The organism is Anoxybacillus flavithermus (assembly GCF_002742685.1).
Lineage (GTDB): Bacteria > Bacillota > Bacilli > Bacillales > Anoxybacillaceae > Anoxybacillus > Anoxybacillus flavithermus_E.
The window spans coordinates 1-40,482 of record NZ_PEDM01000026.1 but is presented as its reverse complement, the minus strand read 5'-3'; the positions used below and the strand labels follow the sequence as shown (position 1 = coordinate 40,482).

Here is a 40,482-nt window from a genome sequence, read left to right as displayed (position 1 = left end):
ACCGTACGTACGGTGGTGTGAGAGGACGGAGGTTAATCACCTCCTCCTACTCGATTTTCTAATTTGTAATGCAATTGTTATATAGCTGTGATTTATGTAACAGTCTTGTGTGGTAAACTGAACATCGGAAGAAAAGAGGGGTTATATGTTATTTGATACACATGCACATTTAAATGCAACACAATTTCAAGAAGATGTAGAACAAGTCATTGAACGAGCACGTGCAGAAGGTGTGTCACATATTGTGGTTGTCGGCTTTGACCGCCCAACAATTGATCGGGCAATGGAGTTAGTTGAACAATATCCGTTTATTTATGCAGCTGTCGGATGGCATCCTGTTGATGCGATTCATATGACTGATGAAGACCTTAGCATGATTGAACGTTTAGCAGCACATCCGAAAGTCGTCGCACTCGGTGAAATGGGACTGGATTATTATTGGGACCAATCACCGAGAGAAGTACAAAAAGAAGTGTTTCGAAAACAAATTCGTTTAGCGAAAAAAGTGAAGCTACCGATTATTATACATAATCGTGATGCAACTGCTGATATCGTTGATATTTTACACGAAGAGAATGCAGGAGAAGTCGGAGGCGTAATGCATTGTTTTAGCGGAAGTATAGAAGTAGCCCGTCAATGTATGGATATGAATTTTTATATTTCGTTTGGTGGTCCTGTTACGTTTAAGAATGCAAAAAAACCGAAAGAAGTGGCAAAAGAAATTCCGCTTGATCGGCTACTTATTGAAACGGACTGTCCGTATTTAACGCCGCATCCGTTTCGTGGAAAGCGGAACGAACCAAGCTATGTAAAGTATGTTGCCGAAGCGATCGCCGAATTAAAAGGGTTATCTTTTGAAGAAGTTGCTCAAAAAACGTCCGACAACGCCAAGCGATTATTCGGCATTATTTGATAGAGAAACGTGTCGATTGATCGGAAGACTTGTCTAAAGAAAAGATGAAACATGATCGTTCTACATCTTTTTTCACAAGCATACAATAAGCTTGTCGACAAGTCTTTCTTCCCTTATGAAAGAATATTTTGAATAATAGATAATAAGCTTCATAGAAAGGGAGGGTCGTCACGGTTATCTATCGGAAAAGGAGGCGTTTTTATTTTGATTACGTATGTAAAAGTATTATTGCAATCGGCATCAAAGAAAAAGATTGCGCTAGCTACGGGAGGATTTTTGGCGTTATGTAGTATGACGGGATATGCAGGTTATGAATGGACAAAAGAAACGGTTACGTTATATGCGAACGGAGAAGAGCAGAAAGTGCGTACACACGCCAATACAGTTGCTGAGTTATTGAAAGAACAAAACATTAAGTTGAAACAAGAAGATTTTATCTCTCCCTCCCCACAAGCAAAAATTGTTGATCATTTGACGGTCAAATGGGAAGCGAGTAAGCCGATTGTACTCATTGTTGATGGGGTAGAAAAAAAGTTAAGAACAACGGCTAAAACTGTCAAAGATGTATTGCATATTCAACAAATCGAGCTTCGTGATTACGATCAAGTATCACCGAATGTTGATGAAAAAGTGCAAGAAAACATGAAAATTGTGATAAGTAAAGCATTTCCAATTACATTAAATGACGGCGGCAAACAACAGCAAGTTTGGTCTACTTCGACTACGGTCGCTGACTTTTTAGCTAAACAACATATTACATTACGGGAGATGGATCGCGTTCAACCAAAATTGAATGAAATGATTCAACCAAACACAAAAATAAACATTGTTCGAGTTGAAAAAGTCACCGATGTAGTGGAAGAACCAGTCAATTATATCGTTGTGAAAAAGAAAGATACACAATTAGAAAAAGGTAAACAAAAAGTACTTAGCGAAGGAGAAAAAGGACTTGTCGCTAAGCAATATGAAGTTATTTTAGAAAACGGAAAAGAAGTATCGCGTAAGCTTATTAAAACAGAGACAATTAAGCCAAGCAAAAATCGTATTGTTGCGATTGGAACGAAACCAGCTCCTAAAATGTTAGCTTCTCGTGGAAGTAATGAAGCGGGTGAAGAACTTTACGTGATCGCTACAGCGTATACAGCATATTGTAGTGGATGTTCTGGAACAACGGCAACGGGTGTCAACTTGCGTTCAAATCCAAACGCAAAAGTGATTGCTGTTGATCGGCGTGTCATTCCGCTTGGAACGAAAGTATACGTAGAAGGGTACGGATACGCTATTGCAGCGGATACAGGTGCGAATGTAAAGGGATATAAAATCGACTTATTTTTCCCTGATAAATCAGCTGCATATCGCTGGGGAACGAAACGTGTGAAAATAAAAATTATAAAATAACACAGAGGATTTCACGATCCTCTGTTTTTTTCGTTATAATGGGTGAAGAACACATGAGAGATGGAGGGTTTTATGAAGATTAAGGAAATTATCGTTGTTGAAGGGCGCGATGATACAGTAGCGATTCGTCGTGCGGTAGATGCCGATACGATTGAAACGAATGGAGCAGCCATTAATGATGAAACAATCGAACGCATTCGTTTAGCACAACAACAGCGAGGAGTAATTATTTTTACCGATCCTGATTATCCGGGTGAAAAAATTCGTAAAACAATTGCTGAACGTGTCCCGGGATGCAAGCATGCATTTTTAACGCGTGAAGAAGCGCGAGGAAAACATGGTAAAGGTCTCGGTGTTGAGCATGCTTCTGTTGAGGCGATTCGCACAGCACTATTGAGCGTGTACGAGGAAATGATTGATTCGGAAGAAGAAATCTCATTTCAACAGCTTGTCGATACAGGGTTAATTGGTGGCCCATTAGCACGCGCTCGCCGTGAGCGGTTAGGTCAATTATTAAAAATTGGATATACAAATGGAAAACAACTGCATAAACGGTTACAAATGTTTCAAATTTCAAAAGAACAATTTATAGAAGCGATGAAGCAAGTCATGCAGGAGGAAAAACATGTATAAAGATATTGCTACACCGACTCGTACAAAAGAAATTTTAGAGAAATATGGGTTTTCGTTCAAAAAAAGTCTTGGGCAAAATTTTTTGATTGAGCCGAATATTTTACACCGTATTGTTGATTTTGCTCAACTTTCTGAACGGACAGGTGTCATTGAAATTGGACCGGGAATCGGGGCGCTCACAGAGCAACTAGCACGGCGGGCAAAAAAAGTGGTCGCATTTGAAATCGATCAACGACTTCTTCCCATTTTGGCTGATACGCTTGCCCCATATTCAAACGTTTCGATTATTCATGAAGATATTTTAAAAGCAGATGTTCAACAAGTGATATCGGAACGGTTAGCGGATGTAGAAGATATTATGGTTGTTGCCAACTTGCCATATTACGTCACGACACCGATTATTATGAAGTTGTTAACGGATCGTTTACCTATTCGCGGAATGGTCGTTATGTTGCAAAAAGAAGTAGCAGAGCGCATGGCGGCAAAGCCTGGAACGAAAGACTACGGTTCCTTGACGATTGCTGTTCAATATTATACGCACGCGGAAACGGTCATGCATGTGCCACGAACTGTATTTATGCCAAAGCCAAATGTCGATTCTGCCGTTATTCGTTTATTGAAACGAGAGCAACCGGCTGTTCATGTGACGAATGAACAGTTTTTCTTTACGGTCGTTCGTGCGAGTTTTGGACAGCGGAGGAAAACAATTTTAAACAATTTAATGAGCCAATTGCCAAACGGCAAGGAGAAAAAAGCACAAATTGAAAAGGCACTTGAAAATGCCCATATCGATCCAAAACGCAGAGGAGAGACGCTCACCATTGCTGAGTTTGCTACATTAAGCGAACAACTATATCACATTTTTTATCAAGAGGCTTAATGCCTCTTTTTTTACACGTTCTATCCTTTCGTTGCATATGTTACAAACAAAACAAACGAAAGGGCGGATGTATATGATTCAAGTTGGGGACATTGTTGCGCGGAAATCGTATGAATGTGATGTTTTGTTTCGGGTTATTGATATCAAAGAAAAAGGGGGAGAAAAAGAAGCGATCTTATATGGGGAAGATGTTCGACTCGTAGCTGATGCTCCTTTTTCCGATTTAGTCGTGATTGATGAACGCGAAAAAAAGAGACGAAAAGAAGAAGAAAAGCAACATATTGAGGAATGCTACAAATTGTTGCGTCAAGATTATCGTTTGTTACGAGAAAAAAGCGAATATGAAGCGACAGGTGGATACGAAGTAAAAATGGATTTTTTTCAGCTTCCGGGAAGAGTGCTTCATATAGACGGCGATCCGCTTTATTTACGAAAGTGCATGCAGTTGTATGAGCGAATTGGGGTTCCGGTATATGGCGTTCATTGTCACGAAACAGACATGCCTGATCGTGTTATCCCACTACTTGAACAGGTTCGCCCTGATATTTTAGTTGTGACTGGCCATGATGCATATTCGAAGTCAAAAGGAGCAGTCGATGATTTAAAAGCGTATCGTCACTCGAAATATTTTGTACAAACGGTGAAGCAGGCTCGAAAAAAAATTCCAAATCTCGATCAACTTGTGATTTTTGCTGGAGCGTGTCAATCTCATTTTGAATCGCTTATTCGAGCAGGTGCTAATTTTGCAAGCTCTCCTGCGCGTGTCAATATTCATGCGCTTGATCCTGTATATATCGTTTCACGCATTAGCTTTACCCCTTTTATGGATCGTGTCAACGTATGGGATGTGTTAAGAAATACATTAACGGGAGAGAAGGGTCTTGGTGGTGTCGAAACGCGAGGCGTTTTACGAACGGGAATGCCATTTCGGACGATGGACGAGAAAAAATAACATAATTCTTGTCTTTTTGCCATTGTGGTGAGAAGACAAGAATATCATTTTGTTTTTTAACACTTTTTGTACATAATTTTTTTATTATTGTCCATAATAAAAACAAAAGTATTGACATAAAATATTTTTTGTTGATATAATTCTTATTTTTTGACTTATTCAATTTCGTTTGTTATACTACTTAATAGTGAGGTGGATACGATGGGAAAAACATTGTCGGAAATTAAAAAAGTGTTGGATTCGAATCTCGGTAAAAGATTGACGTTAAAGGCGAACGGTGGGCGTCGAAAAACAATTGAGCGTTGCGGCGTGTTAGCCCAAACATATCCGTCCGTATTTGTTGTTGAACTCGATCAAGAAGAAAACGCTTTTGAACGTGTATCATATAGTTATGCAGACGTGTTAACGGAGACGGTACAGCTTACATTTTTAGATGACGAACAAGTAGCGATGAGCAGCTCACATTCATGACGGTGAAGGAGGCGACCAATATCGGTGGTCTCTTTTTTTATGTGTATGGAAAAGGCACGTATTTGTTCACTATTTTTTGTGGTAAAATGTCGATAGGAGTTTGAAGTCGGAAAAGTAGGTGAACAGTTTGAGGTTGTTAGTGAAAGCACCAGCGAAAATTAATTTATCTCTCGATGTATTACATAAGCGTCCAGACGGTTACCATGAAGTCAATATGGTGATGACGACGATTGATTTAGCTGATCGTGTGGAGTTAACGGATTTGTACAGTAATACGATTCAAATTATTTCACACAATCGCTTTGTGCCAGATGATGAACGGAATTTAGCATATCAAGCAGCCAAACTGCTAAAAGAAAAGCTAGGTGTTCACCGTGGCGTAGCGATTTCTATCACGAAGCATATTCCTGTTGCGGCAGGTCTTGCAGGTGGAAGTAGCGATGCAGCAGCAACGTTGCGTGGATTAAATAAACTTTGGGGACTAGGTTTAAGTTTAGATGAACTCGCCGAAATTGGCGCGGAGATCGGATCGGATGTTCCGTTTTGCGTATATGGGGGGACGGCGGTTGCAAGAGGACGGGGAGAAAAAATTGAGCATATTCCGGCCCCGCCGCCATGTTGGGTCATTTTAGCTAAGCCCACAATCGGGGTATCAACAGCGGATGTATACAAAAATTTACAATTACAATCCGTTCATCATCCAGATGTAAATGGCATGGTTGAGGCTATTAAAGAGAAAAATTATGAAAAAATTTGTGCGCTCGCTGGGAACGTATTAGAAAGTGTCACATTAAACATGCATCCTGAAGTGGCGCAAATTAAAGAACAAATGAAACGTTTTGGCGCAGATGTATCATTAATGAGCGGAAGTGGACCGACTGTGTTTGGTCTTGTGCAACACGATTCACGTTTACAACGTGTATATAACGGCCTGCGCGGTTTTTGTGAACATGTATATGCTGTTCGATTAATTGGAGAAAGGCATGAACAATAAGGAGGTTATCACATGAAATTAAGGCGGAGTAGTCGGCTTGTAGATATGACGCATTATTTGCTTTACCATCCACATCAGCTCGTCCCGCTTACTTTTTTTGCGGAACGATACGGATCAGCGAAATCGTCAATTAGCGAAGATTTAGCTATTATTAAGCAAACGTTTGAACAACAAGGAATCGGTTTGTTGCGTACGCTTCCTGGAGCGGCTGGGGGAGTGCAATATGTCCCGAAAATGTCGGAAGCGGAAGCAAAACAGTTTATTCAGCAATTATGTACAAGCCTAGCAGACCCTGAGCGATTATTACCAGGGGGATATTTGTACATGACGGATTTGCTCGGTGATACGCGCATCGTCAACCAAATTGGGCGTCTATATGCTTCTGCGTTTGCACATGAGCATATTGATTTTGTTGTGACAGTTGCGACAAAAGGGATTCCCCTAGCCTATGCTGTTGCGAGCTTTTTAAATGTACCTGTCGTCATTATTCGCCGTGACAGTAAAGTGACAGAAGGGTCAATGGTCAGTATCAACTACGTATCTGGTTCATCTAAACGTATTCAAACGATGGTGCTATCGAAGCGGAGTTTAAAAGAAGGCGCCAACGTCTTAATTGTGGATGACTTTATGAAAGCGGGCGGAACGATTAATGGCATGATTAGTTTACTTGCAGAATTTCGCGCAAATGTTGTTGGTATTGGTGTTCTTGTCGAGTCGGAAGAAGCAGAAGAACGACTCGTTGATGAATATGTTTCTCTTGTGAAACTCACATCTGTTAATGTGAAAGAAAAACAAATTACAGTAGAAGAAGGAAACTACTTTCATTTTGTCAAATAAATAAAGTGATTTTACATACAGGAGGAAGAGACATGAAAGTTGTACACACGAATCGAGCTCCACAAGCGATTGGACCATACTCCCAAGGTATTATCGTTAACAATATGTTTTACAGCTCTGGGCAAATTGCTTTAACGCCGGAAGGGGAAATGGTACAAGGAGACATTCAAGCACAAACGCATCAAGTATTCAAAAACTTACAAGCCGTACTTGAAGCGGCAGGAGCGTCTTTAGAAACAGTTGTGAAAACAACAGTGTTTTTAAAAGACATGAATGATTTTGCAGCGATGAATGAAGTATATGGACAATATTTTCGCGATCATAAACCAGCGCGTTCCGCTGTTGAAGTTGCCCGCTTACCAAAAGATGCTTTAATTGAAATTGAAGTCGTTGCGCTTGTCAAACAATCGTAAAAAAAATTTTTTTATGTTAGCAGGAAAATAAAAAACGACGTGGAATAAATTCACTTAAGTTCTTATATAGGGAAAAGGTGGTGAACAGAATGGAAGTGACTGACGTGAGATTACGCCGCGTGAATACCGAAGGACGTATGAGAGCGATTGCCTCAATTACGTTGGATCATGAATTTGTCGTTCATGATATCCGTGTGATTGAAGGCAATAACGGCTTGTTTGTCGCTATGCCAAGCAAGCGTACTCCTGACGGGGAATTCCGTGACATCGCTCATCCAATTAACTCAACAACCCGCGGGAAAATCCAAGAGGCTGTTTTAGCCGAGTATCACCGTGCTGGTGAGTTGGAAAAAGAGCTTGAAGAAGCAGGTGCTTCGTAAATCATAACAGAGGACCCTTTCGTTAAAAAAGGGTCCTTTTCATATGAAAATAATGTTCATCCTATTAGTAAAGAACATATAGTGAAAATGATGAATTTTTTTGGTAGATGACAATGTTTCCTTGAAATACATACATAATTGATATATATTCAATATGGATAAAGAGAGGTATGGAGGCCTTACGATGAAACGATATGCGATCATTTTAGCGGCTGGACAGGGGACGCGTATGCGTTCAAAGCTTTATAAAGTGTTACACCCTGTCTGTGGGAAGCCGATGGTACAACATGTAGTGGATGCCATTTCTACGTTACATGTCGATCGATTAATTACCGTTGTTGGTTTTGGAGCAGAACGAGTCAAAGAACAACTCGGCAATCAAAGTGAGTACGTCATTCAAGAACAACAGCTTGGGACAGCACATGCTGTCATGCAAGCAGCACCTCATTTAGCTGATAAAGATGGTGTGACTCTCGTTGTTTGCGGAGATACACCACTGATCACCTCAGAAATGATGGAAGCGCTTTTACAACATCATTTACAGACGAAAGCGAAAGCAACCATTTTAACCGCCCTTGCAGAAGATCCAACTGGATATGGTCGCATTGTCCGCAATCAAGATGGACATGTCGAAAAAATTGTAGAACATAAAGATGCAACAGAAGAAGAGCGAATGATTCGTGAAATTAATACAGGAACGTATTGTTTTGATAATCGTGCGCTATTTGAAGCGCTTACGAAAGTGTCGAACGATAATGCGCAAGGGGAATATTATTTACCAGATGTCATCGAAATTTTGAAAAAACAAGGCGAAATCATTTCAGCGTACGAAACGCCAATATTTGAAGAAACGTTAGGTGTAAACGACCGCATTGCCCTTGCTCAAGCAGAAAAAATTATGCGTATGCGCATTCACCGACAACATATGGCAAATGGTGTGACAATCATTGATCCTGAGCATACGTATATAGCACCTGATGTGCACATTGGACAGGATACGATCATTTATCCTGGGACATGGATTGAAGGCTATACGGTAATTGGTGAAAATTGCATCATCGGACCGAATAGCGAAATTAAAAATAGTCGTATTGGTGACAATACATCGATTCGTCATTCTGTTGTACATGACAGCGAAGTAGGCAAAGATGTAACGATCGGTCCATTTGCCCACATTCGTCCGCTATCTAAAATTGGCGACGATGTGAGAATCGGAAACTTCGTTGAAATTAAAAAAGCGACGTTTGGAAATGGAAGTAAAGCATCGCACTTAAGCTATATCGGAGATGCTGAAGTAGGTGCTGATGTAAATATCGGTTGTGGTACGATTACGGTAAATTATGATGGGGTAAATAAATATGTGACAAAAATTGAAGATGGTGCGTTTATCGGTTGCAACTCGAACTTGATTGCCCCTGTCGTTGTAGGAAGCGGAGCGTATATAGCGGCTGGCTCAACTATTACCGATGATGTACCTAACCGCGCTTTAGCTATTGCGCGCGCTCGGCAAACAAATAAAGAAAATTATGTTGAACGTCTACAAGAAAAGAAAAAATCCTAATGGAGGTTTACTTACCCATGTCTCAGTATTTGAATTCTAATTTAAAGTTATTTTCGTTAAATTCGAATCCGATTTTAGCCCAAGAAATCGCAAAAGTCATTGGTGTTGAACTAGGAAAATGTTCCGTTTCTCGTTTTAGCGACGGAGAAATTCAAATTAACATTGAAGAAAGCATTCGGGGATGCGATGTTTATGTTATTCAATCAACAAGCGCGCCTGTAAATGAACATTTGATGGAATTGCTTATTATGATTGATGCCTTAAAGCGGGCATCTGCTAAAACAATTAACATTGTTATGCCGTACTACGGATATGCTCGTCAAGATCGCAAAGCGCGTTCTCGTGAGCCGATTACGGCGAAATTAGTTGCCAATTTATTAGAAACAGCTGGTGCTTCTCGCGTCATTACGCTTGATTTGCACGCACCGCAAATTCAAGGATTTTTTGATATTCCAATCGATCATTTAATGGGAGTTCCGATTTTAGCAGATTACTTTAAAGAAAAGCAACTTGATGATATCGTTATCGTTTCTCCAGACCATGGCGGTGTGACGCGCGCACGAAAAATGGCAGATCGTTTAAAAGCGCCGATTGCTATTATTGACAAACGTCGTCCAAAACCAAATGTAGCAGAAGTGATGAATATCATTGGGAATGTACAAGGAAAAACGACGATTTTAGTGGACGATATTATTGATACAGCTGGTACGATTACTTTAGCAGCAAATGCGTTAGCTGAGCATGGGGCAAAAGAAGTATATGCGTGTTGTACGCACCCAGTTTTATCAGGGCCAGCGATTGAGCGAATTCAAAACTCAAAAATTAAAGAGCTTGTTGTCACGAATACAATTGCGATTCCTGAAGAAAAGAAAACGGATAAAATTGTCGAGCTATCTGTTGCTCCTCTTATCGGTGAAGCAATTATTCGTGTGCATGAAGAACAATCGATTAGCGCGTTGTTCGATTAATGACGTTTAGACCTTCCTATTTTGGGGGAAGCTATGAGCGATTCTAAAGTAGGAAGGTGATTTCATTGTTACAACTTCAATTACGTTCAGATCATCGACGTTCTTATGTGAAACAAATGCGGAAACAAGGTCATATTCCGGCCGTTTTGTACGGAAAAACGACGAGTAGCCAATCGGTTTTTGTTGAAGCGGCTGAGTTTTTGAAGCAATGGCGGGCTGTTGGCGGGAGCGGTCTTTTAGATGCTAAATTAAATGACGATTATATTCGCATTATCGTTCGTGATATGCAAAAACATCCGATTCGTCATGATATTATTCATATTGACTTTTTAGCTATTGATGCAAAAACAGAAATAGCTGTTCACGTTCCTATCCATCTCATTGGTGAAGCAGCCGGTGTCAAAGATGGAGGTGTATTGCAACAGGCGATGCATCAATTATCCATTCGAGCGTTACCGTCAAACATCCCGCCATCCATTGATATCGATATAACTAATTTGCAAGTAAGCGATGTTGTTACAGTTTCACATATTCAAACAAACGGTGCTTATGAAATCAATCACGACCCGACAGAAGTGATTGCGTCGATTTTGCCACCGAAACAAGAGGAAGAAATTCATAGCGGTGAAGAACAAGAGCCGGGAAAACCAGAATCGGAAGAAGGACGGGAAACAACGCCGTGACGGACGTAGCCATCATTGGTTACGTCTTTTGCAGTATGGAGAGAAGGAGCAGAAGAAATGGCAAAACTGTTTGTTGGTTTAGGTAATCCAGGGAAAGAATACGAGCAAACAAGACATAATGTAGGGTTTATAGTGATTGACGAGCTCGCACGTCGCTGGGGGCTCACGCTTAACCAAACAAAGTTTCAAGGTATATTTGCAAGCGGCATCGTTTTAGGTGAAAAGGTTATATTATGCAAACCGCTTACATATATGAACTTATCGGGTGAATGTGTTCGACCGTTAGTGGATTATTATAATATTGATATCGATGAAATGATTGTCATTTATGACGATTTAGATTTGCCAACCGGAACGGTTCGCTTGCGTCCAAAGGGAAGCGCTGGCGGTCATAATGGCATGAAATCAATTATTCATCATTTGAAAACAGAGCAATTTAAGCGCATTCGTATCGGCATTGATCGGCCGAAAAATGGAATGAGAGTGAGTGACTACGTATTAGGGCGATGGACGGCGGAAGAAAAAATACAGATCGAACAGGCGATTCAAAAAGCTGCTGATGCGTGTGAACGATCGTTGCAAATTCCGTTTGCGCAAGTGATGAACGAATTTAACAAGTAATGAATAATTCCCGACTAAATGGTTCAAAATGTATTCGATTAAAACAACCATTTAGGAGGAGCAAGCATGGCGTTACACTATTATTGCCGACATTGTGGCGTAAAAATTGGAACAATTGATGCACTAGCGCTAGAGAGTGAGCAATTGGGCTTTCATCGACTAACAGAAGAAGAAAGATTAGATATGATTCAATATCTTCCGACAGGAGAAATTTGTGTAAAAGCAATTTGCGAAGATTGTCAAGAGGCGTTAGATCGGAATCCCGATCTTCATCAATATGAAAAATTTATTCAATGATGGGCTTTGGGGCACCCAAAGCATTTTTGTATTTATGTTTGGAGAGGAGGGAATTTTTTGCGAGGGTTACGACAATATTTTATCAATCATGCGGACATGCAATCGGTTGCAGAAGGGATTCGCAATGGATTAAAGGAGCAGCTTGTAACAGGTTTATCCGGCTCTGCTCGTTCTGTTTTCATTTCTTCTTTATATGAGAATACTGAGCGCCCTTTATGTATTGTGACGCACAATTTATTTCAAGCGCAAAAAATATATGACGATCTCATTCAATTAATTGATGAGGAAGAAGTTCTTCTTTATCCTGTCAATGAATTAATTGCAGCTGAATTAGCTGTAGCTAGTCCAGAATTACGGGCGCAACGCTTAGAGGTGTTGAACTATTGGTGTGAACGAAAAAAAGGAATTGTCATTGCTCCTATAGCTGCGCTTCGACGATTATTACCACCGAAAGATGTATGGCAACGTTATCAACTTCATTTTCGCGTCGGTGAGCAAATGGATGTAGAACATTGTTTGAAGCAATTTGTTGCAATGGGATATGAACGTGTATCTGCTGTTTCGACTCCCGGGGAATTTAGCGTTCGAGGAGGCATTATTGATATTTATCCGCTTACAGCCGATCTTCCTTATCGTATTGAGCTATTTGATGTGGAGATCGAGTCGATTCGAACGTTCTCCATTGACGATCAACGTTCAATAGCTGAGATAAACGAGGTGTTAATCGGACCGGCAACTGAATTGATCGTTGAACAACAAAATATAGACGAAGCGATTCAGCGGTTAGAGGCGAAATTTCATAATACGCTGCAACATATTCATGATGAAAAAACGAAAAATCGTTTATTTGAACATGTGTCATTTGAATTAGAGCAGTTGAAAAACGGGAAATCAATCGAAGAAATGTATAAATATTTCTCACTCTTCTATCCTTCAGCTGCAAGTTTGCTAGATTATATTCCAGAGCACGGTGTTGTTGTCATTGATGAAATGAGTCGCATTCAAGAAGTAGCAGAAAAATTAGAGCAAGAAGAGGCAGAATGGTATACGAATTTATTAGAAGAAGGAAAAATTGTGCAGAGTATCTCGATTTCTCATTCGTTCTCAGAAGTATTGCAAAAGCGGTTGAGATCAACGATTTACTTATCTTTATTTTTACGTCATATTCCATATACACATCCTCAAAATATTGTTAATGTATCTTGTAAACAAATGCAAGTGTTTTATAGTCAAATGCAGTTGTTAAAGGGAGAAATTGAGCGGTGGCAAAAAGGGAATTATGCTGTCGTTTTGTTAGCAGGAAATGAAGAGCGAGCGAAAAAACTGAAACAAACGTTAGAAGATTATGAGATTGATGCTGTCCAAATCGGGAAAGATGATGCATTATTGCACGGTAAATGTCAAATTGCTCCATCCGGGTTAGTTGCAGGTTTTGAATTGCCGATGCAAAAACTCGCTGTCATTACAGAAGAAGAGCTATTTAAAAAGCGAATGAAACGTCCTGTGCGACGCCAAAAATTGTCGAATGCGGAACGAATTAAAAGTTATACAGATTTAAAAGTTGGCGACTATGTCGTCCACGTCAATCATGGAATCGGAAAATATTTAGGAATCGAAACGCTAGAAATTAACGGCATTCATAAAGATTACATTCACATTCAATATCAAGGGAATGATACGTTATACGTTCCTGTTGATCAAATGGATCTCGTCCAAAAATATGTCGGTTCAGAAGGAAAAGAGCCGAAAATTTATAAATTAGGTGGAACAGAGTGGAAGAAAGTAAAAAAGAAAGTAGAGTCTTCTGTTCAGGATATTGCCGAGGACTTGATGAAATTATATGCAGAGCGAGAAGCGAGCAAAGGGTACGCTTTTTCACCGGATAACGAGATGCAAAGGGAATTTGAAGCGGCGTTCCCATATCAAGAGACGGAAGATCAGCTTCGTTCCATTCGTGAAATTAAACGCGATATGGAAAGCGAACGGCCGATGGATCGATTGCTATGTGGGGATGTTGGTTATGGAAAAACAGAAGTCGCATTGCGTGCTGCATTTAAAGCGATTATGGACGGAAAACAAGTCGCATTTCTCGTTCCAACGACCATTTTAGCCCAGCAACATTATGAAACGGTCCGTGAACGTTTCCAAGGATATCCGATTAACATCGGTTTATTGAGTCGTTTTCGCACGAAAAAGCAACAAACCGAAACAATCCAAGGCTTAAAAGACGGTACGATTGATATGGTGATTGGAACACATCGGCTTTTATCAAAAGACGTATCGTTTAAAGATCTAGGTTTATTAATTATTGACGAGGAGCAACGGTTCGGTGTTGCCCATAAGGAAAGAATTAAACAACTAAAAACAAATATCGATGTATTAACGTTAACCGCTACACCGATTCCGCGCACGTTACATATGTCGCTTATCGGTGTCCGCGATCTGTCCGTCATCGAAACACCTCCGGAAAATCGTTTCCCTGTACAAACGTATGTGATGGAATACAGTCCAATCATTGTGCGAGAGGCGATTGAACGCGAAATGGCGCGCGGAGGACAAGTGTTTTTTCTTTATAATCGCGTTGAAGATATTGATCGAAAGGCAGAAGAAATTTCGGCGCTCGTGCCTGATGCTCGCGTGACATATGCACACGGAAGAATGTCCGAACATGAATTAGAGGCAGTCATGCTTGCGTTTTTAGAAGGTCAGTATGATGTGTTAGTGAGCACGACGATCATCGAAACAGGTGTTGACATTCCAAATGTGAATACGTTAATCGTTTATGATGCAGATAAAATGGGGCTTTCACAACTATATCAATTGCGAGGGCGTGTGGGACGTTCTAACCGCATTGCATATGCGTATTTTACGTATCGAAAAGATAAGGTGTTAAATGAAGTAGCAGAAAAACGATTACAAGCAATTAAGGAATTTACAGAGCTTGGATCAGGATTTAAAATTGCGATGCGTGATTTGTCTATTCGTGGAGCTGGGAACTTATTAGGGGCGCAGCAACACGGGTTTATTGATTCCGTTGGTTTTGAGCTTTATTCTCAAATGTTGAAAGAAGCGATTGAGGAACGACGAGGAACGAAGCAAGAAAAACCGTTTGAAGTGGAGATTGATTTAGAAATTGATGCGTATATCCCAGAGCACTACATTACAAATGAACAACAAAAAATTGAGATGTATAAGCGATTCCGTGGACTTGATTCGTTAGAAGAACTGGAGCAATTGCGAGAAGAAATGTTGGATCGCTTCGGTGATTATCCAGACGAAGTGGCTTATTTATTCCAAATTGCCGAAATAAAAATATATGCCAAACAGCATCTCATTCAGTCCATTAAACAGACGAAGCAAGAAATTACAATTTTATTTTCACAAGAAATGACAAAGCAAATTGATGTTAGTCAATTGTTTAAGCTCGGTGAACCGTATGGCAGAAATGTTGGTTTCGGCATGGATGGAGATTGCTTCAAAATTGTCGTTCATGCAAAAGGAATGAAACCGCAACAATGGTTAATGATCATTTATGAGTTGCTAAAAGGGTTAAAATATGCTAAAAAATAATTGATTGTTTCATGTTTATTGTTTATAAATAAGTGGCAATGATGAAGATGGGGGATTTTCACTTTTAAAAAAAATCCCCCTTCATTGTGTATATAACTTCGCTTGTGACGGATACTAATCACAACAATGGTGAATTATTCAACTGCTTCACCAGTGCCATTTTTAATCACTAGATGAAAGCGAGGCATCGATAGATGAAAGCAACAGGTATTGTTCGACGAATCGATGATTTAGGACGAGTTGTAATCCCGAAAGAAATTCGCAGAACACTTCGCATCCGTGAAGGAGACCCGCTTGAAATATTTGTTGACCGCGATGGCGAGGTCATTTTGAAAAAGTATTCGCCGATTAGTGAGCTAGGTGATTTTGCAAAAGAGTACGCTGAGGCTCTTTTTGACAGTTTAGGACAACCTGTGCTCATTTGTGATCGCGATGTATTTATTGCCGTAGCAGGCGGATCGAAAAAGGAGTATTTAAATAAGAGCGTAAGTGAGCTTGTTGAAAAAGTGATGGAAGACCGTCAGTCTATTTTGCATACAGAAGAAAAAAGCGTATCATTTGCGCAAGGTCATGAAGAACATATGCAATCATACGTGATTGCGCCAATTATCGCTGGAGGAGATCCAATCGGAGCAGTCATTATTTTCTCGAAAGATAAAACGCTCGGTGAAGTAGAGCATAAAGCAGCAGAAACTGCAGCGAGTTTCCTTGCTCGGCAAATGGAACAATAAAGGTAGCATCTCGCTACCTTTTTTTGATGTATAATTATACGTAATCGGAAAAGGTGAAGTATATGGAAAAAAAAGATTGGTTGCGCGGTGCATTCGTGTTGACGGTCGCCGCCTTATTTACAAAAACATTAAGTGCTTTTTACCGAATTCCGTATCAAAATATTGCTGGTGACATCGGATTTTATATTTACCAACAAGTTTATCCTTTTTATGGTGTTTTTCTTGCTTTGTCAACGTATGGTTACCCAGTTGCGATCTCAAAGCTTATTGCTGAAAATAAACAATCAACATATAAGTTTGCTGTCGTTCGGCTTTCTTTTTATTTTTTATCATGTATGAGCATCATCATGTTTTCTATTCTTTATTTCGGGGCTTCATCGCTAGCAAAGACCATGGGGGATCACCAATTAGTTTCGCTCATTCGCGCCATTTCGTTTGTCTTTTTACTTCTCCCATTTACTTCCGTTTTTCGTGGCTATTTTCAAGGGATAGGGGAGATGGTTCCGACAGCTGTTTCACAAGTAGTAGAACAATTTGTACGGGTGTGTGCCATTTTATTTTTTTCTTCTCTTTTGCTTCATCGCGGATTTACCGTTTATGAAGCAGGCGCTGGGGCGATGGCAGGTTCACTTATGGGAAGTTTTGCTGCTCTCGCTGTACTCGCTGCATATATGTTGCGAAAACGGATGCATGTTCATACTCGGCTATGGCTTCCGATGAAAGAAAAAAGAAAAGTGCTTTTATTTTTAGCTGTTCATGGTGTAACAATTTGTTTAGCTAACATGGTTCTCGTTTTAATGCAGCTTGTTGACTCATTTACCCTTCTCCCTTTATTGCAACAAGCGGGATTGCATGAACTAGCTAAAACGGCAAAGGGAGTTTATGATCGTGGTCAACCGTTCATTCAGCTTGGGACGGTAGCAGCTACTTCTTTTTCGTTAGCGCTTGTGCCGATGTTATCAGGGGAACAAATGGAACGTAATACAATATATACGGCTGTTCGTGTGGCGTTTGTCATCGGAATGGGAGCAGTAGTTGGTTTAATTTGTATATTAAAACAAGCGAATGTGATGTTGTTTAAAGATCATGTTGGTGCAATGGAGCTGACGATTTTAGCGATTTCCATTCTTTTTACTTCTTTAACATTAACGTTTATTGCTATTTTACAAGGGCTTGGAGATGTATTTCGTCCACTTTTCGCCGTTTGTATGGGCATGATAGCAAAATGGGGGCTGAATGTCGTGCTCGTTCCTTTATGGCATACAGTAGGAGCAGCTGTAGCGACATTCATTGCATATGCTGTCATGTGTGGGATCGCCTTTTTTTATGTACAAAAGAGAATGTCTCGTCCTTTGCTTTCGTTTTCTACAATCATTCAAACGATAAAGGCTGCAGCGATGATGGCAATGGTTTTGGCTGGATATATCATATTGACAAACGAGTTGCCAGTCCATCAAGGGCGCTTATTTTCGTCTTTTCAAGCGATCATTGGCGTTTTTATTGGAGTATTTGTTTATATTATAATGATTGTTAAAAAAGAAGTTTTTGCGGAAGAAGACTTGTTAGCTTTTCCGTTTGGACGTTATTTAATAAATATAAAACAAAGAAAGGCTGGATAGTCATGGGTACAATTACAATCGTCGGTCTTGGGGCAGGAGACATAGACCAGTTGTCTTTCGGTGTGTACCGTACATTAAAACAGGCAAATCGCATCTTTTTACGAACAAAAGATCATCCTGTTGTCCCACAATTAGAGGCGGAAGGAATATACGTTCAATCGTTTGACGACATATACAAAAAATACGATCAGTTTGAACAAGTATACGAACATATTGTTGAATATTTATGTGAAGAAGTGAAAAAAGGGGATGTTGTATACGCTGTTCCAGGACATCCACTAGTTGCTGAGCGTACAGTAAAGCTATTGCTTGAAAAAAAAGATCACATTTCTGTTCGTGTGGAAGGAGGACAAAGTTTTCTTGATGCGTTATTTACTGCCATTGAGCTCGATCCGATTGAAGGGTTTCAATTTGTTGACGCTACTTCGTTTCATCTGGACGAAATTCAGTTGCGGAATCATATCATTTTTTGCCAAGTATATGACTCGTTTATTGCATCTGATGTAAAATTAGCTTTATTGGAAAAATTACCACACGATTATCCCGTTTTTATCATTTATGCGGCAGGAAGTAAGCGGCAACGCATGGAAAAAGTCCCACTATATGAGCTAGATCGGGTCATAACCGTCAGCAATTTAACGAGTGTTTATGTACCAAAAGTAGAAAATGATGAGCTGCTATATCATGATTTTACTACTTTACGACGTGTGATTTCGACGTTGCGTGGGCCTAATGGTTGCCCGTGGGACCGAAAACAGACACACCAGTCGCTGAAAAAATATTTGCTTGAAGAAGTGTATGAGCTTCTTGATGCAATTGATCAGCAAGACGATGAAAACATGATTGAAGAATTAGGTGACGTATTGTTACAAGTTATGCTTCATGCTCAAATTGGAGAAGATGAAGGAATGTTTTCGATTGATGATGTCATTCGTGCCATTACAGAAAAAATGATTCGCCGTCATCCTCATGTATTTGGAGACGTTCATGTCGAGCATGCAGAACAGGTCGTACGTAACTGGGAAGCAATCAAGCAGGCAGAAAAGGAGCATACACCTCATTCATTGCTTGACGATGTCGCCAAAGCGTTACCGGGTACGCTACGCGCATATGAATATCAAAAAAGAGCCGCAAAAGTTGGGTTTGATTGGTCGGAAGTGGAGCCGATGTGGCGTAAAGTGGAAGAAGAAATAAATGAAGTACAGCAAGAAGCTAATCAAATGGATGAACAAAAACTAAAAGCAGAATTTGGAGATTTACTATTTGCGTTGATCAATGTATGTCGATATTATAAAGTCAATCCTGAAGAAGCATTAGCAATGGCGAATGAAAAGTTTTACCGTCGTTTTCAATATATCGAAGAGAAAGTGAAAGGTTTAGGAAAAGAATGGAACGAATATTCGTTGAACCAATTAGATGAAATGTGGGAAGAAGCGAAAAGGGAGGGGTTGTAATATGCGACTCGATAAGTTTTTAAAAGTTTCACGGCTCATTAAAAGAAGAACGTTAGCAAAAGAAGTCGCTGATCAAGGACGTGTTTTTATTAACGGTCAACAAGCAAAAGCGAGCTCAACCGTAAAAATAGGTGATGAAATTATGATTCAATTTGGTCAAAAACATGTGACAGTAAAAGTGGTCGAATTGCAAGAGCATGCGAAAAAAGAAGATGCGAGTGCATTATACGAAATTGTAAAAGAAGAGCGAGTGGAATAGCTTGTTCTAAACTATTCCCTCCCCTCATACACTTGTACAAACGACCGTTGTGAGGGGGAGACGTTGATGACGCAAAATATTGGAAATAAAGGGCCCGTTCAAGAACACGACATTGTCATGCGCAGTCGGCGCACGTTAGAAATTACCGGTGTAAAACAAGTAGAAAGTTTCGATAATGAAGAGTTTTTACTGGAAACGGTTATGGGCTTTTTGTCTGTGAAAGGGCAGAATTTACAAATGAAAAACTTAGATGTAGACAAAGGAATTGTCTCCATTAAAGGTAAAATTTTTGAAATCATTTATTTAGACGAACATCATACGGAGAAAGCTAAAGGATTCTTTAGCAAGTTGTTTAAATGAGTTTGCATGTGCAATTTACGACTTTGCTTGCGATGATTGGAACAGGAATCATCATCGGTGCATCTTTTGATACATACGCACATATATTCCATCGTTCTGAACGTCATCGGCTGATCGTATGGATTGCAGATATTCTTTTTTGGATCGTACAAGCGCTATATGTCTTTTACACGTTATTGCTCGTGAATAATGGGCAAATTCGCTTGTACATTTTTTTAGCTATTTTATGTGGGTACGCTGCTTACCAAGCGTTGTTTCAAAATATGTATGTTCGCTTGTTGCAACAGATCATTCGCATCGTTGTGACGTTATATCGTTTCCTTATGCGTTTATTTTATTACATCATCATATTTCCGCTCCGACTTCTTTACCGTTTTTTTGTTTTTTTATTCATCACTACTTGTCATGTTGTTTTGTCGGTTGGTAAAATTTTATATAAAGTGATCTATGGATGTGTACAATTTTTATTGCAACCATTCATATGGATCGGACGTTTCATTTGGCGAAAGACCCCACTTCGTTTTCAAGTAACGGTTGGTCGCGTTTTTCATATTGGAAAAGGGTTTTTTTTGAGAATAGCGAATATGTTTAGAAAAAAAGGGTAACGAAAGAAGGAGCGGTGAAAAACATGGGCGTCCCACAGAGAAGTAAAGTGAAAAAAATACAAACGTCGTATGTCATTCAACAAGAAAAACAAGAACATAAAAAGGCGCGACGTCGTAAAAAGAAGGTGATTCGTTTTAGCATTGTGGCAACGATGGCGTTAGCCGCTTCTTCGCTATTTTTATATACGATGATGGCACAATCTTCTGCGATCAATGAGCAACTAAAAGCGAAAGAACAGTTGGAAGAAAAGTTACGCACGTTGCAACAAGATGAAAAAAGATTGAAAGAGGAAATCAAAAAATTAAACGATGATAAATATATTGCCGAATTGGCTCGAAAACAATATTTTTTGTCGAAAGAAGGAGAAATTATTTTTATTACTCCTGAGGAGTAAGATGGGCAGAAGGCTTATTGACACTTGTTTTTTTCATTATGTATAATGAAAGAAACGATTTTTCAGATTTTAAGGAGGAGCACTTTTTTTATGTCAATTGAAGTAGGCAGCAAGTTACAGGGAAAAGTAACGGGCATTACAAAATTCGGAGCGTTTGTTGAGTTACCAGAAGGCGCGACAGGATTAGTGCACATTAGTGAAGTAGCTGACAGCTATGTAAAAGACATCAACGAACATCTTAAAGTAGGCGATGTTGTCGAAGTTCGTGTCATTAATGTTGAGAAGGATGGAAAAATTGGCTTATCGATCAAAAAGGCAAAGGAACAGGCTTCACGTCCGCGCAATAAAGGAAACGATCGCGCTTCAAAAGAAAGCTTTGAGCAGAAAATTAGCCGTTTCTTAAAAGAAAGTGAAGATCGTTTAGCATCCCTTAAACGCCATACCGAATCGAAACGAGGAGGTCGAGGTGCTCGACGTGGTTAACTTGCTGCCGAATAAGACATGAGGCAGTTTATATAAGCATCCATTTCGTAAGTGGATGCTTTTTCGTTTGGATTTTATGAAAAAACTATTGACTTTATCGGAGAAACATAGTAGAATTACAAATGTCGTTGCGTGGCGGCGTAGCTCAGCTGGCTAGAGCGTACGGTTCATACCCGTAAGGTCGGGGGTTCGATTCCCTCCGCCGCTACCAAATTGTATAAACGGCCCGTTGGTCAAGTGGTTAAGACACCGCCCTTTCACGGCGGTAACACGGGTTCGAATCCCGTACGGGTCATAAAAACACCAATTTCGTCATGAAATTGGTGTTTTTTGTTTATATAAGCCATTTTTTGTGGTATTCCGTCGAAAAATTTATGTTATTCGTCTTCTTTTTTTGACAAAATTTTGATAATTCAGTCTGTATAATATCAAGTAATAGACGGATATATGGAAAAGGGGAGAGGATGAACGTGGAGAGATTGGAACGGAAGTTAGTCAATCAAATGGCGGAAGTACCTTTAAGTGGGACAAGAACAACGATGTCGCAATGGTTTCAACGGTTTACAGTTCGTCTAAGTCATTTACTATTTCAACAAGGTTTTTTATTTCTAGTTATCGGTTTTTTACTTGGACGAGCTCTCATTTTAACAAAGATGACACCGTTTGCTTTACCTTTTTTCGCAGCAATTTATTTACTTCGACGCGATAAGTTAGGATTTGTGTTTATTGCTTTATTTGCAGGATCGTTGACCATTTCTTTTTACACTTCTTTATTTATCGTTGCTTCGATCGTGATGTTTCTTATTTTCTATCGATTGTTTTTCTGGATAGATGCTCTACCGAAAAGATTGCCTGTTGTCGTATTTTTTGCCTCTGTTTTTGCGAAAATGGGCATGATTTATGCATGGGATCATGAATGGACGCTATATGAAGGAATGATGATGTTTATTGAAGCGGGTCTCGCCTCTATTTTAACGCTCATTTTTTTGCAAAGTGTTCCGTTGTTTGATCATCAAAAGTATAAACAAACGTTAAAACCAGAAGAAGTCATTTCCTTTGTCATCCTCATTTCTTCAATGTTGACCGGAATGGTTGGTTGGTCGATTTATGACCTTTCGTTAGAACATGTTGCATCGCGCTATTTATTGTTGTTGTTTGCTTTTGTCGCTGGTGCGACTGTTGGCTCAACTGTTGGTGTCGTTACAGGACTTATTTTAAGTTTAGCGAGCGTCTCAAATTTGTATCAAATGAGCTTACTTGCGTTTGCTGGGTTGCTTGGTGGCCTCCTGAAAGAAGGGAGGAAGTTAGGTGTTTCTCTTGGTCTTGTCGTTGCAACATTGTTAATTGCTCTTTATAGTCAGGGAATAGCGGACATTGTGCCGAACATCGTAGAATCGTTATTAGCCGTTTTACTTTTTCTTATGACTCCACATTCGTTAACGAGCAAGATGGCCAAATATGTGCCAGGAACGGTTGAACATACGAATGAGCAGCAACAATATGTGCGAAAAATTCGCGATGTCACCGCTCAGCGAGTTGAGCAATTTTCTCATGTGTTTCAAGCATTATCGAAAAGTTTCTCTTCATATGGTGTGCTAACACATGAAGAAGAGGAAGAACGTGAAATTGATTATTTTTTAAGTGATGTTGCTGCTAAAACGTGTCAAACATGTTTTAAGAAAGATCAATGTTGGATGAACCACTTTGATAAAACATATGACTACATGAAGAAAATTATGCAAGAGACGAGTGAAAACGATCAAATGACGAACGCAAAGTTGCTTCGCGAATGGAATAAACATTGCGTGAAAGCAAATAAAGTTGTTCAGATCATTGAGAAAGATGTGTCGTTTTATAAAGCAAATAAAAAATTAAAGCAACAAATGAAAGAAAGTAGAAGGCTTGTGGCTGAACAGTTATTAGGTGTGTCGCAAGTAATGGAGGATTTTGCTAAAGAAATTCAAAAGGAGCGTGAAAATTATTATGTGCAGGAAGAGCAGATTTTGCACGCTCTTCAACAGTTCGGTGTCGATGTGAACGATGTAGAAATTTATAGTTTAGATAAAGGAAGTGTTGATATTGAGATGGTCATTCCGTATTGCGATGGAAGGGGAGAATGCGAAAAGCTTATCGCACCGATGCTATCTGACATTTTAGGTGAGACGATCATTGTAAAAAAAGAGGATTGTTCTGTCTATCCAAATGGCGATTGTCGTGTTGCGTTTAGTTCATCGAAAGCGTTTGTCATTGATACAGGCGTTGCATATGTTGCAAAGGGTGGGGGATTCATTTCAGGTGACAGCTATGCGATGATGGAAATTGGTGGTGGAAAATATGCGTTAGCTATTAGTGATGGAATGGGAAATGGGGAACGAGCACATTATGAGAGTAAAGAAACACTCAAACTATTACAAAAAATTTTACAATCGGGAATTGAAGAACGAATTGCGATTAAATCGATCAACTCTATTTTAGCGTTGCGGACGACAGAAGAAATTTTTTCAACGCTCGATTTAGCCATTGTTGATTTGCAAAATGCAACAACAAAATTTTTAAAAGTCGGTTCATCGCCAAGCTTTATTAAACGAGGAAGCAACGTCATGAAAATTGAGTCGAGCAATTTGCCAATAGGAATTATTACTGGGGTAGAGTTTGAAATGATCGAAGAACAATTAAAAGCGGGAGATTTGCTCATTATGATGAGTGATGGTATTTTTGACGGAGTTTCTCATATTGAGAACCATGATGTATGGATGAAACGAAAAATTAAGGAATTAAAGACAAATGATCCGCAAGAAGTATCTGAATTGCTTTTAGAAGAAGTGATCCGTGTTAATGGTGGGGAAATTGAAGATGATATGACAATCGTTGTTGCACGTATTAAGCATAATACACCGAAATGGGCGGTCATTCCGGCATATCAATATATGAAATAAAAGGTATAAAATCCCCTCTGCGCGTCGATGATGGAAGTATACTACTTTTTTTCGGAGGGGATAAACGTATGCGAAAAGGGACGTTGCGTCAAATTTTATTAATTACAGACGGTTGTTCTAATCAAGGTGAGGATCCAATTGCTATGGCGGCATTAGCAAAAGAACAAGGGATTACAGTTAATGTAATCGGTGTTCTTGACCAAGATATTATTGATGAGCAAGGATTACGTGAAATTGAAGGGATTGCTCAATCAGGCGGGGGAATTAGTCAAGTTGTATATGCTAAACAATTATCACAAACCGTGCAGATGGTAACAAGAAAAGCGATGACACAGACGTTACAGGGTGTTATTAATCAAGAGTTGAAACAAATTTTAGGATCCAAAGCTTCAATCGAGCAGCTCCCGCCAGAAAAAAGAGGGGAAGTGATGGAAGTTGTTGAAGAATTAGGCGAAACCGTTAACCTACAAGTTTTAATATTAGTAGACACAAGTGGAAGTATGAAGACAAAGTTGCAAACAGTAAAAGAAGCGTTATTAGATCTATCTATTAGTTTAAATGCTCGTTTGGGAAATAATGAATTTTCTGTTTTTGTATTTCCCGGGAAAAAGGGAGAGGTGGATCGCATTTTAGATTGGACACCGAAAATGGAGTCCATTTCAAGTGTATTTCCAAAACTAACATCTGGTGGTATTACACCAACCGGTCCAGCCATTCGCGAAGCGGTACAACAATTTCAAAAAAGACGTTCATTAAAAAGTTTATTTATCCATGACGGTGATGACGATGTATACATCGAACAATCTATGTAACATTCGAACAGGGACGGTCATAGAAGGAAAGTGGCATAAACGTCGCTATGAAATTATAAAACCGATCGGTAAAGGGGCGAATGGCGTTGTTTATTTAGCGAAAGAAGGACGGGCGTTTGTGGCGCTGAAAATAAGCAATCAAGCAATGACCATGATGTCAGAAGTAAATGTATTGAAACGATTTTCGGAGGTCCAGGGAGTTGCCCTCGGACCTTGTTTATTAGACGTAGACGATTGGCTTCATCCATATGAAAAAAAGATTTATTCATTTTATGTGATGGAATATATTGAAGGAGATGATTTGTTAACTTTTATTCAGAAGCGTGGGAAAGAATGGATAATTGTTGTTATACTACAGCTACTAGGTGATTTGCATGAATTGCATGAAAAAGGATGGGTGTTTGGTGATTTAAAGCCAGACAATTTAATTGTTTCTGGGACGGTCCCAAAAGTGCGATTAATTGATGTAGGAGGTACGACAATTCGTGGACGAGCGATTAAAGAATTTACAGAGTTTTTTGATCGTGGTTATTGGGGAATGGGGACGAGGAAGGCAGAACCATCATACGATTTATTTGCAGTAGCGATGATTATGATAAATATGTGCTATCCCAAACGATTTGAAAGAAGAGAAAATGGACGAGAGCAGCTACGTCTTATGATCTCTTCTCATCCTTATTTGAAAAAATATGAGAAAATACTATGGCGTGCACTAGATGGGAAGTATACTTGTGCTCACGAAATGAGAACGGATTTGCTGCAATGTATGCAACAGCCGTCTGTGCAGAAAGAAAAGCGAGAAGAGAGAACGGTGCGCGCAAAAGGAAAGAAAAAATTTCGTTTATTAGAGACGATGTTTTTGTTTGTTTGTCTTTTATTTATGTATGTTGTTTATTTGTATGTTCAAATTCTTTAATTTTTTTCGCATTCGTTTTGAGTGTAAGCAATAAGATATGGTACGATTGTAAAAAACGACGCTACTAAGAGGGAGAGTATGCTAGAAGTTGTGCATGAATTTATTAAAAAGCATCAATTGCTTGAGCGTGGTACAACCGTTGTTGTTGGCGTGTCAGGCGGTCCGGACTCGTTAGCACTGCTTCACTTTTTATGGACCGAAAAAGAACGTTACGATATTCAGCTTGTTGTTGCGCATGTTGATCATATGTTGCGAGGGAAACAATCAGAAGAAGATATGCATTTTGTGAAACATTTTTGCAAACAACATAGTATTATATGTGAGGCAACACAACTGAACGTTCTAGCATATATGGAGCGAACTGGAAAGGGTGTGCAAGAGGCAGCACGTGACTGTCGCTATGCTTTCTTTGAGCAGGTGATGTCGAAACATCATGCGCATTACGTTGCTTTAGGTCATCACGGTGATGATCAAATAGAAACAGTACTTATGCGGCTAGTACGTGGAAGTACAACGAAAGGCTATGCAGGCATACCGGTAAAGCGACCATTCAGTAATGGATACATTATTCGTCCTTTTTTATGTATTGATCGACCGCAAATCGAACAATATTGTCAAAACAACGGATTACATCCTCGACAAGACCCGAGCAACGAAAAGGATAATTACACACGCAACCGTTTCCGTCATTTCGTTTTGCCTTTTTTAAAACAGGAAAACATTCGCGTCCATGAACATATTCAACAGTTTAGTGAGATGATGAGTGAAGATGAAGCGTTTTTAGAGCAGTTGACAAAAGAAAAGTTGAAACATGTTGCCGATCAAAAAGAAGGATATGTCTGTATCGATATCCTTTCGTTTATGAGCATGCCAAAACCTTTACAAAGACGAGGGATTAAACTAATATTAAACTATCTTTATGGGGATGTCTCAACGAAATTGTCTTCTATACATATAAATCAAGCGTTACAATTTTTAAAACGGCAACATCCTTCAGGTATGCTTCATTTTCCAAACGGATTAAAAGTGATTCGTCAATATGAGGTGTGTATATTTACATTTCAACAGGAACAGACGAATGAATATGAGTTTCTTTTCCATGTTCCTGATACGCTCGTATTACCAAATGGATGTCAACTTATCAGTCAGTTTGTTGATCACTATCCTTTCATTGAAGACGATGATTATGTAGTGATTGATGTTGATCACCTAGCTTTGCCGCTTCGGGTGCGAACGAGAAAGCACGGAGATCGCATGAAAGTAAAAGGAATGGAGCATACAAAAAAAGTATCCCGTATTTTTATCGATGAAAAAGTTCCAGCCAGCAAGCGGGCACAATGGCCAATCGTCGAAGATGCAAACGGAAACATTATATGGATTCCTGGTGTAAAAAAATCCGCTTATACAGCAACAAATATTACAAAAAATCGCTATATTGTATTACACTATAAAAAGCAATGAATGATGGTAGGAGGAAAGAATATGGGTATGCATCAAGATATGGAAAAAATTTTAATTACGGAAGAACAAATTCAACAAAAAGTAAAAGAACTAGGAGCATTATTGACGAAAGAATATGAAGGGCGCTTTCCGCTTGCGGTTGGCGTACTAAAGGGTGCGATGCCGTTTATGGCAGATTTAATTAAGCATATAGATACATATTTAGAAATTGATTTTATGGATGTATCGAGCTATGGAAATGCAACGGTCTCATCAGGAGAAGTCAAAATTTTGAAAGATTTAAACACATCGGTTGAGGGTCGCGATGTGCTCATTATTGAAGATATTATTGATAGCGGGTTAACGCTAAGCTATTTAGCAGATTTATTCCGTTATCGCAAAGCAAAATCGATTAAAATTGTGACTTTGCTTGATAAACCGTCTGGTCGAAAAGCAAATATTGAAGCTGATTATGTCGGTTTTATCGTTCCAGATGAATTCGTTGTCGGTTATGGGTTAGACTATTGTGAGAAATACCGAAATCTTCCGTACATCGGTGTGTTAAAACCAGAAGTATACAGCAAATAATTTTTTCATGCACATCGTTTGTTTTGGAACGTTTTTCTATGATACTATTGACTATAGCGTGTTTTAAGTGTGGGAGGAGGTAGGAGATGAACCGCATTTTCCGTAATACAATCTTTTACTTACTTATTTTTCTTGTCGTCATTGGTGTTGTAAGCTTTTTAAATGGCGGCAATCAACGGGCGGAGCGGATGACGTACGATGCGTTCATTACCCATTTAGAAAATGGAGATGTAAAGTATGTCTCATTGAAGCCAGAGCGAGGCGTTTATGAAATTCGCGGACAACTCAAAACGTACGCAGAAGGGCAGTTTTTCACAACTTACGTAGCGAACAGTCCACAAATTCTTCAACGAATTGATGAGGCTGCGGAAAAGGCGAAAGTGGAAGTGTTGCCTGCGGATGAAACGAGCGGATGGGTGACGTTTTTTACGTCCATTATTCCGTTTATCATCATTTTTATTTTGTTTTTCTTTTTACTAAACCAAGCACAAGGCGGCGGCAGTCGGGTCATGAATTTTGGCAAAAGCCGTGCGAAACTGTATAACGAAGATAAGAAGCGGGTTCGCTTTAAAGACGTTGCCGGTGCGGATGAAGAAAAGCAAGAACTTGTTGAAATTGTTGAGTTTTTAAAAGATCCTCGTAAGTTTGTTGAACTCGGGGCTCGCATTCCAAAAGGTGTTCTTCTCGTCGGACCACCTGGAACAGGAAAAACGTTACTAGCGAGGGCGGTTGCTGGGGAAGCTGGTGTTCCATTTTTCTCTATTAGCGGTTCCGATTTCGTTGAAATGTTTGTCGGTGTTGGTGCTTCACGCGTACGTGATTTATTTGAAACAGCGAAGAAAAACGCTCCTTGTATCATTTTCATTGACGAGATTGATGCGGTCGGACGTCAACGTGGCGCTGGTTTAGGTGGAGGCCATGATGAACGGGAGCAAACATTAAACCAATTGCTCGTTGAAATGGATGGATTTAGCGGAAACGAAGGAATTATCATTATCGCTGCGACAAACCGTCCTGACATTTTAGACCCAGCCCTTTTACGTCCAGGTCGTTTTGACAGACAAATTACGGTTGACCGCCCAGATGTGAAAGGTCGTGAAGCTGTTCTTCGCGTGCATGCACGCAACAAGCCACTTGATGAATCTGTTGACTTAAAAGCGATTGCGATGCGTACACCTGGTTTTTCAGGTGCAGATTTAGAAAACTTATTAAATGAGGCTGCGCTTGTTGCTGCTCGGCGCAACAAGAAAAAGATTGATATGAGCGATATTGATGAAGCAACGGATCGTGTCATTGCTGGTCCTGCTAAGAAAAGTCGCGTTATTTCTGAAAAAGAGCGAAAAATTGTCGCTTATCACGAAGCAGGTCATACTGTCATTGGTATGGTGCTTGCCGATGCGGAAATGGTTCACAAAGTAACGATTGTGCCACGTGGTCAGGCTGGTGGATATGCGGTCATGTTACCGAAAGAAGATCGTTATTTTATGACGAAACCAGAGTTGCTTGATAAAATTACAGGGCTTCTTGGCGGACGTGTGGCCGAGGAAATCGTATTTGGCGAAGTAAGTACAGGAGCGCATAATGACTTCCAGCGCGCAACAAGTATTGCTCGTCGCATGGTTACGGAGTTTGGAATGAGCGATAAGCTCGGACCAATGCAGTTTGGTCAGTCTCATGGTCAAGTGTTCTTAGGTCGTGATTTGCATAATGAGCAAAATTATAGCGACCAAATCGCATATGAAATTGACCTTGAGATGCAACGCATTATTAAAGAATGTTACGAAAAAGCGAAACGCTTACTAACGGAAAATCGCGACAAATTAGAGTTAATTGCCAATACGCTACTTGAAGTGGAAACACTTGATGCAGAGCAAATTAAGCATTTGTTCGAACATGGTACGTTACCAAATCGAAATGATAATAAACAAGAAGAAGTAAAAGTAAATATTCAAACGAAAAAAGAAGAATAAAGGTGTCTCTTTTTATAAGAGGCATCTTTTTTTACCGTCGGGTTAAGCGATTATGATATGATGAAAAAAGGAACAAATTGTGAAAAAGTGGGGATGAGTGATGATTTTTGTATTAGACGTTGGAAACACGAATACGGTATTAGGTGTGTATGATGGCGATGAGCTCAAGTTTCATTGGCGCATTGAAACGAGTCGAAGCAAAACAGAAGATGAATACGGAATGATCGTGAAAATGTTATTGCAAGATGTCGGATTGCGTTTTTCTGATATTGACGGCATTATTATTTCTTCTGTTGTTCCACCGATTATGTTTGCATTAGAGCGCATGTGTAAAAAATATTTTCATATTAAACCGCTCATTGTAGGTCCTGGCATTAAAACGGGGTTGAACATTAAGTACGACAACCCAAAAGAAGTCGGGGCGGACCGAATCGTTAATGCGGTAGCAGGCATTCATTTGTATGGCGCACCGCTCATTATTGTCGATTTCGGTACTGCGACAACGTACTGCTATATTAACGAACATAAGCAATATATGGGAGGGGCTATTGCGCCAGGGATTACGATTTCTACGGAAGCGCTTTACTCTCGAGCCGCTAAACTTCCGCGTATTGAAATAGTCCGTCCAGATGACATTATTGGAAAAAATACAGTGAGTGCGATGCAAGCAGGAATTTTATATGGATATGTTGGACAAGTGGAAGGAATTGTGTCACGAATGAAAGAAAAAAGTGCCGTTCCTCCAAAGGTCATTGCAACAGGTGGGTTAGCATCTTTAATTGCCCATGAATCGAATGTGATTGATATTGTTGATCCGTTTTTAACGCTAAAAGGATTACAATTGTTATATGAGCGAAACAAGAAAGGTGAGTGACAACGATGGCAGATTATTTAGTAAAAGCGCTAGCGTATGATGGTCAAGTGCGTGCATATGCGGTGCGCACAACAGAAACGGTACAGGAAGCGCAGCGAAGACATCAAACGTGGCCAACAGCGTCTGCAGCATTAGGTCGTGCGATGACAGCGGGTGTGATGATGGGAGCGATGTTAAAAGGAGATAGCCAAATTACAATTAAAATTGAAGGTGGCGGACCTATTGGGCACATTCTCGTTGATAGTAACGCCAAAGGACATGTTCGCGGTTACGTATCCAATCCACATGTTCATTTTGAATTGAATGCGAATGGGAAGCTCGATGTCGCTCGAGCAGTTGGGACAAATGGAACGTTAACTGTTGTAAAAGACTTAGGATTGCGTGACTATTTCACAGGACAAGTTCCGCTCGTATCTGGGGAGCTTGGTGAAGATTTTACATACTATTTCGTTTCTTCTGAACAGACGCCATCATCAGTTGGGGTTGGTGTGCTAGTCAATCCGGATCATACGATATTGGCGGCTGGTGGTTTTATTTTGCAACTTATGCCGGGCACAGAAGAAAAAACAATTGCCGACATTGAAAAAAATTTAGCTACCATTCCACCGATCTCAAAAATGATTGAAAGTGGCTTAACACCGGAACAAATTTTATATGCATTGCTCGGTGGGGAACAAAATGTAAAAATTCTTGAAACGATGCCTGTGTCATTCGCTTGTCGTTGTTCACGTGAGCGAGTAGCAGATGCCATTGTTAGTTTAGGGGCAGAAGAAATTCAACAAATGATTGATGAAGAAGGAAAAGCCGAGGCGTCTTGTCATTTCTGTAATGAAACATATACATTCTCAGCTGAAGATCTTGAAGAATTAAAAAAGTTGGCAAAACAAAAATAAATGATTGACAATTTCGAAAATAACTGATAAATTGGTTACAAATTCTATAAAAATACTCGGGATTAGAGGTGGATGAAATGGCACGTGTAGTACAATCTATTACAGAGTTAATTGGTCAAACACCGGTAGTAAAGTTAAATCGCATCATTGATGAAAATAGTGCAGACGTGTATTTAAAGCTGGAGTTTATGAACCCAGGAAGCAGCGTGAAAGACCGCATTGCATTGGCAATGATTGAAGCAGCCGAGAAAGCAGGAAAAATTCAGCCTGGTGACACGATCATTGAACCGACAAGCGGAAATACGGGAATTGGTTTGGCAATGGTTGCTGCTGCAAAAGGATATAAAGCCATTTTCGTTATGCCTGATACGATGAGTTTAGAGCGTCGCAATTTACTTCGTGCTTATGGGGCAGAGCTTGTTTTAACGCCAGGAAGCGAAGGAATGCGTGGAGCGATTCAAAAAGCAGAACAGCTCGCACAAGAGCATGGCTATTTTATGCCCCAACAATTTAAAAACGAAGCAAACCCTGAAGTGCATCGTTTAACAACAGGAAAAGAAATCGTTGAGCAAATGGGTGATCAACTAGATGCATTTGTAGCTGGGATTGGAACGGGTGGAACCATTACAGGAGCTGGGGAAGTGTTGCGTCAAGCATATCCAAACATTAAAATTTATGCCGTTGAACCAGCCGACTCTCCTGTACTTTCTGGTGGAAAGCCGGGGCCACATAAAATCCAAGGAATTGGAGCTGGCTTTGTTCCTGATATTTTAAATACATCCATTTATGATGAAGTCGTCACTGTAAAGACAGAAGAAGCATTTGCTGCCGCACGTCTAGCTGCTCGCCAAGAAGGTATTTTAGGAGGTATTTCATCTGGTGCAGCGATTCATGTCGCGTTGCAAGTGGCGAAAAAATTAGGAAAAGGAAAGAAAGTGTTAGCAATTATTCCAAGTAACGGTGAACGTTATTTGAGCACACCACTATATCAGTTTGAAGAATAATTCGGCAAGGGCGTTCTTGCCGAATTTTTTTTCGTGATTGTTTCTATATGTTCGTTGTACAATAAGCGTATGGATTGATGAAGAGGGGGGACATCTTTGAACAAGCAAAAGCGACGAACAATGATTAAAAAGATCGCATACACACAACAAGATTGGTTTTCGCAATATAAAGCATTGTCGCGACAACAGTTGCATCATGCTTTGCTTGAAAGCGGGCGAGATGGCCGATATAGCATAGTCGGTTTACAACCGTTTGCAGTAGTTATCGGTAAAGACGACAAACTGACGGTATGGCAAAAGCATCGTACCGAGACATTTGAAGGGAATATATTGCAATCGTTAAAAAAATGGTTCAATCAATGGAAAACAGACAAGTTAGAAGAAGGACCCGATTTTCAAGGGGGGGCCATTGGCTACATCAGTTACGATTGCGCTCGTTATATTGAAAATCTTCCATCCATCGCATGTGACGATTTAAATATGCCGGATTTGTATTTTTTAATATTTGATGACGTGTTCGTATATGATCATCATGAATCTTCCCTTTATTTTATTACTCATTATGTAGAAGGAGAAGAACAACAAGCACGTGAACGTCTTGCGCGATATGAGCAACTATGGACAACGGACTTTTCGGACGTTTCCCGTCCGTTTATTCCGAACTACGAAAAAGAAGAAACAGTTTCAATGGACGAAGAGCAGTTTATGGAAGCTGTCGAAAAAGTGCGTGCGTATATTGCCCAAGGTGATGTCTTTCAAGTGAACTTGTCTGTACGACAATCGAAACGATTACTTACACACCCGTTTGCGATTTATGAAAAATTACGCACATTAAATCCATCGCCGTATATGGCTTATATGCATTTCCCAGAATTTCAAATCGTAAGCGGTTCACCCGAGCTACTTGTGAAAAAGAAAGGTGAGTATGTAAGTACGCGTCCGATTGCAGGAACGCGTTCACGTGGTAAAACGATTCAAGAAGATGAACAAATCGCTCAGTCATTATTAGCAAACGAAAAAGAGCGAGCGGAACATTTAATGCTTGTTGACCTAGAGCGGAACGATCTTGGACGTGTATGTGCATACGGAACGGTACATGTGGACGAGTTTATGGTCATTGAAAAATATTCCCATGTCATGCATCTCGTCTCTCACGTTTCTGGACGAATTGAAGAAGGTAAAGACGCATTCGATGTGATATCAGCTGTGTTTCCAGGTGGAACGATTACAGGGGCACCAAAAGTACGAACAATGGAAATTATTGAAGAACTAGAGCCAGTTCGACGTGGTGTTTACACAGGTTCCATTGGCTGGATCGGATTTAACGGCGATATGGAGTTAAACATTGCGATTCGAACGATGATTGCGAAAGATGGTCTTGCCTATGTACAGGCGGGGGCAGGAATCGTTATTGATTCTCAACCAGAACATGAATATAAAGAATGTTTAAAAAAAGCATTTGCTTTATGGAAAGCAAAAGAGTTGAGCGAAGAAGAGTATGTACAATTAAGCATGAGGTGAGCAAAATGATTTTAATGATTGATAACTATGATTCGTTTACGTATAACCTCGTTCAATATTTAGGGCAATTAGGGGAAGAATTAATCGTTAAACGAAACGATGAAGTAACGATTGCTCAAATTGAACAACTTCAACCGCATTTTTTAATGATTTCACCCGGCCCGTGCAGTCCGAACGAAGCGGGTATTAGCATGGAAGCTATTGAATATTTCGCAGGGAAAATACCGATTTTTGGTGTTTGTCTTGGTCATCAGTCGATTGCACAAGTGTTTGGTGGGGAAGTTGTGCGCGCCGAACGTTTAATGCACGGCAAAACATCATTAATTTTTCATGACGGACAAACGATCTTTACTCATATTCCTAATCCGTTTACTGCTACGCGTTATCACTCGTTAATTGTAAAAAAAGAGACGTTGCCAGATTGCTTTGAAATTTCTGCATGGACAGAAGAAGGGGAGATTATGGCTATTCGCCATAAAACATTGCCGATTGAAGGGGTTCAATTTCATCCTGAGTCGATTATGACTGAGCATGGTTTAGAAATACTTAAAAATTTTATTACATTATATAGATAAAGTGATGTCGTATGTTTGTTTATGTGAATGGACAAGTCGTAAAGAAGGAAGATGCCCTCATCTCCCCATTTGATCACGGGTTTATGTATGGACTTGGAGTGTTTGAAACGTTTCGTGTATACGATGGACATCCGTTTTTACTTGACGACCATTTAACGCGTCTTCAAAGCGGGCTTAATATGCTAAATATTTCATGTTCTATCACTCGAAATGATGTGTTGCAAATTCTTTTCCAGTTGTTAAAGGCGAACGGTTATCGCGATGCGTATGTACGCTTAAATATATCTGCTGGAATCGGAGACGTTGGACTGCAAGTAGAACCGTATACAAATCCGACAATTATTATGTATATGAAGCCGATCCCAACGTTTTCAGAAGAAAAAGTATGTAAAATATTACAAGTGAGACGAAATACACCGGAAGGCCCGATTCGTTTAAAGTCCCATCATTATTTAAACAATATTTTAGGTAAACAAGAAGTTGGGCATTACCCAAATGTAGAAGGTATTTTCCTTACAAAAGAAGGGTTTATAGCAGAAGGAATTGTGTCCAACATTTTTTGGTTAAAAGACGGTATCGTGTATACTCCTTCAGTGGAAACAGGTATTTTAAACGGTATAACGCGATTGTTTGTGATCGATTTGTTGCGCTCGTGGGGTGTTCGTGTGAAAGAGGGATTTTACTCGCTACAACAACTGAAAGAAGCAGATGAAATATTTTTAACAAACTCCATTCAAGAAATCGTGTCGGTTTGTCGGTTAGATGACGATGTATATCCCGGGAAATGCGGGGAAATGACGAGCCGTCTCCAACGCGCATATGCCTCTTTTACCACACATTTATGGACAAGGTATGAAAGAAAGGATGGGTACGTTAATTGATGCATGTTATATATTGCGGAAAGCATAAGTTGGATTTGCGAAAGCAAACGGTCATTATGGGTATTTTAAATGCAACCCCCGACTCTTTTTCGGATGGGGGAAAGTATAATCATGTAGAGCAGGCGGTTGAACGTGCAAAGCAACTTGTAGCCGAAGGAGCGCATATCATTGATATTGGGGGGGAGTCGACTCGTCCTGGAGCTGAAAAAGTATCCCTTGAAGAGGAGTTGCGTCGCGTCATTCCAATTGTAGAGGCAGTTGCTAAGGCAGTGGATGTGCCAATTTCGATTGATACGTATAAGGCGGAAGTAGCTAAACAAGCCATCGAAGCTGGAGCGACAATGATTAATGACGTTTGGGGAGCCAAGGCAGATTCCAACATGGCTCAAGTAGCTGCTGACTATGGTGTACCTATTGTATTAATGCATAATCGCCACGATCGCCATTATAAAGATCTCATTTCGAATATGATTAACGATTTAAAAGAAAGTATCCATATAGTCAAACGAGCAGGTGTGAAAGATGAGCAAATTATTATTGATCCAGGTATCGGGTTTGCTAAAACAGTGGAACATAATTTGGAAGTAATGCGTCGGCTAGATGAACTTGCGGTTCTTCGTTATCCCATTTTGTTAGGGACATCGCGAAAATCATTTATCGGGCATGTACTTGATTTGCCGGTACATGATCGATTAGAGGGAACGGGAGCGACGGTTTGCCTCGGTATTGCAAAGGGGGCTCACATCGTTCGTGTGCACGATGTTTTACCAATGGCCAGAATGGCTAAAATGATGGATGCGATGCTTGGAAAGGGGGGAGTGTATGCGCGATAAAATTTACGTTCAGCAGATGGAGTTTTATGGGTATCATGGAGTATTTCCAGAGGAAAATAAACTCGGTCAACGTTTTTATGTTGATGTCATTATTGAAACAAATTTAAAACAAGCCGGTATAACTGACGATTTAAATGAAACAGTGAACTATGCACATATATACGACATATGTCAAAATATTGTAGAAGGAAAGCCGTTTAAATTAATTGAGGCAGTGGCGGAACGCATTGCTGAGCAAGTTTTATCCGCGTATGCAACGGTGTCATCGTGCACTGTCAAAGTAACAAAGCCGAATCCGCCGATTAAAGGTCACTATGCATATGTGGCGGTTGAAATTACGAGAGGACGTTAATAAAATGGAATATATTTCTTATATTTCATTAGGTTCAAATATAGAGGATCGTTTTGATTATTTGCTCAAAGGGGTTATGGCGTTAAATGACCATACATGCATTTCCGTTTTAGCGACATCCTCAATTTATGAAACAGATCCGGTCGGATATGTCAAGCAAGCTTGTTTTTTAAATATGGTTGTAAAGGTGGCTACATCGTTATCTCCATTTGCTTTGTTGGCCGCTACGATGGACATTGAACAACAGTTTGGCCGCAAGCGAGAAGTTCATTGGGGACCGCGGACGTTAGACCTTGACATTTTGCTATATAATCATGAAAATATTGAAACAGAGCAACTTATTATTCCACATCCGCGTATGCTTGAACGGGCGTTTGTACTCATCCCGTTGTTTGAAATAGATGAATCTTTAATTATTCCATCTGTTCAACGTCCTTTACGTTCGTATGTTGAACAGTTATCGGATCAAGGAGTTCGTATATGGAAGAGTCGGGAAGCGGTGGCGGAACTGTTTATGCTTTCAAGAAAGGAGGGAGTTTAATGTTTAAAATCGGGAATGTACAAATCAATAACCCTGTTGTGCTTGCACCGATGGCGGGAGTATGTAATTCGGCTTTTCGTCTAACTGTAAAAGAGTTCGGTGCTGGACTTGTCTGTGCCGAGATGGTAAGCGACAAAGCCATTTTATTTAATAATCCAAAAACGATGGGCATGCTTTATATTGATGAACGTGAAAAGCCATTAAGCTTACAAATTTTTGGTGGAGAAAAAGAAACGCTTGTACAAGCAGCTAAATATGTAGATCAACATACAAACGCCGACATCATCGATATTAATATGGGGTGCCCCGTACCGAAAATTACAAAATGTGATGCAGGGGCAAAATGGCTATTAGATCCAAATAAAATTTACGATATGGTAGCAGCAGTCGTCGATGCGGTAGAGAAGCCAGTGACGGTAAAAATGCGAATCGGTTGGGATGAAAATCATATTTATGCTGTTGAAAATGCTCAGGCAGTAGAACGGGCAGGCGGACAAGCAGTTGCTGTTCATGGACGAACGCGCGTACAAATGTATGAAGGAAAAGCAGACTGGAACGTCATTAAACAAGTAAAAGAAGCGGTTCGTATTCCTGTTATCGGTAACGGTGATGTACAGACCCCTCAAGATGCAAAACGAATGTTAGAACAAACAGGTGTCGATGGCGTGATGATTGGGCGTGCTGCCCTCGGTAATCCATGGATGATCTATCGTACCGTTCGTTATCTAGAAACAGGCGAGCTCATCCCAGAACCGTCTGTGCGTGAAAAAATCGAAGTGTGTATTTTGCATTTGGATCGTTTAATTGCTTTAAAAAATGAATATATCGCTGTAAAAGAGATGCGTAAACACGCGGCATGGTATTTAAAAGGCATTCGTGGAAATGCCAAAGTTCGCAATGCGATAAATGAATGTCAGACACGTGATGAACTTGTAACGTTGCTTATGAATTTTGTTGAAGAAGTTGAATCAAAAGAACATCATGTTGCAATAGAATCATAAAACATACTGTCAGCAGTTTATGCTGGCAGTATTTCTTGAAAAATAAACGGTTATTGGAGTGAATTTTTATGTCGCATGAAGAATTAAATGATCAGCTATTAGTTCGTCGTGAAAAGTTACACAAGTTACGCGAAAAAGGGATCGATCCGTTTGGAAAACGATTTGAGCGCACACATCAAGCAGAAGAATTGTTTACGTTATATGGTCATCTATCAAAAGAAGAGCTTGAAGAAAAGCAAATTCATGTTTCTATCGCTGGTCGCATTATGACAAAGCGAGGAAAAGGGAAAGCGGGATTTGCACATATTCAAGATTTAACGGGACAAATTCAAATTTATGTACGTAAAGACGACGTTGGTGAAGAGCAGTATGAAATTTTTGACACATCAGATTTAGGGGATATTGTCGGTGTACAAGGAACAGTATTCAAAACAAAAGTAGGAGAATTATCTATTAAGGCGCATTCATATGAAATGCTAACAAAATCGTTGCGGCCACTCCCAGAAAAATATCATGGGCTTAAAGATATCGAGCAACGTTATCGCCAACGTTACCTCGATTTAATTATGAATCCAGAAAGTAAAAAAACATTTATTACACGCAGTTTAATCATTCAATCAATGCGTCGCTATTTAGATCAAAAAGGATATTTAGAAGTAGAGACTCCGATGATGCATTCGATTGCTGGGGGAGCCGCCGCGCGTCCATTTATTACCCATCATAACGCTTTAGATATGACGTTGTATATGCGTATTGCGATTGAGTTACACCTAAAACGTTTAATCGTTGGTGGGCTAGAGAAAGTATATGAAATCGGTCGTGTGTTCAGAAATGAGGGTATTTCAACACGTCATAATCCAGAGTTTACAATGCTTGAGCTTTACGAGGCATATGCTGATTATACAGATATTATGAAATTAACAGAGGATATGATTGCGCATATTGCTCAAGAAGTGCTTGGAACGACAAAAATTCAATATGGAGAGTATGAAGTAGATTTAACACCGTCATGGAAACGACTTCATATGGTTGATGCAATTAAAGAATATGCGGGCGTTGATTTTTGGAAGCATATGAGTGATGAGGAAGCGCGTCAATTAGCGAAAGAACACGGGGTGGAAGTAGCCCCACATATGACATTTGGTCATATCGTAAACGAGTTTTTTGAACAAAAAGTAGAAGAACATCTTATTCAACCAACATTTATTTATGGTCATCCGGTTGAAATTTCGCCTTTAGCGAAGAAAAATCCAGAAGATCCACGCTTCACAGATCGATTTGAACTATTTATCGTTGCGCGTGAACATGCAAATGCGTTCACAGAACTAAATGACCCAATCGATCAACGGGAACGATTTGAGGCGCAATTGAAAGAAAAAGAGCAAGGAAATGACGAGGCGCATGAGATGGACGAAGATTTTATTGAAGCATTAGAATATGGAATGCCTCCAACAGGCGGATTGGGAATTGGCATTGATCGTCTTGTTATGTTGTTAACGAACTCACCATCAATCCGGGATGTGTTGTTGTTCCCTCAAATGCGTCATAAATAATTTTAAAAGAAAAACTGAGTGAGGTGTTTTTCCTTACTCAGTTTTTCTTAAAAAAATAAAAAAAACATCTTGCTTAAAGATGATGAAATGTGATATATTACTAAACGTCCGTATTAAAGGTAACATGTGAAAATAAAAAATAAAAAAAGTTGTTGACAAGAAAAAAAGTAAATGTTATATTAAAAAAGTCGCTTCAAAGGCGACAAGATGTTCCTTGAAAACTGAACGAAGCGAAAAGCGTAAAGAAGCTAAGGATAACTTTTCTATGGAGAGTTTGATCCTGGCTCAGGACGAACGCTGGCGGCGTGCCTAATA

General features: G+C 39.8%; 41 protein-coding genes and 2 tRNA genes. All 43 read left to right on the top strand.

Going from position 1 to position 40,482, the window contains the following annotated elements; translation table 11 throughout:
* Window positions 1-145: 145 nt before the first annotated feature.
* The 43 genes from CS060_RS10710 (at window position 146) to lysS (ending at window position 40,167) form a co-directional block, all read left to right on the top strand.
* Window positions 146-913: a TatD family hydrolase gene (locus CS060_RS10710; protein ID WP_035048425.1), complete on the top strand. Its 768-nt coding sequence runs from the start codon at window positions 146-148 to the stop codon at window positions 911-913.
* Between the two features lie 204 nt (window positions 914-1,117).
* A complete protein-coding gene (locus CS060_RS10705) occupies window positions 1,118-2,311 on the top strand; it encodes a resuscitation-promoting factor (RefSeq protein ID WP_099668948.1) in 1,194 nt (397 codons plus the stop codon).
* Between the two features lie 60 nt (window positions 2,312-2,371).
* Window positions 2,372-2,944, top strand: coding sequence for a ribonuclease M5 (gene rnmV, locus CS060_RS10700; protein ID WP_035048422.1), 573 nt, complete (start codon window positions 2,372-2,374; stop codon window positions 2,942-2,944).
* Window positions 2,937-3,824 (top strand): 16S rRNA (adenine(1518)-N(6)/adenine(1519)-N(6))-dimethyltransferase RsmA, encoded by an 888-nt coding sequence (gene rsmA, locus CS060_RS10695; RefSeq protein ID WP_099668947.1) that lies wholly within the window; start codon window positions 2,937-2,939, stop codon window positions 3,822-3,824. The genes rnmV and rsmA overlap by 8 nt, the downstream gene beginning before the upstream one ends.
* Before the next feature lie 67 nt (window positions 3,825-3,891).
* Window positions 3,892-4,776 carry a sporulation peptidase YabG gene (gene yabG, locus CS060_RS10690; protein ID WP_442752120.1) on the top strand — a complete coding sequence of 295 codons (885 nt, stop codon included), beginning with the start codon at window positions 3,892-3,894 and terminating at the stop codon, window positions 4,774-4,776.
* 201 nt (window positions 4,777-4,977) lie between these two features.
* Window positions 4,978-5,247 carry a biofilm formation stimulator Veg gene (gene veg / locus CS060_RS10685; RefSeq protein WP_004888526.1) on the top strand — a complete coding sequence of 90 codons (270 nt, stop codon included), beginning with the start codon at window positions 4,978-4,980 and terminating at the stop codon, window positions 5,245-5,247.
* A gap of 127 nt (window positions 5,248-5,374) precedes the next feature.
* A complete protein-coding gene (gene ispE / locus CS060_RS10680; protein ID WP_035050686.1) occupies window positions 5,375-6,241 on the top strand; it encodes a 4-(cytidine 5'-diphospho)-2-C-methyl-D-erythritol kinase in 867 nt (288 codons plus the stop codon).
* A 12-nt stretch (window positions 6,242-6,253) separates the two neighbouring features.
* Window positions 6,254-7,078, top strand: a complete 825-nt coding sequence (gene purR, locus CS060_RS10675) for a pur operon repressor (protein ID WP_035050684.1) — start codon at window positions 6,254-6,256, stop codon at window positions 7,076-7,078.
* Window positions 7,079-7,110: 32 nt separating this feature from the next.
* Complete coding sequence (locus CS060_RS10670; RefSeq protein WP_035050682.1) at window positions 7,111-7,491, top strand: RidA family protein; 381 nt, start codon at window positions 7,111-7,113, stop codon at window positions 7,489-7,491.
* 89 nt (window positions 7,492-7,580) lie between these two features.
* Window positions 7,581-7,871 (top strand): septation regulator SpoVG, encoded by a 291-nt coding sequence (gene spoVG / locus CS060_RS10665; RefSeq protein ID WP_003398210.1) that lies wholly within the window; start codon window positions 7,581-7,583, stop codon window positions 7,869-7,871.
* Window positions 7,872-8,055: 184 nt separating this feature from the next.
* Complete coding sequence (gene glmU, locus CS060_RS10660) at window positions 8,056-9,432, top strand: bifunctional UDP-N-acetylglucosamine diphosphorylase/glucosamine-1-phosphate N-acetyltransferase GlmU (RefSeq protein WP_035050680.1); 1,377 nt, start codon at window positions 8,056-8,058, stop codon at window positions 9,430-9,432.
* A 17-nt stretch (window positions 9,433-9,449) separates the two neighbouring features.
* Window positions 9,450-10,400: a ribose-phosphate diphosphokinase gene (locus tag CS060_RS10655; protein ID WP_099668946.1), complete on the top strand. Its 951-nt coding sequence runs from the start codon at window positions 9,450-9,452 to the stop codon at window positions 10,398-10,400.
* Between the two features lie 56 nt (window positions 10,401-10,456).
* The gene (locus tag CS060_RS10650; RefSeq protein ID WP_035050678.1) at window positions 10,457-11,083 is read left to right on the top strand and encodes a 50S ribosomal protein L25/general stress protein Ctc; all 627 of its coding nucleotides are present in this window, start codon (window positions 10,457-10,459) and stop codon (window positions 11,081-11,083) included.
* A 57-nt stretch (window positions 11,084-11,140) separates the two neighbouring features.
* Complete coding sequence (gene pth, locus CS060_RS10645) at window positions 11,141-11,704, top strand: aminoacyl-tRNA hydrolase (protein ID WP_035050676.1); 564 nt, start codon at window positions 11,141-11,143, stop codon at window positions 11,702-11,704.
* A 66-nt stretch (window positions 11,705-11,770) separates the two neighbouring features.
* Entirely contained in the window at window positions 11,771-12,001 is a 231-nt protein-coding gene (gene fin, locus CS060_RS10640) for an anti-sigma-F factor Fin (RefSeq protein WP_035050674.1), read from the top strand.
* Window positions 12,002-12,058: 57 nt separating this feature from the next.
* The gene (mfd, locus tag CS060_RS10635; protein WP_099668945.1) at window positions 12,059-15,571 is read left to right on the top strand and encodes a transcription-repair coupling factor; all 3,513 of its coding nucleotides are present in this window, start codon (window positions 12,059-12,061) and stop codon (window positions 15,569-15,571) included.
* 194 nt (window positions 15,572-15,765) lie between these two features.
* Window positions 15,766-16,302, top strand: a complete 537-nt coding sequence (spoVT, locus tag CS060_RS10630; RefSeq protein WP_035050671.1) for a stage V sporulation protein T — start codon at window positions 15,766-15,768, stop codon at window positions 16,300-16,302.
* 62 nt (window positions 16,303-16,364) lie between these two features.
* Complete coding sequence (locus tag CS060_RS10625) at window positions 16,365-17,921, top strand: putative polysaccharide biosynthesis protein (protein WP_099668944.1); 1,557 nt, start codon at window positions 16,365-16,367, stop codon at window positions 17,919-17,921.
* Window positions 17,922-17,923: 2 nt separating this feature from the next.
* The gene (gene yabN / locus CS060_RS10620; protein WP_099668943.1) at window positions 17,924-19,375 is read left to right on the top strand and encodes a bifunctional methyltransferase/pyrophosphohydrolase YabN; all 1,452 of its coding nucleotides are present in this window, start codon (window positions 17,924-17,926) and stop codon (window positions 19,373-19,375) included.
* A 1-nt stretch (window position 19,376) separates the two neighbouring features.
* Window positions 19,377-19,634, top strand: coding sequence for an RNA-binding S4 domain-containing protein (locus tag CS060_RS10615; protein WP_035048257.1), 258 nt, complete (start codon window positions 19,377-19,379; stop codon window positions 19,632-19,634).
* A gap of 66 nt (window positions 19,635-19,700) precedes the next feature.
* Window positions 19,701-19,994 (top strand): sporulation protein YabP, encoded by a 294-nt coding sequence (gene yabP, locus CS060_RS10610; RefSeq protein ID WP_035048261.1) that lies wholly within the window; start codon window positions 19,701-19,703, stop codon window positions 19,992-19,994.
* An 8-nt stretch (window positions 19,995-20,002) separates the two neighbouring features.
* On the top strand, window positions 20,003-20,599 hold the full coding sequence (gene yabQ, locus CS060_RS10605; RefSeq protein ID WP_257211133.1) for a spore cortex biosynthesis protein YabQ: 597 nt from the start codon (window positions 20,003-20,005) through the stop codon (window positions 20,597-20,599).
* Between the two features lie 23 nt (window positions 20,600-20,622).
* The gene (locus CS060_RS10600; RefSeq protein WP_035048264.1) at window positions 20,623-20,994 is read left to right on the top strand and encodes an FtsB family cell division protein; all 372 of its coding nucleotides are present in this window, start codon (window positions 20,623-20,625) and stop codon (window positions 20,992-20,994) included.
* Window positions 20,995-21,084: 90 nt separating this feature from the next.
* Window positions 21,085-21,477, top strand: a complete 393-nt coding sequence (locus CS060_RS10595) for a S1 domain-containing RNA-binding protein (RefSeq protein WP_006323664.1) — start codon at window positions 21,085-21,087, stop codon at window positions 21,475-21,477.
* Between the two features lie 134 nt (window positions 21,478-21,611).
* Window positions 21,612-21,688, top strand: a tRNA-Met gene (locus CS060_RS10590).
* Between the two features lie 12 nt (window positions 21,689-21,700).
* A tRNA-Glu gene (locus CS060_RS10585) sits at window positions 21,701-21,772 on the top strand.
* A 175-nt stretch (window positions 21,773-21,947) separates the two neighbouring features.
* Window positions 21,948-24,413: a stage II sporulation protein E gene (spoIIE, locus tag CS060_RS10580; protein WP_035048277.1), complete on the top strand. Its 2,466-nt coding sequence runs from the start codon at window positions 21,948-21,950 to the stop codon at window positions 24,411-24,413.
* The gene (locus CS060_RS10575) at window positions 24,377-25,225 is read left to right on the top strand and encodes a vWA domain-containing protein (protein ID WP_255350576.1); all 849 of its coding nucleotides are present in this window, start codon (window positions 24,377-24,379) and stop codon (window positions 25,223-25,225) included. Before spoIIE ends, CS060_RS10575 begins: the two co-directional genes overlap by 37 nt.
* Window positions 25,194-26,141 (top strand): serine/threonine protein kinase PrkT, encoded by a 948-nt coding sequence (gene prkT / locus CS060_RS10570; RefSeq protein WP_035048281.1) that lies wholly within the window; start codon window positions 25,194-25,196, stop codon window positions 26,139-26,141. Before CS060_RS10575 ends, prkT begins: the two co-directional genes overlap by 32 nt.
* Before the next feature lie 78 nt (window positions 26,142-26,219).
* Window positions 26,220-27,602 (top strand): tRNA lysidine(34) synthetase TilS, encoded by a 1,383-nt coding sequence (gene tilS / locus CS060_RS10565; protein ID WP_035048270.1) that lies wholly within the window; start codon window positions 26,220-26,222, stop codon window positions 27,600-27,602.
* Window positions 27,603-27,623: 21 nt separating this feature from the next.
* Window positions 27,624-28,169: a hypoxanthine phosphoribosyltransferase gene (hpt, locus tag CS060_RS10560; protein WP_009360757.1), complete on the top strand. Its 546-nt coding sequence runs from the start codon at window positions 27,624-27,626 to the stop codon at window positions 28,167-28,169.
* Window positions 28,170-28,255: 86 nt separating this feature from the next.
* On the top strand, window positions 28,256-30,139 hold the full coding sequence (ftsH, locus tag CS060_RS10555) for an ATP-dependent zinc metalloprotease FtsH (protein ID WP_035048274.1): 1,884 nt from the start codon (window positions 28,256-28,258) through the stop codon (window positions 30,137-30,139).
* Between the two features lie 100 nt (window positions 30,140-30,239).
* The gene (locus tag CS060_RS10550) at window positions 30,240-31,013 is read left to right on the top strand and encodes a type III pantothenate kinase (RefSeq protein WP_035050356.1); all 774 of its coding nucleotides are present in this window, start codon (window positions 30,240-30,242) and stop codon (window positions 31,011-31,013) included.
* A gap of 5 nt (window positions 31,014-31,018) precedes the next feature.
* Window positions 31,019-31,906 (top strand): Hsp33 family molecular chaperone HslO, encoded by an 888-nt coding sequence (gene hslO / locus CS060_RS10545; RefSeq protein ID WP_035050372.1) that lies wholly within the window; start codon window positions 31,019-31,021, stop codon window positions 31,904-31,906.
* A 77-nt stretch (window positions 31,907-31,983) separates the two neighbouring features.
* Window positions 31,984-32,910: a cysteine synthase A gene (gene cysK, locus CS060_RS10540; RefSeq protein ID WP_035050358.1), complete on the top strand. Its 927-nt coding sequence runs from the start codon at window positions 31,984-31,986 to the stop codon at window positions 32,908-32,910.
* A gap of 120 nt (window positions 32,911-33,030) precedes the next feature.
* Window positions 33,031-34,431 (top strand): anthranilate synthase component I, encoded by a 1,401-nt coding sequence (gene trpE, locus CS060_RS10535; protein ID WP_035050375.1) that lies wholly within the window; start codon window positions 33,031-33,033, stop codon window positions 34,429-34,431.
* 5 nt (window positions 34,432-34,436) lie between these two features.
* Window positions 34,437-35,006, top strand: a complete 570-nt coding sequence (gene pabA / locus CS060_RS10530; RefSeq protein ID WP_035050360.1) for an aminodeoxychorismate/anthranilate synthase component II — start codon at window positions 34,437-34,439, stop codon at window positions 35,004-35,006.
* Window positions 35,007-35,017: 11 nt separating this feature from the next.
* Window positions 35,018-35,887 carry an aminodeoxychorismate lyase gene (gene pabC / locus CS060_RS10525; protein WP_035050361.1) on the top strand — a complete coding sequence of 290 codons (870 nt, stop codon included), beginning with the start codon at window positions 35,018-35,020 and terminating at the stop codon, window positions 35,885-35,887.
* Window positions 35,887-36,720 carry a dihydropteroate synthase gene (folP, locus tag CS060_RS10520; protein ID WP_099668941.1) on the top strand — a complete coding sequence of 278 codons (834 nt, stop codon included), beginning with the start codon at window positions 35,887-35,889 and terminating at the stop codon, window positions 36,718-36,720. The genes pabC and folP overlap by 1 nt, the downstream gene beginning before the upstream one ends.
* On the top strand, window positions 36,710-37,072 hold the full coding sequence (gene folB / locus CS060_RS10515; protein ID WP_035050364.1) for a dihydroneopterin aldolase: 363 nt from the start codon (window positions 36,710-36,712) through the stop codon (window positions 37,070-37,072). The genes folP and folB overlap by 11 nt, the downstream gene beginning before the upstream one ends.
* Window positions 37,073-37,076: 4 nt before the next feature.
* Window positions 37,077-37,613, top strand: coding sequence for a 2-amino-4-hydroxy-6-hydroxymethyldihydropteridine diphosphokinase (folK, locus tag CS060_RS10510; RefSeq protein WP_035050365.1), 537 nt, complete (start codon window positions 37,077-37,079; stop codon window positions 37,611-37,613).
* The gene (dusB, locus tag CS060_RS10505; protein WP_035050370.1) at window positions 37,613-38,614 is read left to right on the top strand and encodes a tRNA dihydrouridine synthase DusB; all 1,002 of its coding nucleotides are present in this window, start codon (window positions 37,613-37,615) and stop codon (window positions 38,612-38,614) included. The genes folK and dusB overlap by 1 nt, the downstream gene beginning before the upstream one ends.
* A 68-nt stretch (window positions 38,615-38,682) precedes the next feature.
* Complete coding sequence (lysS, locus tag CS060_RS10500; RefSeq protein WP_035050371.1) at window positions 38,683-40,167, top strand: lysine--tRNA ligase; 1,485 nt, start codon at window positions 38,683-38,685, stop codon at window positions 40,165-40,167.
* Window positions 40,168-40,482: the final 315 nt, after the last annotated feature.

Coding starts and splice junctions, on each gene's coding strand:
- CS060_RS10710 (WP_035048425.1), top strand. CDS start 146: ATGTTATTTGATACACATGCACATTTAAATGCAACACAATTTCAAGAA.
- rnmV (WP_035048422.1), top strand. CDS start 2,372: ATGGAGGGTTTTATGAAGATTAAGGAAATTATCGTTGTTGAAGGGCGC.
- rsmA (WP_099668947.1), top strand. CDS start 2,937: ATGTATAAAGATATTGCTACACCGACTCGTACAAAAGAAATTTTAGAG.
- yabG (WP_442752120.1), top strand. CDS start 3,892: ATGTATATGATTCAAGTTGGGGACATTGTTGCGCGGAAATCGTATGAA.
- veg (WP_004888526.1), top strand. CDS start 4,978: ATGGGAAAAACATTGTCGGAAATTAAAAAAGTGTTGGATTCGAATCTC.
- purR (WP_035050684.1), top strand. CDS start 6,254: ATGAAATTAAGGCGGAGTAGTCGGCTTGTAGATATGACGCATTATTTG.
- CS060_RS10670 (WP_035050682.1), top strand. CDS start 7,111: ATGAAAGTTGTACACACGAATCGAGCTCCACAAGCGATTGGACCATAC.
- spoVG (WP_003398210.1), top strand. CDS start 7,581: ATGGAAGTGACTGACGTGAGATTACGCCGCGTGAATACCGAAGGACGT.
- glmU (WP_035050680.1), top strand. CDS start 8,056: ATGAAACGATATGCGATCATTTTAGCGGCTGGACAGGGGACGCGTATG.
- CS060_RS10655 (WP_099668946.1), top strand. CDS start 9,450: ATGTCTCAGTATTTGAATTCTAATTTAAAGTTATTTTCGTTAAATTCG.
- pth (WP_035050676.1), top strand. CDS start 11,141: ATGGCAAAACTGTTTGTTGGTTTAGGTAATCCAGGGAAAGAATACGAG.
- fin (WP_035050674.1), top strand. CDS start 11,771: ATGGCGTTACACTATTATTGCCGACATTGTGGCGTAAAAATTGGAACA.
- spoVT (WP_035050671.1), top strand. CDS start 15,766: ATGAAAGCAACAGGTATTGTTCGACGAATCGATGATTTAGGACGAGTT.
- CS060_RS10625 (WP_099668944.1), top strand. CDS start 16,365: ATGGAAAAAAAAGATTGGTTGCGCGGTGCATTCGTGTTGACGGTCGCC.
- yabN (WP_099668943.1), top strand. CDS start 17,924: ATGGGTACAATTACAATCGTCGGTCTTGGGGCAGGAGACATAGACCAG.
- CS060_RS10615 (WP_035048257.1), top strand. CDS start 19,377: ATGCGACTCGATAAGTTTTTAAAAGTTTCACGGCTCATTAAAAGAAGA.
- yabP (WP_035048261.1), top strand. CDS start 19,701: ATGACGCAAAATATTGGAAATAAAGGGCCCGTTCAAGAACACGACATT.
- CS060_RS10600 (WP_035048264.1), top strand. CDS start 20,623: ATGGGCGTCCCACAGAGAAGTAAAGTGAAAAAAATACAAACGTCGTAT.
- CS060_RS10595 (WP_006323664.1), top strand. CDS start 21,085: ATGTCAATTGAAGTAGGCAGCAAGTTACAGGGAAAAGTAACGGGCATT.
- CS060_RS10575 (WP_255350576.1), top strand. CDS start 24,377: ATGGGCGGTCATTCCGGCATATCAATATATGAAATAAAAGGTATAAAA.
- prkT (WP_035048281.1), top strand. CDS start 25,194: ATGACGATGTATACATCGAACAATCTATGTAACATTCGAACAGGGACG.
- tilS (WP_035048270.1), top strand. CDS start 26,220: ATGCTAGAAGTTGTGCATGAATTTATTAAAAAGCATCAATTGCTTGAG.
- hpt (WP_009360757.1), top strand. CDS start 27,624: ATGGGTATGCATCAAGATATGGAAAAAATTTTAATTACGGAAGAACAA.
- ftsH (WP_035048274.1), top strand. CDS start 28,256: ATGAACCGCATTTTCCGTAATACAATCTTTTACTTACTTATTTTTCTT.
- CS060_RS10550 (WP_035050356.1), top strand. CDS start 30,240: ATGATTTTTGTATTAGACGTTGGAAACACGAATACGGTATTAGGTGTG.
- hslO (WP_035050372.1), top strand. CDS start 31,019: ATGGCAGATTATTTAGTAAAAGCGCTAGCGTATGATGGTCAAGTGCGT.
- cysK (WP_035050358.1), top strand. CDS start 31,984: ATGGCACGTGTAGTACAATCTATTACAGAGTTAATTGGTCAAACACCG.
- trpE (WP_035050375.1), top strand. CDS start 33,031: ATGATTAAAAAGATCGCATACACACAACAAGATTGGTTTTCGCAATAT.
- pabA (WP_035050360.1), top strand. CDS start 34,437: ATGATTTTAATGATTGATAACTATGATTCGTTTACGTATAACCTCGTT.
- pabC (WP_035050361.1), top strand. CDS start 35,018: ATGTTTGTTTATGTGAATGGACAAGTCGTAAAGAAGGAAGATGCCCTC.
- folP (WP_099668941.1), top strand. CDS start 35,887: ATGCATGTTATATATTGCGGAAAGCATAAGTTGGATTTGCGAAAGCAA.
- folB (WP_035050364.1), top strand. CDS start 36,710: ATGCGCGATAAAATTTACGTTCAGCAGATGGAGTTTTATGGGTATCAT.
- folK (WP_035050365.1), top strand. CDS start 37,077: ATGGAATATATTTCTTATATTTCATTAGGTTCAAATATAGAGGATCGT.
- dusB (WP_035050370.1), top strand. CDS start 37,613: ATGTTTAAAATCGGGAATGTACAAATCAATAACCCTGTTGTGCTTGCA.
- lysS (WP_035050371.1), top strand. CDS start 38,683: ATGTCGCATGAAGAATTAAATGATCAGCTATTAGTTCGTCGTGAAAAG.